This window comes from Paraglaciecola sp. 2405UD69-4 (assembly GCF_047525415.1).
In the GTDB taxonomy this organism is placed as follows: domain Bacteria; phylum Pseudomonadota; class Gammaproteobacteria; order Enterobacterales; family Alteromonadaceae; genus Paraglaciecola.
On sequence record NZ_JBLIXM010000010.1, the window covers coordinates 1 to 57,671 of the forward strand.

A 57,671-nucleotide genomic window follows, 5' to 3' on the forward strand; every position below is an offset into this window, starting at 1 on the left:
TTTTGTCTGGCGGCCATAGCGATGCGGTCCCACCTGATCCCATTCCGAACTCAGAAGTGAAACGCATTAGCGGCGATGGTAGTTTGGGGTTTCCCCATGCGAGAGTAGCACACTGCCAGACTCTTATTTAGAGAAAGGGCTATCCGTAAGGGTAGCCCTTTTTTGTTTTGTGGTGTGTTTAAGGTATTTATACGCTGTTGATGTGTATGGATAGCCCTTACTCTAAGCGCAAATGCGCATTGCTACACAGCAGTCAACCGTCACGAAGTGGATTCCCGGACAGTCGCAGAGCTCCTGTCGTTCAGGCGGTTACGCTGCTTCGCAGCTAAAAGCAAATCGCCTTCACTCCCATGCGAGAGTACACAAAAAAATGTTCTAGACATTTTTCTGCACTTCCACCATCCTTGTTGGTCGCACGGGGTGCCCCGCACACTACTGGATGGCAAGCCTCGCAGACTCCTATTTAAAAACAGTGCCTCACAGTGAAGGTTTTCATAAAGGGTAGCCCTTATTTGCTGTCAATTTTTGATAAGTTAAGGCTGGTTTGGACACTTATTTATAATAATGGCAATTTGATTGGTGAGGTTTAGGTGGCAACTTTATGCTGGTTTATCTATTTTAGTTTTATTATTGAAATAGAAATAAAAAAGGCGCTATATCTAGCGCCTTAACAATTGTTCAATTTATTTTAGTGAGTGTGGCCACAGCCTTCCTCTGTATGGGGATGCCCATGAGCTATTTCTTCTTCAGTGGCTTCTCTTACGTCTAAAACCTCAACGTCAAAAGTTAACGTTAATCCAGATAGGGGGTGATTACCATCAACAATGACATCGTCATCAGTTATGTCTATGATCATCACTGATTGTTCGCCATCATCTGTAGTCGCTCTAAATGTCATGCCTGGTTCTACATCCATTCCTTCAAACATTGATTTAGGCACCGCTTGAACTAACTCGTCGTGACGTTCACCATAAGCTAGTTGTGGCTCTACATCTAATACAAATTTACTGCCTTTTGATTTTCCTTCTAACTCATTTTCTAAACCTTCAATAAGAAAATGACTGCCTTGAAGAAATATCATTGGTTCGTTGTCTCTTGAAGAGTCAATCTGAGTGCCATCTGATGAAGAAACAACGAAGTGCATTGTGACGACAGTATTATTACTTATGAGCATAGTATTCCTGTGAATGTGAGCTTTATTAGCGTGAGCTATTGTATTTCGTACGGTAATATTTGAGTGATAAATTTTATATCAGGTTTAGATTTTAGCCTAAAAATGGATGAAATATCAGTATCTATTGGTAATACAGCCAATATAGCTGTTTGATTCTTTATTGCTGCACTTCTCAATATCTTTCCTCCTGGGCGCCAATTGTCTCCTACTTGGTATTCTAAACTGTCACCAGTAAGGTCTTCTAAATTGGTATCTGACGAAAGGATAAATGTTGCGCGCTTATTACGTCCTAAGTACTTTGTTCTAGCAACAACTTCTTGACCCATATAGCAACCTTTCTCAAAATTAATGGCATTTAGAGCTTGTAGATTAAGCATTTGCGGGACGTATTCGTTACTGGTGTTTTCTCGAACTTCAGCCAATCCAGACATGATATCGTCAAACTCCCAGCTTTGTTTTTCATTTTCTAGCTGTGGTGCTTGCGTGCCTTTTTGTTGTAATACTAAATAGCGTTGAGAGGGAGTCTCAATCGATACAACTATGCCGGCGTCACTGCTTAATATGGATTGGTGTCCTTTGGGAAGCTGCCCAAAGTTTTTGATTATATGGTCTTCAAATTTAGGACCTTTACCGCCAAATACTTGCCAATTTTCGCTAGTATTTTCAATTTCTACTTTGGCAAATACACCGTATTTTTTTAGCTCAGTTAATGAGGTTGTCAACACACTGGAATGAGTAAGTAGTAACAAAGATTCTTTCCATGGTAAAACAGTTGATACGCTCCAAACCTTACCTTTGAAGTCGCAGTGGCATGAAAGGAGGGATGTGCTTTCTGACAAGCTTTCTATGTCAGCTGTTACTTGTCCTTGAAGATATGTTATGCGGTCTTGCCCCTTTAACTCAATAATTCCTTTTTCATTTAATTCACATGTATAACTTGTATTTGTAATTTCAGATGGATTAACAGACATTAGTATTTCTCTACGATGATCTCTTTAACCTTTATATGGGGGAGTAGATTGAATTACCAAGGAAATATCTAAAAAGAAAACTAGTTTACTGCTACTATTAACAGATCTTTTGAGTCAGTATCTATGACTGAGTAAGTTTATAAGGTTTGTGAGGTTTTATATGTTTGATAAACAACGATATGGTCGTCTAAAGTGGGCTTGTAGAAGAGGGATGTTAGAGCTAGATGTACTTTTTATGCCTTTTGCTGAGTCTGGTTTTTTAGAGCTCTCTTCTGAAAAGCAAGAAGTATTCGAGCGTTTATTAACATTCGATGATCCTGATTTATATGCTTGGTTCATGGGCCATCAACCCTGTAAGGATGCCGAGATTAATAGCATGATCGAACATATCTTGAATCGTGTCAAAGTATAGGGTTGACTTAAAACCCTCTAAATATAGGGTGTTTCTGTTACTGGCTCTTTATTTAGGATTTATTGTCTCTATATTTACATGGCAGCCTAATGTCATAAGGGGACAGCTTGTATTACAAAGCTTGTGCGGTTTGGCGATATTTATCCTTGGGGCCAAATCACTATCTCAGATTGAAAAAAATAGTCATGCTGTGGTTTTCTTTTCAGAAAGAGGAGAGTGGTTAGAAACTAAATTGGGTGATCAAGTCAGCTGGCAGCTTACTGCTAAGTCTAGAATTACTGGTTTAGCTCTATTCATACATATGGTTTCTCCGCTTAATTCTTCTGAGTCAAAATGGAGGCTTGTATTTAAAGATCAGGCTGAAACACGAGATTTCAGAAGGCTTTGTCGTGCTATTATTTTTCAGCAGCAAAACTCTCAAAATAACGTCTAATTCTAGATGGAACAAAAGCAAATAGAGGTTTTGAAAACTATTCCAAGTCCTCCGTCTTTATTAGTAAAAGTTGCTTTTAGTTTTCTTTCAAGAAAGAGAATAAGCGAATTAATCGACGGCCTACCCTCGTTTGAATATCAAGTAAGTGATGTGCTTGTAAATAATGAAGATTGTCTAAAATTTAATTCAGTAACCAAATGGGTCGATAGCAAAGAGTATATTCATCCCTGTTTTATTCACACATTAGCTTTCCCGTTACATATTTCACTAATGTCGTTACCTAATTTTCCATTTCCACTATTAGGTTTAGTACATCTAGAAAATAGAATTACTCAATTTAGGCCTGTAAGGGTAAATGAAAAACTAGATTTAAAATGTAAGTTTGGAGATTTAAAGGAACACCCTAAAGGCTGGGTATTCTCGATCAAAGTGCTGGTATACAGTCGTTGTAAATTGGTTTGGGAAAGTACTAGTGTGTATTTGTTCAAAAACAAAAAAACCTCCAACAAAGAAGATGATAAAGGCTTTTCTCAAGCTCATCTTGGCAAGCTTAATTGGGGTTGTATTGAGTTAAATTCAAATTTGGGGAGACTTTACGCTAAGTGTTCTGGTGATTTTAATCCCATACACCTAGCTAAATGGCTGGCAAAAGGATTTGGTTTTCATAAACATATTGCACATGGGATGTGGACAAAGTCTTGGTGCCTATCGATGATAAATTCTGCGGACCCTAAAGCTTTAAGTCAGGCTTTCTCAGTGAAAGTAGAATTTAAAAAGCCTATCTATTTGCCAAATAGAGTTGATCTATTTTTACTTAATACAGATAGTAAGCAAAGCGTAGGAACTTCTTTCAATGTAGAAAGTGTTGGCTCAAAAGTACACCTGATAGGCAAGATACAATCATTGCATACACAGTAAATTTATAGGCGTTTATTCTGTAATATGGTTGGCTGAGGGTTTTCAAGCTGGTTCGGGTAATCTAAGTTAAAGTGTAAACCTCGGCTCTCCTTTCTTTCTTGAGCGCATTTTACGATTAACTCAGCCACAGTTAATAGGTTTCTGAGCTCAAGTAGATTATTACTAACCTTAAAATTTGAATAGTATTCGTTAACTTCTTGCTTTAGTAATTTTATACGGTGTTTGGCTCTTTCTAATCTTTTAGTCGTACGGACTATACCGACGTAATCCCACATAAATAATCTTAACTCATGCCAGTTATGTTGAATCACCACCTCTTCGTCTGAGTTACTGACTTTACTTTCATCCCAAGGACTGATTTTTTCAGTCAATGGATCTTTGTTTAGTGTTGAGCTGATTAATTTAGCGGCAGAATGAGCGAATACAATACACTCTAACAAAGAGTTGCTTGCCATTCGGTTGGCTCCATGTAGGCCTGTATAGGCAACTTCACCAATAGCAAATAGATTGTTAAGGTCAGTTTTAGCATTCTTATCGGTTAATACTCCACCGCAGCTGTAGTGGGCTGCCGGTACCACAGGGATAGGCTCTCTTGTTATATCTATGCCTAAAGATCTACATTTTCTATATATGTTTGGAAAATGTTTAACGATAAAGTCACTTGGCTTATGGCTAATATCAAGATACATACAATCAGCACCTAGACGCTTCATCTCAAAATCGATTGCTCTTGCTACTATATCCCTTGGCGCTAGATCACCTCTATCATCAAATTTATGCATGAAAGGTTCGCCATTTGGATGACATAGCTTCGCCCCTTCACCTCGCAAGGCTTCTGTAATGAGAAAATTTCTCGCTTCTGGGTGATAAAGACAGGTAGGATGAAATTGATTGAATTCCATGTTTGCTACTCTGCAACCAGCTCGCCATGCCATTGCTATTCCATCTCCACTAGCAACATCAGGGTTTGACGTGTACTGATAGACTTTACTCGCTCCACCTGTCGCTAATGTAACAAACTTACTACGAATAACTTCTACACTTTCTGTTTTTCTATTCCAAACATAAGCACCTAGTAAATGCTTTTCTACTTTTTTACTCTTAATTAAATCTATTGCATTGTAACGCTGGAATAGGTGAATATTTGGATGCTGTTTAACAGCTTCAATTAGCGTAGTTTGAACCGCTTCACCAGTTGCATCCGCTGCGTGTAAAATGCGTCTGTGGCTATGGCCGCCTTCTCTTGTTAAATGAAAACGAGTTTCCCCGTTTGTGCTTTTTTCTTGATCAAAGGGCATTCCAAATTTTATTAACCATTCCATGCACAGCTTTGCTTGCGAAGCTGTATATTCGACAGTTTCCTTATCACATAGTCCAGCTCCTGCTAATAATGTGTCATTAACATGGGATTCTATAGAATCGCTTTCGTCGAAAACTGCAGCTATGCCTCCTTGAGCGTATTTAGTAGAGCCTTCTGCAATATCACTTTTACTCAAAACTATGACTTGGCATGTTTCGGCTAGTTTTAAAGCATGGCTAAGGCCGGCCGCACCGCTGCCAATTATAAGTACGTCACATTGATGTTCGATGGTAGAATGCATAAGGTAGCTTGTTTTGTCGATCGTAATTCATATATAAGGCTGGCAATACTAATTTACAGGCTGTAAATTACAACGTTTTTTCGTATTCGTGTTGGCTTTAGTTGACTTGGATTTAGCTCCGAGTGTTTAATTTTTTATCTTTATAATAAAAAAGTGATTGTTTAGAGAACTTTTTAATTTATCTGCAGTCAATATTAGTGCTTGCATGAGCCGTGGTATATTTTCGTGAGGAGTAAGGGCTCGAATGAGCGAGCAAATAATAGATCAACAAATTGTTGAAAGAGTACAAAGAGGCGATAAAAATGCTTATGGCTTGTTGGTTAATAAATACCAACATAAAGTTGCATATTTAGTGTCTAGGTACGTAAAGAATTCTGGTGACGTCGCTGATGTAACACAGGAAGCCTTCATTAAGGCCTATAGAGCCCTACCAAATTTTAGAGGGGACAGTGCATTTTATACTTGGCTATATCGAATAGCAGTTAATAGTGCTAAAAACTATTTGGTCTCTCAAGGAAGAAAGCCTCCTGCAAATGATGTAGATGCAGAAGAAGCTGACTTTTATGATGGGAGCGATGCACTAAAGGAGAATAATTCTCCTGAAAAAAGTTTGATGTCGGATCAAATGTCTAAATTATTATTTGAAGCAATGGACAGGTTACCTGAAGATTTACGCATGGCTATAAGTTTACGTGAATTAGAGGGGCTCAGTTATGAGGATATTGCTAACGTAATGGATTGCCCTGTTGGTACCGTAAGATCAAGAATTTTTAGAGCTAGGGAAGCGTTAGATAAAGTAATTCAGCCATTACTAACTAATGGTTAAATTAGATAAATTATTTTTAAAAAATTAGCAGGAACTGTATTGTATGTCGCAAAAGTTTGAAGATTTATCAGTGTTAGTCGATGGAGAAGTAGAAGCGACTTCTTCATCAGATAATCATTTGATTGACGATGTGAAAAATGACACAGAGTTAATGCAAAAGTGGAATAACTACCACTTAATCCGCGACGGATTGCGAAAAGAACTGCCAGTTGAATTAAATTTTGATATCGCAGCTAACGTTGCGCAAGCTTTAGAATCTGAGCCTGCAATTATTGCTCCGAAAAAAGGCTGGGGTAATGTACCAATTATTGGGCGTGTTATTCCTTTTGCTAAGCAAGGTGGACAAATGGCTGTTGCTGCTTCAGTGGCCGTTGCGATGATCCTTGGGGTGCAGCAATTAAATCAAGCTGACACAGATACACCTTTTAATGCAGCGCCGCCTATTTTAGGTGTGCAGGGTGGTCTATCTCCGGTGAGCTATGATCAGACTCGAGCATTGCCACAGACAAACGAAGTAGAGCAAAGAAGAAAAGTTAATGCATACATTGTTGATCATAATCAGCAAATGCGTTTTAGAACATCTGAGCAGGTATCCAATAATACAGCTTCTAGGTCGCAACAAGATTCAACTGCTGAGGAACAGGTTAAAACTGTTGAAAACATTCCTGAATAATCTAATTAGTGGAGCCTTTAGTGCTCTACTTTTTTCATTAACTGCTTTTAGTGGTAACGCCCAAGAAGCGGTAAATGAAGAAAAAGAAGTTCCCACTCATACAGCTAGTCAGCCCTCGGAAACCGCTGAAAGTTGGCTAGCTAAAATGTCACATGCAATGAAATCTTTAAACTATAGTATTTCGCTTGTGTTGTTAAAGCCTGGACTCGATGCTCAGCCCTACCTATGGCTTCATGGTGTTGAGGAAAGCGGTGTTGAAGTAGAGCAACTTAACTTATTAAATGGTCCGGGCCGAGAGGTTGTACGGATAGGAAATAAAGTAAGTTACTTTGAGCCTAATGTTCCGCCTTATAGTTTGTCATCCACTATAATTAACGGTCCTTTCCCAAATGATTTTTTACGTAATCCTGAAAAACTAAAAGATGCTTATGACTTTTTTATGATTGGGCGCAGCAGAATTGCTGGACGTGCAGCTCAACAAATTAGGGTGTTGAGTAAAGATAGAACTCGCTACGGCTTAAACCTTTGGTTAGACCAAAATACTGGCTTATTACTAAAACTAAATATGTTTAGTTTAGATTCTCAGTTGTTGGAGCAAATTCAAGTTACAGGCTTAAATGTTACCACCTCGCCCGACGAATTTTTCTCTAAGATTGAAGATAGTATGTTGCCTGAAATTGTAACTTACCAATCTAAGAAACTAAGAGATTCAGCTTGGGAAATTAACTATTTACCCGTTGGAATGAAGGTTGTTAAACGAGACTTACATCGTTTATCTGGAACCGGTAAAACAGTCGAATATATAATGTTGAGTGATGGTTTAGTTGACGTTTCTATTTATTTACAAGATTTTGGTAATGGTCAGCCAATTCAAAATTTAGTGGGTACGGTGCAATCAGATACGTTATTAACTATTCAGCATGGCCAACTTAATATAACCGTCATTGGGAAAATTCCTGCTGAAACTGCTAATCGAATTGCTAATTCTATTAAACGTGTAAATTAAATGATTGAAGAAATTGGTACTGTCAATGATATAAAAAGGCACGACAGCAAACAATTTGTTTGGGTAGAAACTCAGGTTAAGTCAACTTGTAGTAGTTGTGGATCTCAAAGTAATTGTGGGACAGGAAGCATTGCTAAGGCTTTCTCAAGAAAAAAAGAACTGCTGCAATTTGAGTTTAATGAGTCTGTCGCTATAGGGCAAAAAGTTAAGTTAGGTATCACTGAGCAGAGCGTACTCAAAGCCTCATTTATTGTCTATGTCATACCAATGTTTGCGATGATATCGTCGGCTGTTTTAGCTCAATATTTACTTCCAATTTTGGGAGAAGATGCAGAGATTTTGACTATTTTATTTACGTTCTTTTGTACGTTTATTAGCTTCGTTTCGGTAAAAAAATACCTAAAACGAAATGATGATGAAAAATTCCACCCTCATATAATTTCTGTCTTGCCACTAGATCAAGAAAGAATTGATGTGAAACAAGTTCAATAACACAAGTTTTCCTTACATTAAATTCACTTTCTACCATAAAAGCTATAAACAATGTTCTTGTTATGTCGCAAAGTGAGGGATAAAACTGTAAAATCGCCCTCTATTTAATCATTTGCTCCTATCAGCCGTTTTGAAAATGAATCTTGACTGTTAGGGATGCTCAGAGACATGGTAAATTCTAAAACTTTATGCAGCACAAGCACATACGTAACTTTTCTATTATCGCCCATATTGACCATGGTAAATCCACACTTTCAGATCGCTTAATTCAGCACTGTGGTGGGCTTACAGAAAGAGAAATGGCAGCCCAAGTACTTGATTCAATGGATATTGAGCGGGAGCGGGGGATCACCATTAAAGCACAGAGTGTAACTTTGAATTACACGGCTAAAGATGGTGAAACCTATCAACTAAACTTTATAGATACACCAGGGCACGTTGATTTTACATATGAAGTATCGCGCTCTCTTGCTGCCTGTGAAGGGGCATTATTAGTTGTTGATGCCGGTCAAGGTGTTGAAGCTCAAACATTGGCTAATTGTTATACTGCTATCGACTTGGATATGGAAGTCGTTCCAATTCTAAATAAAATTGACTTACCTCAAGCAGAGCCTGACCGTGTTGCTGAAGAGATTGAAGATATTGTTGGTATCGACGCTCTTGATGCTGTGCGATGTTCGGCTAAAACAGGTATTGGTATTGAAGACGTATTGGAGGTCATTGTTCGCCAAGTTCCTCCTCCAGAGGGAGAAGTTGATGCCCCTCTTAAAGCGCTTATTGTTGATTCTTGGTTTGATAATTATCAAGGTGTGGTATCTCTTGTTCGCATAATGCAGGGAGAGTTACGTAAGAACGATAAGATAAAAATTATGTCGACCGGTGGAGTACATCAGGCAGACAAAGTTGGTATTTTTACTCCTAAAGCAACTGATACTGGAGTTTTAAAAGCCGGTGAGGTTGGGTTTATTGTTGCAGGTATCAAAGAGATTCATGGTGCACCAGTAGGGGATACCATTACACTTTCACGGGAGCCAGCAGCAGAAGCTTTACCTGGTTTTAAGAAAGTAAAACCCCAAGTATACGCAGGGCTGTTTCCTATTAGCTCAGATGATTATGAAGATTTTCGAGATGCACTTGCTAAATTAAGTTTAAATGATGCGTCTTTATTTTTTGAACCTGAAAGCTCCTCAGCACTAGGGTTTGGTTTTCGAATTGGCTTCTTAGGCATGTTGCATATGGAAATCATACAAGAGCGTTTAGAGCGTGAGTATGATTTAGATTTGATTACCACTGCACCAACCGTGGTTTATGAAGTTGTGACCACAAGTAATGAAACTGTGTATGTAGACAACCCTTCAAAATTACCTCCTGTAAATGATATCGAAGAAATTCGAGAGCCAATTGTTGAAGCACATATTTTAGTCCCTCAAGAGTTTTTAGGTAATGTAATAACTTTGTGTGTTGAGAAGCGTGGTATGCAAACCAATATGACTTACCATGGAAAACAAGTTGCCGTTACCTATGACTTGCCCATGGCTGAAGTGGTAATGGACTTTTTCGATCGGTTGAAATCAACCAGTCGTGGCTTTGCTTCTTTAGATTATAACTTCAAACGTTTCCAACCAGCACAAATGTCTCGTTTAGATATATTGATAAATGCAGAGCGGGTTGATGCGTTAGCTATGATTACACATAAGGATAACGCTGTTACCCGTGGAAGAGAACTAGTTGAAAAACTGAAAGAACTCATCCCTAGACAGATGTTTGATATAGCAATTCAAGCGGCAATTGGTAATCAGATTGTAGCCAGAAGTACAATCAAACAGTTGCGTAAAAACGTAACCGCTAAGTGTTATGGTGGCGATATTAGTCGTAAGAAGAAGCTGTTACAGAAACAAAAAGAAGGTAAAAAACGCATGAAGTCAGTTGGTAATGTTGAGCTACCGCAAGAAGCATTTTTAGCATTGTTAAAGGTAGGAAAGTAAATGGCTAATTATTTTTCAATTTTTCTGGTGGTGTTGACAGTCGCGTCTGGGTTAATTTGGCTTATTGATAGCCTAATGTTTGCTCCTAAACGTCGTGAGCGTCAAGCTATTGCGAGTAATACTAGCTCAGATGTTATGTCTAAAGATCAAGATGTTGAATTACCTTGGTTAGTGGATACTGCTCAACAAATTTTTCCTGTTATCGCTTTTGTGATGATTTTACGTTCATTTTTGTACGAACCATTTCAAATTCCATCAGGCTCTATGATGCCTACTTTATTAGTAGGGGATTTTATTTTGGTAGAAAAGTTTTCTTACGGCTTGAAAGATCCAGTAGCTCGCAAAAAGTTTGTTGATCTTGGTGAGCCTGAGCGAGGAGATGTGGTAGTTTTCAAATTTCCCCCCAATCCTAGTTTAGACTATATAAAGCGTGTAGTTGGGTTACCGGGAGATACAGTAATATACCGTAACAAGCAGTTACAGATTAAGCCAGCCTGCGATAGCGCTGAGAATTGCCCACCAATGGAAACTGTTGAGCTGACATTTGAGACAAGAGGTGATGCATATCAACAACTTACACCTCTTGAAAAATATACAGAGCAACTCGGTGATGTGACTCATCAAATTTATAGAAAACCTGGACGTTCCAATTATACGAGTCGTTACTTTAAGCAGCCAGGAACACAAAATGACGAGTGGATCGTGCCCGAAGGTCATTACTTCGTGTTAGGTGATAACCGTGATAACAGTGAAGATGGCCGTTTTTGGGGCTTTGTACCTGAAGAAAACTTAGTAGGAAAAGCTGTAGCCATTTGGATTAGCTTTGAATTTGATAGAGTGCCTAGCAGCTGGGTTCCGAGCTGGATCCCTACAGGTGTTAGATTTGAACGTGTGGGTAGTATTATATAAATGTCTTCAGTTGATCCTTACTTACCTTTATATAAACGTTTAAATTATACCTTTGCTGAGCCTGCCAATTTAACACTAGCGTTGACGCACAGAAGTGCCAATAAAATTCATAATGAGCGTTTAGAATTTTTAGGTGATGCTATTCTCGGAATGGTTATTGGTAAAGCTCTTTATTTGCGTTTTCCAACTCAACCAGAAGGCAAGTTAACTCGCATGCGTTCTAGTTTAGTTAAAGGGGATACCCTAGCAGAAGTAGCAAGAGAGTTTGAACTTGGCGACCTTTTATTATTAGGTCCAGGTGAGCTTAAAAGTGGTGGTTTTCGTAGAGATTCAATATTAGCTGATGCTGTGGAAGCCATTATTGGTGCTATATATTTAGAAGCTGGAATGGATAAATGTGAAGCACTAGTACTAGAGTGGTTTGCTCATCGCATCAATGCGCTTGACCCTGATGCGGTATCGAAAGATGACAAAACCCGTCTTCAGGAGTATTTACAAGGTAATAAACTACCATTACCCCTTTATGAAGTAACGGATGTGAAGGGGAAGTCTCATGACCAAACCTTTTATGTTGAATGTAAGGTAGAAGGTCTGCAACAGAGTGTTTTAGGAAGAGGCAACAGTCGCAGGCGAGCAGAACAACAAGCGGCTAAAAAGGTCTTAGAGAAACTTACACATGGTTGATGAAATAAACGATTTAAATCCAGTGGAAAAAACACACTGCGGCATGATAGCGATTGTTGGAAGACCTAATGTAGGAAAGTCGACCTTATTAAATAAACTCTTAGGGCAAAAAGTGAGTATTACTTCACGTAAGCCACAAACTACTCGCCATAGAATTATGGGGATAGATACAGAAGAAAATCGTCAAGCTATTTATGTTGATACTCCTGGACTACATATTGAAGAAAAGCGAGCTATCAACCGTTTTATGAATCGTGCAGCTTCAAGCTCTATTGCTGATGTTGGATTGGTACTTTTCTTGGTTGAAGGGACTAAGTGGACTGACGATGATCAAATGGTGTTAACTAAGGTACAACAGGCAAATGTTCCTTGTTGGTTAATCGTAAATAAGTCAGATAATGTAAAAGATAAAGCTTTGATGATGCCTCATTTGCAATGGTTGAATGAGCAACACGAATTTAAACACATTATGCCAATATCAGCTAAAACAGGTAAGAATGTAAATGAGCTAAGGGATTTGGTTTTTGGAACTTTGCCTGAAAGCGAATTCTATTATCCAGACGATTATATTACTGACCGCTCAAGCCGTTTCATGGCTGCTGAAATTGTCAGAGAAAAATTAATGCGATTTACAGGTGATGAGTTACCTTATTCTATCACGGTTGAAATTGAACAATTTATGCTAGCCGATAATGGTGTTTATAGAATAAATGGTTTGATTTTAGTGGAAAGAGACACACAGAAAAGCATGGTTATTGGAAAAGGTGGTCAACGTTTAAAAACCATTGGTGCAGAAGCTCGTAAAGATATGGAAGCTTTGTTTGATACTAAGGTTTACCTAGAGCTATGGGTAAAAGTGAAGTCTGGTTGGGCTGATGATGAAAGAGCACTGCGGAGCTTAGGTTATGGAATGGATAACTAGAAGGGCATTTTATGCGTTCAATAAGTGATATTCGTAGAGATTATACTCAAGCTGGTTTAGATACAGCTGACCTTACCCCTGAGCCGTTTGCACTTTTTGAACGTTGGTTGCAAAACGCAATTGACGCTGACTTGAGAGATCCAACGGCAATGACAGTTGCTACTGTTGATGAGTCAGGCCAGCCCTCGCAACGAATAGTCTTGCTTAAAGACTTCTCTGAAAAAGGATTTGTTTTTTATACCAATACAGAAAGTAAAAAAGCACAGGATCTATCTCGTAACCCCAAAATATCTCTACATTTTCCTTGGCATATACTAGAGCGCCAGGTAAAAGTATGTGGTTATGTTCAGCCCTTAACTAAGACAGAAGTTGCAAAGTACTTTTTATCTAGACCTAAACCAAGTCAGGTTGCTGCTTTTGCCTCAGCTCAAAGTCGTCCCATTAGTAGTAAACAGGTTTTGTTGGCTAAATTTAATGAAGCTAAAGCCAAGTTTGCAAACGGTGAGGTGCCATTACCTTCTTTTTGGGGAGGCTATAGAGTTATTCCTCACGAGATTGAGTTTTGGCAAGGAGGCGAACACAGGTTACATGACCGCTTTTTATACACTAAGAACCAGCAAGGTATCTGGCAGACAGAACGTTTAATGCCTTAATGTTTATAGATAGTCATTGCCATATAGATTTCAGCGAGTTTGATCTTGATAGGGCTGATGTTATTAAGCAGTGTAATAAGCTTGGTATATCTAAGTTAATTGTGCCAGGCACGCGCTTGGCATATTTTGAACGCCAACTTAGTTTGGCTAACGCTTTTCCTTCGATACGAAATGCTTTTGGTTTACATCCTTATTTTCTAGATAGTTATCAGAATAGCCACCTCAAAAAATTAGAAAACTCAATAGAGAAAAACCTAGAAACGCTAGTCGCTTTAGGAGAAATTGGCTTAGATAAGGCTATCTCTATTGATTGGAAATTGCAGCTCAAGGTTTTTCAAGTACAGGTAGAGATAGCGGCACATTTTGAATTACCTATTATTCTTCATCATAGAAAATCACATAACGAAATTATCCAAATACTTAAACAGAGTCAGCTTAAGTATGGCGGTATCGTGCATGCATTTTCAGGTAGTCTGCAGGTAGCAGAGGCTTATGTGGAATTGGGCTTCGCTATTGGGGTTGGTGGCGGAATTACCTATCCTAGGGCAAATAAAACCCGCAATGCTATACAGCAAATCCCTGTGTCTAGTATTGTGTTAGAAACAGATGCCCCAGACATGCCAATTCATGGTTACCAAGGACTTAGAAACTCCCCCCTAAAACTTCCATTGGTTTTTGACGCACTTACTAAGCTAAGAGAAGAGTCTAAAGAAGAGCTGCAAGAGGCTTGTTTTAAAAACGTACATAATCATTTAATAAATGTCTGAACACGGCTTCTAAAGCCAAAAAGCTACTGCTTTTTTTTATTAATTCTTTTGATTTTAAACTTGTAGAAAGCTCTTGCTACTAATACTCCGCCAACTGCAGCCAACAGCATTAACATTTGTAGCTGTTGGTCTAATTGCCTTTGATACTCACTATGAAAGCGCATTACTTCTTTCTTTTTTAGTAGCAATGTTAAGTAGCCAATTACCTGGTCTTCAAAAACTATATTTCTTACGAATACCAATGGGGGATAGTCACCAATTTTGTGAGCTGCTACCAGTGATGATGCACTCTTATTATCAGCTAATAAACGGCCTTTTTTATCATATAGAGTCGCACCTAAAACATGTGGATCATCAGTAATATACGTTAACTGTTTCACTAGGGTTTCTGAGTCTTGCTCAAGTATGGCAGTCGTCAGCATGTTACCAGATAGATTAACTAAACTGATTCCGAGTTGATTCGCTTGTTTGTAGTGCCAATTTGCAGCTTGTTCCGAATTTATTAGCCATAGGTTAATAGATGTGAGTACACCTATTACAACCAATAATAAATTTGCTATCCGTTTAAAAATTGAATAGCGGCTAGGCTTTTGCTGAGGCGTAACTACAAATGCAGTATTTGAATTTTCCATAATTAAAACAATATGATAAAACAGGCAACAAGCCAAGTAAATTAACGTAGTTGCTTGGATAACTACTCTGTAACCAATAAAATTAAGTGTAAATTATTAAAGCTAATTGGGATGATAACTATATGTGTCAACTAGCTTAATTTATTAGAATATTTGTCGTCACTTTCTATTTAAATGGTACCCTAATTGTGTTGAAAACATTACTAAGGCCTCCATATTTGTTAGGCAATAATCTTCAATCATTTTAGGACGGTTATGATTTCTGTAAAAAATTTATGTAAGTCATTTGGTAGCTTCTCTGCAGTAAATGATATCTCATTTGATATTCGCCCAGGAGAGGTTGTTGGTTTCTTAGGGCCAAATGGTGCCGGTAAGTCAACAACAATGAAGATGCTTACCGGTTTTCTGACTCCCTCCGGCGGTAATATAAGTGTTGATGACTTATCCATAGGCCAAGATTCTTTAAAAATAAAACAGAAAATAGGCTATTTACCTGAAGGGGCTCCCGCCTATGACGATATGACGCCCTATCAATTTTTACTGTTTGTAGCCAAAATTAGAGGCCTCAAAGGTAAATATAGAATCGCTAGGGTTAATGATGTTGTTGAGCAAGTTGAGCTCCATGAAGTATTAAATAAACCTATAGATAATCTATCCAAAGGTTTTAAACGCAGAGTTGGACTTGCTCAAGCCATAATTCATGATCCACAAATATTAATCTTAGATGAGCCTACTGACGGTTTAGACCCCAACCAAAAACACCAAGTTCGTAAACTTATTCAGAATTTATCAAAAGATAAGATTGTTATTATTTCTACACATATTCTTGAAGAAGTGACAGCGGTTTGCAATCGAGTCATGATCATATCAAAGGGTAAATTACTGTTTGACGGTACACCCAACGCATTAAATCAGAAGTCTAAGTATTACGGCGCAGTAACATTACAGTTTAGTTACCCGGCCGATGCTTCTGAGTTAGCAGAGTTGGAAGGGGTAGCGTCTATGGAAGAAGACTTAGCAAATAGACGAGTAACTGTTTTCCCTTTACCTGGTGCTGAAATTTTACACTCGGTAACAGAGCATGCTAAACATTGCAGGTTACCAGTAGATAGCTTGTTTGTAGAGCAGGGGCGCCTTGACCAAGTCTTTAGAGATATTACACAAGAGGTAAGTGTTTGATGAATAAAGTCGGCATTTTATTTAAGAGAGAGTTTTCTAGCTTTTTTGCATCTCCCGTAGCTTATGTCTTTATAGGTATTTTTTTAATTCTTTCAGCTGTATTTACATTTTTTGTAGGGGGATTTTATGAAAGGGGGCAGGCTGATTTGTTACCTTTTTTCAACTTTCATCCATGGCTGTTTTTATTTTTGGTACCGGCTATTGCTATGCGTACCTGGTCAGAAGAGCGTAAAACCGGCACGATAGAACTGTTGATGACTCTGCCAGTTAGCGTGTTTCAAACAATGCTTGCAAAATATTTAGCTGCTTGGTCGGTGTTAGGCTTGTCTTTGTTGTTGACGTTTCCTCTGTGGTTAACAGTCAATTATTTAGGCAAACCAGATAACGGTATAATTTTAGCTGCATATATTGGTAGCTGGTTTATGGCGGGTGGATTTTTAGCCATTGGTTTGTGTATGTCAGCGCTGACTAAAAATCAAGTTATAGCGTTTATTTTAGCTGTGGTTGTTTGTTTCGCTTTTGTAGTGAGCGGCACCAATATTGTGCTGGATGCCTTTAAATCTTGGGCGCCTGCTACTGTGATTGATGTGGTGGCTTCGTTTAGCTTTTTAACTCATTTTGAAGCCATGGCGAAAGGTGTAATAGCACTCGCTGATATTGTTTATTTTCTTTTAGTTACGCTTGTTTGGTTATATGCGGGCATGCTAATCATTGAACAAAAGAAGGCAGATTAATCATGCAAACTAAATTGTCCTCATATATCAGCTTATTTTTGGTTGCTATCTTATTCATTGCATTGGTTTTCATCAATAATAAGCTTCTAACACCTTACCGGTTAGACCTGACTGAAAATAAAGTTTATTCACTATCTGAAGGAACGAAAAGCGTTATCAACGGCATTGATGAGCCTATAAATTTGTATTTTTTCTTTTCTAACAAAGCGTCAAAAAATATGGTGAGCTTGCGTAATTATGCAAATCGAGTGGAAAGCTTACTCAATGAGTACCAAACATTAGCAAAAGGAAAATTAAAGTTACATGTTTTAGATCCGGAAGCCTTCTCTGAGCAAGAAGATAAAGCTGACCAATTCGGTTTAACCGCAGCAACAATAGGTGCGGCCGGTGAGTCCATATATCTTGGGCTTGCAGCTACCAATGCGCTAGACGAGCAGCAAGTTATAGCTTTTTTTGATCCTCAAAAAGAGAAGTTTCTAGAGTATGAAATTAGTAAATTGATATACCAATTGACTGATCCTGAGCCAGTTAATGTTACGTTAATCACTGATCTTCCTATAGCTGGTGGACAAAACCCTATGACAGGGCAGATAGAGCCTGCTTGGACTTTTTACACTCAGCTTCAGCAACTATTTGATGTTGAAACTTTTGACAGTGGTACGACTAATGTCCCTGATAATACTGACGTTTTAGTGTTGATTGATCCAAAGAAGTACAGTGATTCTTTATTATTTTCTATTGATCAATATGCAATGCACGGTGGCAAGGTATTAGCTTTTGTTGACCCGTTAAATGAAAGCGATCCACTTTCTATTATGGGAGGCGCAGAGCCGAGTAAAAATGGCTCTGTTTTATCATCGTTATTGGAAGCCTGGGGAATTCAATTCGATAGCCAAAATGTGTTATTGGATGCAATGGCGGGCTTAGACATTAGAACACAAGATGGTGGGGTTGCTCGTCATTTTGGATTTATAGGTTTGGCAGATGAGCAGTTAGATAAAGAAGATGTAGTCACTTCAAATCTGGATGTAATAAATGGTGCATCTTTTGGAGTTATTGGATTAGCTGAAGCTAGTAAGTTACGTTTAATGCCACTTATTCATTCTAGTAAAAATTCTGACTTAATGGCTACTGAAGAATACAAATTCACTAGGGAGCCAGATGATTTATCAAAGGCTTATCAAAGCGAAAATACTTCTAAAGTGCTAGCTGCGAGATTTAGTGGAAGTGCCAATAGTATGTTTAGTGCTTTCCCCGACTCTATTGAGCTGGATACTTCAGAAAAAGAGCTAGTGACATCAACCAATAAGTTAAATGTCATTCTGGTTGGGGACTCAGATCTATTGAGTGACAGGTTCTGGGTGCAGCAGTCTAATTTCTTTGGGCAAACTATTTTTACACCCTTTGCAAATAATGGTGATTTTATTATTAATGCTGTTGAAAACCTCGGAGGGAGTGATGCACTAATAAGCATACGTAGCCGAGGCGTTTTCGCTCGCCCGTTTAATAAGGTGGATGAACTTACTGTTATAGCTGAGCAAAAATTTAGAGTGCAGGAAGAATTGTTAGAAGCACAATTAGCTGAGACTGAGCAACAACTGCTTCAATTGCAGAGTCAGCAAAGTGATGGCGGAGGTTTAGTTATTACCGCCGAGCAACAACAAGCAATTGATCAGTTTGTTGAGAAAAAAATAACCATTAGAAAGTCTTTGCGTAATGTCAGACATCAACTTGACAAAGACATCGAGGAGTTAGGGAACTGGTTGAAGTTAATCAATATTGTTTTAGCTCCCATCTTGTTTATTGTGCTGCTTGTCATTTTAAGAGTCTTATTGAAAACGAGAGCACGGATTAAAGTTCAAAATGTAAAGGAAGCAACTGCAGCATGAACAAGTCGTTTTTTATACTGTGTACATTGGTTACGCTGGCGTTAGGTGTTGGCTTTTGGTTACATCAAGAACCGGTTGATGAGCCTACAAACTCGGAGTTGGTTTTTGAAAACTTTAGGGACACCTTAGATACATTAAAAAGTATTGAGATCACAAACTCTCAAGGCGGGTTATTAAATGCTGAAAGCGTAGATGGCGTATGGTTGGCTTCAATTCAAGCTGGTTTGCCAAAGTATCCTGTATCAAAGAAACACTTGTCTGAGTTACTGCAAGCCATTACTCAAGTTAGGTATTTAGAGGCAAAAACTAGAAAACCGCAGAAATTTTCTGAGTTGGGTCTTCAAGCGTTGTACGCTGAAGATAGCATTGCGACTCTTATCACTTTCTCAACAGGGAAAGCTTCACAAAGTATTTTGGTTGGTAAAACGGCTCAATCTGGGCAAGGTAGTTTTATTAGAAAACCATCAGAGACGCAATCTTGGCTAGTTGATAGGAATATTTCAGTACCAGTTGATAAATACTCTTGGCTACAGCAGCCTATACTACCTTTTCAACCGGAAAAAATAGTATCTGTCAGTAGACTTGACCAAGCACCTTGGACAATTACTAGGGATGTACAAAGCTCTAGCTTAACACTTGATAACATGCCATTAGGCTCTAAGTTGAAGTATGAGGCTGTTTTAAGCTCAGTTACAACTGCCCTTACCGACCTTAAATTTGAACGTTTATTAATGAAGGATTATGAGTTAACGAGATCTTTAGAAATACTAACTGTACTTGAACTGCACCTAACAGATGGAATGTTTTTCACTCTTAACTTAGGTAAAAAAGGTGACGATAATATTGTCTATTTTTCTAATTTTGATGGTGTGCCTTATTGGGGAGCTTGGGCATATCAAGTGTCTAATTTCACAGCTCAGCAATTAATTAAATCCCTTTCTGATTTTTTGGAAGACAAGTCGTCTAACCAATCAGAGGTTGACACTAGTGTTGAGCAATACTCAATTGACGAAGGTGAATCCCCACAATAACTCATAAAAACATTATAAACATAACGCTATTTATTAATAATTATTGAGGCGTTGTTTAAAATAATCCGCGCCTAACTGCCTTGCTTTAGCAATATTATTTTCTGGAATGTTTTCTGGGTTTGGATAGGTTTTTAATACTTGTTCTAAGCTTGCTTCCCTTAGTAGATGTAAAATTGGGTAAGGGGATCTATTTGTAAAGTTGGCGGCATCATTTATGTCTTCACCCTCAAAGTAATACTCAGGGTGAAAGGTGGCAATTTGATACAAACCTCTATAGCCACCGCCCTCAATAATATGATTCGCTCCCTCTACTAAATTGAGATAATCGTCAAAATCATCAAAACCATTAGAGAAAATAATCAGCGTGGTTTGAGTTTCGGTGTTGGTATCTAAATGAGACAATTCATCGATAACGGTATCAAGTGCTTTATCGATAGAGAGCTGCTCTGAAACTACATATCTAACTGTATCTCGTATCACTTCTTTTTTAGCGAATGGACAGAAGTTCAAGCCAATAATCACATCTTCTATCCATTTTGATATTGATGTGATTATTTGTTGTTGGTCCTTGATTATAGTCATTGCCTAGTTAAGAGTGATATTTTACATATGACTCTAGAGTGTTCTCGATTAAGCTCGCTACTGTCATTGGTCCTACTCCCCCAGGAACAGGGGTAAGCCATCCAGCACGCTCCATTGCAGATGTGTGGTCTACATCGCCTCCCAAGCTACCGTCACTATTACGGTTAATACCTACATCTATCACTATCGCACCAGATTTAATCCATTCGCCGGGAATAAAGGACGCTTTTCCTACTGCGACGACTAAAAGATCGGCTCTTTCCACATGAGCTTGCAAGTCTTGAGTGAATTTATGGCAACTTGTGACTGTGCAACCAGCTAATAGCAACTCCATAAACATTGGTCGGCCAACTATATTTGAGGCACCAACAATTACGGCATCAAGGCCCTTAATGGGACGCTTAGTTGATTCAATTAAACTCATAATTCCTTTGGGCGTGCATGGGCGTAATGCAGGTATACGCTGTGCTAAACGCCCAATATTATATGGATGGAATCCATCCACATCTTTATTGGGGTTAATTCGTTCTAATATCTCTTCTTTATCTAGACCTGCAGGTAAAGGTAGCTGTACTAAGATCCCGTCTATTTCGTCATCTGCATTTAACTGGTCAATAATTTCTAACAACTTTTGTTGAGAAGTATTCGCTGGTAAATCAAATGATTTAGATACAAAACCAACTTCTTCACAGGCCTTGCGCTTGTTATTCACATAAACGTGGGAAGCAGCATCACTGCCAACTAAAACCACTGCTAAGCCGGGAGCTCGTTTACCTGCTGAAGTAATCGCCTCAACTTGAGCTGCTACATCCTGTCTAATGCGTTTTGCTATTAAGTTTCCATCAATTTTTTGTGCTGGCATAAATCTCTAAACCAAAAATGTTAGTTGTTACTATTGTCACATATCGCAAGTGATAGTCGCAATTGGGAAGATATAAAAATACCCAATATGGCAATAATTCTTAAGCCAATCTATTAACTTAATGTTATAACGTGGTACACAATTATAAGGATTTGGTAAAGCAATGAAAAAAATACCTAACGAATCACAGTTGTTAAAAAAGGCGTTAGTAGTAGGGGAGGCATATGCAAAAAATCGAGGGTTTAAAACATTCTCAGCTACTGACTCCTCAAAACAAAAAATAGAATGTATATATAGGTTACTCGTAAATGATAAATTAATAACGCCTTTACCAGCTGATGGCGAAGATTTATTAAGTATGAAACATAAATTAGCAGTATGGCTTAGAAATAAACTTCCAAAAGATCACCCCCTATATAAATAAAAAGTGTCGATTTATAAAGCAAAGCTTCTAAAAAATGACCATATTGAATTAAAATTAAGCACTTAAAAATAAAGAGTAAAAAAAAGTTTGACGAGGTGGGGGGGCAGCTGTAATATGCGCCTCCTCGAAACGAGATAGAGAAAACGTTTCGAGTTAAGTCGGTGAGTAGCGCAGCTTGGTAGCGCACTTGGTTTGGGTCCAAGGGGTCGCAGGTTCGAATCCTGTCTCACCGACCACTTTTCTCTATGTTAGTTTGATTCGTCGAGCGCCCGTAGCTCAGCTGGATAGAGCAACGGCCTTCTAAGCCGTGGGTCACAGGTTCGAATCCTGTCGGGCGCGCCATGCGATTCCGAATGGATTTGAATGGTTAGTCGAATTAAAGTTAGCTGCAGTGTTTTCTGTGGTGAGCGTAGCTCAGTTGGTAGAGCCCCGGATTGTGATTCCGGTTGTCGTGGGTTCGAGCCCCATCGTTCACCCCACTCGCGGGAGTGGTGGAATTGGTAGACACGCTGGATTTAGGTTCCAGTGCTTCACGGCGTGAGAGTTCGAGTCTCTCCTTCCGCACCATTTTATTATTACTAATAAAATAAATTTTATAGCTTCACTTTATATCCTTATCTAATTATTAACTTAACATTCTAGTTGTTAGGTAAACTTTCTTGTTTTATCGATTAATTATTATGCTCAAGCTAGGGTATTTTCTATTTTAGTTCTTTTAGGCTCGACTTGGGTACAGCCTATCGCTATACTACCGCGTCTTTTTATCGGGTGTCTGTTTGTTAGTAGGGTGTAGCTTTTACTAATTAAGGTCATTCAAGCGTAATATTCGCTCTCGCATCTATTTAATTGTTGCACCGATAAAATCCCATTAATAATTTTGTAAGCGCTTAAAAGCGCCTAATTGAGGTATCAGAATGCAAGTTTCCGTTGAGACGACTCAAGGTTTAGAACGCCGTCTTACTATTACCGTTCCTGCAGATTCAGTTGACTCTGCTGTTAAGTCTCGTTTACAGCAATTAGCTAAAACTCAGAGAATCAATGGTTTCCGCCCTGGTAAAGTTCCTATTACTGTTATCAAAAAGCGTTACGGCCAGGCTGTACGTCAAGAAGTTGCTGGCGAAGTAATGCAGCGTAATTTTTACGAAGCCATTACGAAAGAGAAAATAACACCAGCTGGAATGCCTACTTTCGAAATGAAAACAGACGAAGATGGCAAAGATTTACAATATGTAGCTGCTTTTGAAGTTTATCCAGAAGTAGAAGTAAAAGACGTAGATAAGATAGAGGTTGAAAAACCTGCTGTTGAAATCAACGATAAAGACTTAAGTAACATGATGGATACGTTACGTAAGCAGCACGCTACGTATAAAGAAGTTAAACGTAAAATCAAAAAAGACGATAAGGTAACAATTGATTTCGTTGGTACTATTGACGGTGAAGAGTTTGAAGGCGGAAAAGCCGAAGACTTCGCTCTAGAAATGGGTAAAGATCGAATGATCCCTGGTTTTGAAAAGCCTATCGTAGGAGCTAAAACTGGTGAAGAAGTTATTTCGGATGTGACTTTCCCAGAAGATTACCATGCAGAAGCTCTAAAAGGTAAAGAAGCTCAGTTCACTATCACAATCAAGAAAACTGAAGCTTTAAATTTACCTAAAGTTGATGAAGAGTTTGCTAAATTATTTGGTATTGAAGATGGTGATATCGAAGCATTAAACGCAGAAGTGCGTAAAAATATGCAGCGTGAACTTGACCAAACTCTTAAAGCATCAGTAAAAGAGCAAGTTATTGCTGGTTTATTAGAGAAAAATCAAATTGATTTGCCAAAGGCTTTAGTTGACCAAGAAGTAAATGCACTTCGCGAGCAAGCTAAGCAACGTTTCAGCCAACAGCAAGGTGGTAATGTAGATAACATGCCTGAGCTTCCAGCTGATTTGTTTGAAGAGAATGCTCGTAAGCGTGTAAGTGTTGGTTTGTTACTAGGTGAAGTAATTAAAACTAATGAGATTAAAGTTGATACTGCTAAAGTTGATGCATTAATCGAAACCGCTGCTTCTGCTTACGAAGATCCTCAAGAAGTTATTGACTACTACAAAACTAATGATGAGTTAATGCAACAAATGAACAATGTTGCAATGGAAGAACAAGCCGTAGAATTATTGCTTGAGCAAGCCAAAGTAAAAGAAGTTAAGAAATCTTTTGACGATATCATGAACAAACAGGCTTAAAATACCTTTTGTTAATTGACTTAACTAGTCTGCAACTGCTTAAATGCTCGGTATCTACCGAGCATTTTTATTTGTGAAGAAAACTAATTTATGATGAATACACCTTTTGATCCAACAAACGCATTAGTTCCTATGGTGGTAGAGCAAACTGCCAAGGGCGAACGTTCTTATGATATTTACTCTCGTTTATTAAAAGAGAATGTGATCTTTTTAGTCGGTCAAGTTGAAGACCATATGGCTAATTTAATTGTCGCGCAGATGTTATTTTTAGAAGCTGAAAACCCTGAAAAAGATATCTTTTTATATATTAATTCTCCGGGCGGTTCTGTAACTGCGGGTATGGCTATTTACGATACAATGAATTTTATTAAGCCAAATGTCAGCACAGTTTGTATAGGTCAAGCAGCAAGCATGGGCGCTTTTTTATTGTCTGCTGGTGAAAAAGGGAAGCGATACTGTTTGCCTAATTCTCGTGTAATGATCCATCAACCGTTGGGCGGTTTCCAAGGGCAGGCATCTGATTTTGAAATACATGCTAAAGAAATTCTGTCTATTAAAGAGAAAATGAATCGTTTAATGGCTAAGCATACAGGCAAAGACTACGAAACTGTGGCTCGAGATACGGACAGAGATAACTTCTTAAGTGCCGATGAAGCAATGGAATATGGGTTAGTTGATCAGGTATTAGCTAATCGTCCAGATGCTCAAAACGAAGCGAAAAGTGATATTTAATAAAGTGACTCTTTGAAATTTTAGATTGTAGCCACTATATCTGAAATACAGTGGCTTTCAATTTGGGAGTCAGCTTGATACAGGAAAAGATTGTAAATGAGTGATAGCAAAAACAATGATGGTGACAATAAACTTTTATATTGTTCATTTTGTGGCAAAAGCCAACATGAAGTTCGCAAATTAATTGCAGGGCCGTCTGTTTTTATTTGTGATGAATGTGTTGATTTGTGTAATGACATTATTAGAGAAGAAATTAAAGAAATTTCACCTAAGAAAAAGCAAGATGAGTTACCTACACCTAAAGAAATACATAGTCATCTAGACGACTATGTAATTGGTCAAGAGCATGCCAAAAAAGTTTTATCTGTTGCTGTTTACAATCATTATAAGCGTTTGAGAAATGGTGATGTCCATGAAGGTGTTGAGTTAGGTAAAAGTAATATCTTGTTGATTGGTCCTACAGGTAGCGGTAAAACCTTATTAGCAGAAACCTTAGCAAGGCTTTTAGATGTGCCATTTACTATGGCTGATGCAACAACACTGACCGAAGCCGGTTACGTTGGTGAAGATGTAGAAAACATTATCCAAAAATTACTTCAAAAATGTGATTACGATGTTGAAAAAGCCCAACGTGGGATCGTATATATAGACGAGATTGATAAGATCTCTCGTAAGTCTGATAACCCCTCAATTACTCGTGATGTATCAGGAGAAGGCGTTCAGCAAGCATTGTTGAAACTAATTGAAGGTACTGTCGCTTCTGTTCCCCCTCAAGGTGGAAGAAAGCATCCTCAGCAAGAGTTTTTACAAGTTGATACTTCGAAAATATTATTTATTTGTGGTGGAGCATTTGCTGGATTAGATAAAGTTATCGAGCAGCGTGCACACACAGGAACAGGCATTGGCTTTGGCTCTGAAATAAAAGATACCAGTAAAAAGTCTACCGAAGGCGAGCTGTTTAAAAAGGTTGAGCCAGAAGACTTGGTTAAATACGGTCTTATCCCAGAGTTTATTGGTCGTTTACCGGTTCTCACCAGTTTAGAAGAGTTGAGTGAGGAAGCTCTTATTCAAATTCTAAAAGAGCCTAAAAATGCAATAACTAAGCAATATGCAGCCTTATTCGGAATGGAAAACACCGAATTAGAGTTTAGAGATGACGCATTGCAAGCGATCGCTAAAAAAGCAATGCAACGCAAAACTGGGGCTAGGGGATTACGTTCAATTGTAGAAGCTGTTTTATTAGATACTATGTATGAGCTGCCTTCTGCTGATGATGTCAGCAAAGTGGTAATAGATGAAACAGTTATCAGGGGAGAAACCCAACCCATTTTAATATATGACAGCAGCGCTGATAAAAAAGCGGCGTCAGAATAAATTTTTAAAAGGCTCGAAAGAGCCTTTTTTATTTGTTCTAAATAAGGCGTAATGTCATTAGTTCGATTATGTATTCTTGTTTTTTCTTTGTGTTTTGTAATAAAGGGCTCTTTGTACCTTAATGTTGAAACCCAATTTACATAAATGATTGGTTTTTGTTTTGAGTATTAATTAACCTAGCCATTAGAGAGATGGCACTGTAAAGGTAAATTAATTCTGTTTGTTTGATTTTTTTATTTGAACTTTCCTGTCCTAGCCCCATATATATTCGATAGCATAGGGATATACCTCCCATTTATTCAATGATTTAGAGACTCAGTATGACAAAAGAGCGAGAAAATAACATCGAAATGCCAGTATTGGCGTTGCGAGATGTAGTAGTTTATCCACATATGGTTATACCTTTGTTTGTAGGTAGAGAGAAATCAATCCGCTGCTTAGAAGCTGCTATGGATAAAGACAAGCAAATATTTTTAGTCGCTCAAAAAGATGCCGGGGTAGATGAGCCTGCAGAGGAAGATATTTTTACAGTGGGTACGATTGCAACTATCTTACAGTTGCTTAAGTTACCCGACGGCACAGTTAAAGTTTTGGTTGAAGGTAATCAAAGAGGAAAGATCGAAACCTTTATTAGCTCTGAAGACTTTTTTGTAGCGGATATTTCCAGCTCTGTGGACGAGGAGTTGGTTGAAACAGAGCAAGAAGTATTGATCCGCTCTGCCATATCTCAGTTTGAGGGCTACGTTAAATTAAATAAAAAAATTCCACCTGAGGTATTAACCTCGTTAAGCGGTATAGAAGATGCTGCGCGCCTTGCTGATACTATGGCAGCTCATATGCCTCTGAAACTAACTGAGAAGCAAAAAGTACTAGAGATGTTAAGTATCACTGAACGTCTTGAGTATCTAATGGCTTTGATGGAAAGTGAGATCGATTTATTACAAGTAGAGCGGAAAATACGCACTCGTGTTAAAAAGCAAATGGAGAAGAGCCAGCGCGAATATTATTTGAATGAGCAAATGAAAGCGATTCAAAAAGAGCTGGGTGAGTTGGACGATGCGCCAGATGAATTTGAAACCTTAAGTAAAAAAATTGAAGAAGCCAAGATGCCTGAAGAGGCTAAAAAGAAGGCTACTGCAGAGCTGAATAAATTAAAAATGATGTCTCCTATGTCAGCGGAGGCCTCTGTAGTAAGAAGTTATATAGATTGGCTTACTAATGTGCCATGGGTAAAGCGCAGTGCAGTGAAGAAAAACTTAGCGCTTGCGGATGAAGTACTTAACGCAGACCATTATGGTTTAGATAAAGTTAAAGAGCGTATTATTGAATATTTAGCGGTTCAGCAAAGAGTTCGTAAGCTAAAAGGGCCTATTTTGTGTTTAGTAGGTCCCCCCGGTGTAGGTAAAACCTCTTTAGGTCAATCTATCGCTAAGGCGACGGGGCGAAAGTATATTCGTATGGCCCTTGGTGGAGTTCGAGACGAAGCTGAAATCCGTGGGCACCGCAGAACCTACATTGGCTCTATGCCTGGAAAAATGATTCAGAAAATGGCCAAAGTAGGTGTGAAAAATCCACTTTTCCTATTGGATGAAATTGACAAAATGTCTTCGGACATGCGTGGAGATCCCTCTTCTGCTTTATTAGAGGTGTTAGATCCAGAGCAAAATGCAAGCTTTAGCGACCACTATCTTGAGGTTGACTACGATTTGTCTGACGTAATGTTTGTTGCTACGTCGAATAGTATGGATATCCCTGGGCCTTTATTAGATAGAATGGAAGTTATTCGTTTGTCAGGTTATACAGAAGACGAAAAACTTAATATATCAACGCAACATTTAATTGATAAACAAATCTCTCGCAATGGCTTGAAAAAGGGTGAGTTGGTTATTGAAGAGAGTGCAATTGTAGGCATAATTCGCTACTACACTAGAGAGGCTGGAGTCCGTAGTTTAGAACGGGAGATCTCTAAAATTTGCCGCAAAGCCGTTAAAAATATTCTCCTAGATAAAACCATCACTCAAGTGGTTGTGAATCAGGATAATTTGAAAGAATTCTTAGGTGTACAGCGCTTTGATTATGGAAAAGCCGATAAGACTAACCAAATAGGTCAAGTGACAGGCTTGGCCTGGACACAAGTTGGGGGGGACTTATTAACCATTGAAACAACATCTGTTGTCGGTAAAGGTAAAACTACATTCACTGGATCTCTAGGTGATGTAATGCAAGAGTCTATTCAAACCGCTTTAACTGTAGTCCGTAGTCGAGCTGAAAAATTACGTATAAATGAAGACTTTCATGAAAAGCGTGATATTCATGTGCATGTGCCAGAAGGCGCAACACCAAAAGATGGACCAAGTGCAGGTATTGCTATGTGCACGGCCCTTATTTCAACATTAACCGGTAATCCAGTTAAATGTGAAGTTGCTATGACAGGGGAAATAACCTTACGTGGTGAAGTGTTACCAATTGGTGGATTGAAAGAAAAGTTATTGGCAGCACATCGCGGAGGAATTAAGACAGTTATCATTCCTAAAGACAATGAGAGAGACTTAGAAGATATCCCACAGAATGTAAAACAAGATTTAAGTATTCATGCTGTGCAGTGGATTGATGAGGTTTTAACCATAGCTTTGGAAGAAGAGCCTGAGAGGTTTGTTCCTATTAAAACCGAAAAGGTTAAAAAATGAGCATAAAGGCTGTTTTTTTAATTATTTTTAAGTTTAAGGGCTTCACTATGTAAAAAGTTGTGGTAGCCTTTACCGCAGTTTCGCTTAAGGCCTTGTCACAAAAGGGATTGAAGTGATTCAACAAAAGTTAATAATTTGTAAAGAATAAGCTTGAAGTAAATATTCAAGCTTGATATAACATTCCGGTATTGCGTTGTGCAAGCCAAAAGTATAATAACAATCGAAGGGGTTCTATTGTGAATAAGTCAGATCTTATTGATAACATCGCTGCAAGTGCAGACATTTCTAAAGCAGCAGCTGGCCGTGCGCTAGATGCATTAACTGGTGCTGTTACTACAGCTCTTAAAGAAGGTGACCAAGTTGCTTTAGTTGGTTTCGGTACTTTTTCTGTACGTGAACGTGCAGCTCGTAGCGGTCGTAATCCTCAGACTGGTGAAACTATTCAAATTTCTGCTGCTAAAGTGCCTTCATTTAAAGCTGGTAAAGCATTGAAAGACGCTTGTAACTAAGCGATAGTAGACTTTTTACAAAAGGCGATGATTTATCATCGCCTTTTGTTTATGTGCAGTTTTATTTTATCCCGCCTTACTTTTCCAGATATTGTTCATTTCAACGATAACAATCTTAATAATTGTAAATGTTTGGTATATAATTCCGCTCGCTTGCGATTGGGGAAGGCCTGAGTGTTAGGGACCTCAAAGCTTATTAATAAATAGCTCATTTGGAGTTTGGATTTTAGTATGTTGGAAAGAATTAGAGAAGGATCACAAGGCCCTTGGGCTATTGGGATTTTAGCGTTGGTTATTTTAAGTTTTATCTTTGCTGGGGTTGGTAGTTATATCAATTCGTCATCGTCAGTGGCTGCCGCATCAGTTAATGGTGAGGAAATCGGCAGTGCTGAATTAGAAAGAGCTTATGAAAACGAACGAAGCCGAATGGAATCTCAGTTTGGAGATGCCTTCGCAACTTTGGCAAGTGATTCTGCTTATTTGCAAAACTTTAGACAAGGTGTGTTAGACCGTCTAATCAGTGAAAAGCTGTTAGACCAAGCAGCTGTTGATCTTGGCCTTAGAGTAAGTGATGAGCAAATTAAAAAAGCAATTGTCGGCATGCAAGAGTTTCAAGTGGACGGCAAGTTTGATAACGAACGTTATTTAATTATTTTACGCCAAGCTGGTTTTCAACCAAACAACTTTAGAGACTACATGCGTGTAGACATGATACGTCGTCAATTATCTAGCTCCTTGATGGGATCGGAGTTTGCCCTACAACAGGAGGCGAGTAATGCATACGCTATCCAAGAACAAACCCGTGATATTAAATACATTACAGTTCCAGCAGCTAGTTTTGATGCTCAAGTTGAAGTGACTCAAGAGCAAATTGAAAACTATTACCAAGACAATATCCTGCAATTTGATACTGATCAGAAAGTAAGTCTTGAGTATGTTGAGCTGAAATTAGAAGACTTACTAGCAGGTATTGAAGTAACAGACCAAGAGCTTGATGATTATTATCAGCAAAATATTAATACTTATCGCCGAGAAGAACAGAGACAGGTTTCGCACATTTTATTTGAAAGTGCTGAAGCAAATGATTCGGTTGCAGCTAAAGCAGACTCTATTTTAGAAGAAATTAATAATGGGGCCGATTTTGCAGAGTTGGCTAAACAAAACTCTAGTGATATTTTTAGTGCAGAAAACGGTGGTGATTTAGGTTGGTTTGGAACGGGAATAATGGATCCCGCTTTTGAGGAAGCCGCCTATGCCTTAGAAAGTATTAATGACGTAAGTGCAGTAGTAAAGAGCGCATTTGGCTATCATATTATAAAGCTAACGGGTGTTAAGCCTGAAGAAGTAACGCCATTTGATGATGTTAAAGACGATATAGTTGCTGCCGTAAAAAATACTAAAGCCGAAGATGAATTTTACGAAGTTCAACAAAGGCTAGCTGAAGTTGCCTTTGAAGTGCCAGACAATCTAGATGAAGTCGCTGAGTTAGCTGGAAAGCCAATTGAAACAAGTGAGTTATTTAGTCGTAGTGAAGCGCCTCAGTTCTTATCTAATCCTAGCATCTTAAATGCAGCTTTTAGTGCTGAGTTGATAGAAGATGCTGTTAATAGTGAAGTGATTGAGATTGCTGACAATCATATTATGTTGTTAAGAGTTGCTGAATATGAACCAGAGCGCACCCAAGAGCTTAGTGAAGTAACAGACCGTATTCAAGAAACCTTATTTGAGCAAGCGGCACAAGAAGCAGCTAAAGAATGGGCCACTGAAATCAAAACCTTACTTGCGAATAACGAAGATGTGGAGTCTAAATTATCAGAGTTATCGTTAACCTGGGAAGTGCAACAAGGTGTAACTAGAACTGATACTTCATTGTCACAAACTATTGTTCAAGCACTATTTGCAGTAGCAGAGAGTGAGACTACAGTTGTTGACCTTATTAATGGTGACATTAGTCTAGTACAAGTTACTAAAGTAAATGAAGCACCTGCAGCAGATGATACGCAGCTTGCTTCATTAAAAAGCAGACTTGCATCAAACAGAGCGCAATTATTATTTGGTGCAGTAGTTGAATCACTTAAAGCAGAAGCCGATATTGAAATATATCTGTAGAGTTGACGCTTTTTATGAATAGATAAAAAAGAGCGGTAACGCTCTTTTTTTGTATCTGCGTAATGGGAATTAGTGTGTTAGCCAAAGCAGTGCAGTGTAAAAAGCAGCCACCACACTAGAGGTAATTAAAATATAGATGAAACCTTGCTTACCTTGTTTAACTGTAAAGCCTTGAGATTTCAAATATAGAAACCAAATTAAGCAAGGAACAATGGGAAGTAAAAATAGGAACTTTATCATTAAAGTTTTGTATTCCAGTTATCTTAGTCTCCTTTGATTTTAAGGGGGAATAATTATCAACTCAAGGCTTACTCATTAACTAACTCATGGGTAAAGCTAGTTTTACTCATTGCAACCTCTAGTTATTTGGTTTTTAATTGCATATAATCCGCGCGAATTTTCATGTGACTGTTTACACAGTCGAACCTTATTTAAAATTGGAGTTTAAAAGATGGCTTTAGAGCGCACTTTTTCTATTATCAAACCTGATGCTGTTGCTAAAAATGTTATTGGGGCTATTTACAATCGTTTTGAGTCTGCAGGCTTAAGACTTGTTGCTTCTAAAATGATTCATCTTAGTAAAGAGCAAGCAGAAGGTTTCTATGCTGAGCATAGTGAGCGTCCTTTCTTCGCTGGCTTAGTAGCTTTTATGACTTCAGGACCAGTTATGGTTCAAGTGTTAGAAGGCGAAAATGCAGTTGTAAAAAATCGCGAAATTATGGGTGCTACTAACCCTGCTGAAGCTTTAGCCGGTACTTTACGTGCTGATTATGCTAACTCTATTGATGAAAATGCATGTCATGGTTCTGATGCTCCTGAATCTGCTGCTAGAGAAATCGCATACTTCTTTAGTGATGAAGAGATTTGCCCTCGAACTCGCTAATATTAGGCGTTCGAGAAAAGGGAGCCTAGGCTCCCTTTTTTATTTTGTATCCCTATTGATTACTAATTGATATTTATAGCTCTGCAAAAAACTGACAAATCAGTTAAAATACTGCCGAGCAACTAACGCACTGAGGTTTACTTTGAGCACAGTACAGGCATCTGGCCAACCAAATAAAACTAATTTACTTGATTTTAATCGTGAAGGCTTACGAGAATTCTTTACTAGTATGGGAGAGAAACCTTTTAGAGCTGAGCAGGTTATGAAGTGGATTTATCAGCAAGGTGTGTCTGACTTTGAGCAAATGACTAATTTAAATAAGGCGTTGCGAGAGAAACTTCAGAATAAGTGCGAGATAAAAGCACCAGAAATTGCCTATCAACAAAATGCTTCAGACGGCACCATCAAATTTGCATTGAAGTTAGAAGGTGGTCAAGAAGTAGAGACTGTTTGGATCCCTGATGGGGATAGAGCCACCTTATGTGTTTCATCACAAGTTGGATGTGCCTTAGAATGTACATTCTGTTCCACTGCTCAGCAGGGTTTCAACCGAAACTTAAAAGTGTCAGAAATAATCGGTCAAGTGTGGCGTGTCGCTGTCACTATTGGGCTAAATAATGATACTGCTAAACGTCCTATTACCAATGTCGTAATGATGGGGATGGGAGAGCCTCTGTTAAATGTTAAGCACGTCGTTCCTGCAATGGAATTAATGATGGATGATTTAGCATTTGGTCTATCTAAACGTCGCGTAACTTTGAGTACCTCAGGCGTTGTTCCAGCGTTAGATAAGCTGGCTGAGCAAATCGACGTAGCTTTAGCTATTTCTTTACATGCCCCAGACAATACCTTACGTGATGAAATCGTACCTATTAACAAGAAATATCCAATAGATGTGTTTTTATCAAGTGTGAGAAGATATTTAGCTAAGTCAAACGCCAATCAAGGTAAAGTAACCGTTGAGTATGTGATGCTAAACGGTATCAACGATAGTACTGATCAAGCCCATGCTTTAGCCAAAGTATTGCAAGGTACGCCTTGTAAGATTAATTTAATACCCTTTAATCCTTATCCTGGTTCTCCTTATACATGTTCTAGTAACTCTCGTATCGATAGATTTGCAAAAGTTTTGATGGAGTATGGAATAGTTGTGGTTGTCAGAAGAACTCGGGGGGATGATATTGATGCTGCATGTGGCCAACTTGTTGGAGATGTTGTTGACCGTACAAAGAGAATGTTGAAAAAGAAATTAAAGGGCGAGAATATATCCATCAAAGTGGCACAATAATACTCATTAGTTATCCAGAATATAGGCTCTCATAAAAACATGATTAAAATTTTTAGCATTGGTTTTGTAATACTCATTCTGCTTACTGTTACCGGATGTGTCACTCAAACAGGTCCAGGTACAGTTAAAAAAGATTTTGATCGGGATAAAGCTGCTGAAAACCGTGTTTCTTTGGGATTAACTTACCTTAAAAATGGGAATTTCAGTAGCGCAAAGTTTAATTTAGATAAAGCACTAGAGTTTGCTCCAAGATCAGCCGATGCAAATTACGCAATGGCTTATTATTACCAAAATGTGGGAGAGTTAGAACTAGCTGAGAGTGCATATCAGTACGCAATGGATTTAGCCCCAAATAATGCAGATATCGCAAATACCTATGGTGCATTCTTATGTCAGAATGGAAATTATGAAAAGGCTAAAACATATTTTTTAAAGGCGGTTAATACCAGTAACTATATATCTAGTGCTCAAACTTACGAGAACTTAGCTCTATGTAGTCAAAGCCAAGGTTTGTTAGAAGAAGCTGTTCAATATTTCAGGAATGCAGTTAATCACCAACCTTCTCGCGCAAATAGCTTATACCTGCTTACTCAATCCTTAATTGATACTGAAAAGTGGTACGAAGCCCGTGATATATTTAAGCGTTATGAGAGGGTTTCACAGGTAAGTCCACAAAGCTTATTAATGGCCATTGCTATTGAAGATGGTTTAGGAAATCATAATGTCGCTAAAGGGTATTCGGATATGCTAATCCAGTTGTACCCAAGTAATCCTCTAACTCTGCAGTATTTAAAAAATAAAAAGAACCCTACCGGCAAAAATGAATTATCTGCTCTGCCCACTGACTTGAGTAAGGTTGGGGTTACTAATGTGCAAAGTGATGTGAGCGAGTTAAAGGTCGAAGAGCCTAAGGCTTCAGAGCAAAGTAGCAAATCTTTAATTAAAGAAGAGCTTGATGAAACTAAAGGCACTGTGGCTAAGTCTCAAGTAGAGGCTGAAAGTATTGTAGAAAAAAGCGCTAAACCCACTTACCACATAGTCGCAAAAGGTGAAAACCTTTACAGAATATCTTTGCAATACAACATCAAGATGCAAACACTGGTAGAATGGAACAATTTGACCGATGCATCGGAAATCTATAATGGTATGAAACTTTCTTTAGTCGTACCTGCCCCTGTTGAGTAGTAAATAAAAATGAGTGAACAACAAGAAGAACAGGTCATAATCGGCCCTGGACAGTTATTAAAAGACGCACGTTTACGAGCGAATTTATCGATTCAAGACATTGCAGATAAGCTCCATTTGAAAAAGATCTTAATTGAAGAAATAGAACGGGATAACTACGAACTCGATATTTCTCTGACCTTTTTAAAGGGCTATATCAAACTTTATGCTAAGCAAGTTCAAGTCGCTGAAAATGACGTAATGGTAGCGTTTGAAAACTTGAACACTAGAAATAAAGATCAAGTGAAAGTAAAAAGTTTTTCACGGCGAGTGGCCAACCAAGCTAATGATGACAAATTGATGTTGGTAACTTACCTAGTTATTTTAGTGGTTATTGCATTGGTAGTTGTCTGGTGGTTTCAACAAGATAAAAATGCCGTTGAGCCCATAGAGCCATCAACTAGCTTGTCTTTGCCAACATCATCTGATTCAGTTGATACTGATACTGATACTGATACTGATACTGATACTGATACTGATACTGATTTAGTTGCTAAACCTAATATCACCTCAGAACCCATCGAAGAAAATGCAGAATTAACTGATAATCAACTGCCAGATGCAGAGCTTATAGTATCTGAGCTAGAACAGTTTATAAGTGCTACAGAAGATTCAAGCTCGACTACAAATGATGTAGTAGAACCAGTCCAGTTAATATTTGAATTTTCTGGAGATTGCTGGATGAACCTTGCTGATGCTACAGGTGAAAATATCGCCTATGGTGTAAAAGTTGAAGGAAGAATCATGCCCGTAACAGGTATCCCTCCTTTTACTGTTACCTTGGGAGCGTCAGAAGTTGTTAAAATTAGCTATGCTGGTGAGCCGGTTGACTTGTCATTCTTACCTCCAGGCAAGATCGCCAAATTTAATTTACCATTATCAGAATAACAGAGCTTAACTAATATTATGTTTGCAGAATCCCCTATAAAACGTCGTCAATCGAAACGCATAAATGTGGGCCATGTACCTATTGGTGATGGTGCTCCTATTGCTGTGCAGTCTATGACAAATACTTTAACAACTGATGTTGATAAAACCGTAGCTCAGATAAAGAGAATTCAAGCAGTAGGTGGTGAAATTGTCCGTGTATCTGTGCCAACAATGGATGCCGCAGAAGCGTTTAAGTTGATTAAGCAGCAGGTCTCAGTTCCATTAATTGCTGACATTCATTTTGATTACCGTATTGCTTTAAAAGTGGCTGAATACGGAGTTGACTGCCTCAGAATTAACCCCGGAAATATAGGCAGTATGGATCGGGTTAGGTCGGTAGTCGACTGTGCAAAAGATAAAAACATTCCTATTCGAATCGGAGTGAATGGCGGCTCTTTAGAAAAAGATTTACAAGAAAAGTACGGAGAACCTACACCAGAAGCCCTTGTTGAATCTGCTATGCGTCACGTAGATATATTAGATAAGTTGAACTTTGATCAATTCAAGGTGAGCGTTAAAGCTTCTGATGTATTTTTAGCAGTTGGTGCATACCGAGAGCTTGCTAAACAGATTGAGCAGCCACTGCATTTAGGTATCACTGAAGCAGGTGGAATTAGAGCTGGTGCAGTTAAAAGCTCTGTCGGTTTAGGCATGCTATTGGCCGAGGGCATAGGAGATACCATTCGCATTTCTTTGGCTGCAGATCCTGTTGAAGAAATAAAAGTTGGTTTCGATATTTTAAAATCCTTAAGGATCCGCTCCCGTGGTATTAATTTTATTGCTTGCCCAAGTTGTTCAAGGCAAGAATTTGATGTGATTAGTACAGTGAATGCCTTAGAAGAGCGCCTCGAAGATATTTTAACCCCTATGGATGTATCAATTATTGGGTGTGTGGTGAATGGCCCAGGAGAAGCCGAAGTCTCAGACTTAGGTTTAACAGGGGCCAGAAACATGAGTGGTTTTTATTTAGATGGTAAGCGCCAGAAAGAACGACTGAGTAATAATGATTTAGTTGATCAGTTAGAAAGGCGTATCCGAGCAAAAGCTAGTCGTATTGAGGAAAAGAGCCAAATCGAAGTCAAACAGGTTAGATAAATCATAAATAGATAAAAGACCCAGATTTTAACGTGTTTTTCTGCCTCAAAATTTTACGTTTTAGATTAAAGCCCCTATAATGCGGGGCTTTTTTTAATTATTGCATAAGAGAATATTTTCCCGTGTCAAAACAAATACAGGCTATTCGAGGAATGAACGATTGCTTGCCCACTGATTCTGGGCTGTGGCAATACGTTGAGTCTATTATTCGTCAAGTTGTTGCAAGTTATGGTTACAACGAAATTCGTACCCCCATAGTCGAAAGTACTGACTTGTTCAAACGCTCAATCGGTGAAGTGACCGACATTGTAGAGAAAGAAATGTACACTTTCTCTGACCGTAATTCAGATAGCCTAACCTTACGTCCAGAGGGCACCGCGAGTGTTGTTCGTGCGGGTAACGAACATGGTTTATTGTATAACCAGCAACAGCGTCTTTGGTACTTAGGGCAAATGTTTCGTCATGAACGTCCTCAGAAAGGAAGATATCGTCAATTCCATCAATTTGGAGTTGAAGTGTTTGGCTTAGCAGGGCCAGATATAGATGCTGAAGTTATTCTTTTGAGTGCCAGACTTTGGAAAAAGTTTGGTATTAGCCAACATGTTACATTAGAAATCAATTCACTTGGAAGCTCGGAGGCTAGGGCGGCTTATAAGGAACAACTCGTTGCCTATTTAAATGAACGTAAAGAGTTGTTAGATGAAGATAGTCTGCGCCGCTTAGAAACAAACCCTCTAAGAGTACTAGATAGCAAAAATCCGCAAGTTCAAGAAGCCGTCAAAGATGCGCCTAAGTTAATTGATTGTCTTGATGAAGACTCAGAAAAACATTTTAAAGGTTTGTGTGAACGATTAGACAGCTTTGGAATCCAATATCGAGTTAATCCCGCTCTAGTTCGCGGCTTAGATTATTATAATCGAACTGTATTTGAATGGGTTACCGACAGCTTAGGCTCGCAAGGTACAGTATGTGCTGGTGGCCGTTATGATGGATTGGTAGAACAGTTAGGTGGTAAATCAACCCAAGGCGTCGGGTTCGCTATGGGATTAGAGCGTCTGATTTTAATGTTGCAAACCCTAGAGTTGGATAAAGATGTCGCTCCTTCTGTAGATGTTTATATTACCGCCATGGGGGATTCTGTTGAGCTATATGCCAGACAAATTAGTGAGTCACTACGAGATGCTATACCTCAGCTTAAAGTTATGAACCACAATGGTGGCGGTAACTTCAAGAAGCAAATGAAACGAGCTGATAACAGTGGTGCAAAAATAGCGCTAGTTATTGGAGAAAATGAGAAAGACAATGGGCAAGTAGCGGTTAAGTACTTAAGAGAGCAACAGCCTCAACAATTAGTCGCAAATGATGAGTTAACTGATTTTATGAAGCAGGTTTTTGGCTATTAAGTTTAAACTTGGTTCAGAAAAAATAAATTAATATGAGCGTTATCTTATAAAGGTAACCAAGCAGTAAGAGGAATGGGTCATGGAACAATACGAAACAGAAGAGCAACAAGTTGAAGCCATTAAACGCTTTTGGAAAGAGAATGGTAGTGCGTTGATTATCGGCGCTGTACTTGGGTTAGCAGGCCTTTATGGCTGGCGCTATTATAATGATTCACAAATTGCAGCTAAAGAACAAGCGTCTAATGCATATGAAACAACAAGCATTAAATTAGCCCAAGATGAGAAAGGCTTCACGGAAGCTAAAGCATACCTTGATGAACATGGTGATACAGGTTACGCAACTCTTATGGCTCTAGAACTTGCTCAGAAAGCGGCTGATCGTGAAGACTTTTCTGAAGCGGCTAAGCAGTTAGAATATGTTGTAAATAATACTTCGTTAGCAACGGTTAAGTATGTTGCACAGCTTCGCTTAGCGCGAATTCAACTTGCTCAAGGTGAATTTGATTTGGCGATTAGTAATGCAGATAAAGTAACCGCTGATGCATTCAAAAGTCAGTCTCTTGAAATCAAAGGTGACGCTTATCTAGCTCAGCAATTATTCGACAAGGCGAGAGCCGCTTATAGTTCAGCTCTAGAAAGCGGTGAACGTAACCAAATATTGAAAATGAAACTAGATAATCTAGCTGTTGCAGCAAATGGTTAAGGTGATAAGAGTGAAGCATTTTATTCTAGGCACTTTACTGGCTAATGTACTCTTGTTAAGTGGTTGTACAACTATTGCTAATTGGTTTTACGATGACGATGAATTAGAGATTAGAAGGTTAAAGCCTATCGAACAGCAATTTACTCCTTCTATTATCTGGTCTAAAGATTTAGGTAATGGAGTTGCTGGATACTATTCAAAGCTGCACCCCGCGGTTGCCTACGACAAAGTTTATGCAGCTAACCGTCAAGGATTAGTAGCAGCATTTGAGCAAGAAACCGGAAAACAAGTGTGGTCTACAAACTTTGCGGTATTTGAAGATAAGGGTTGGACAAGCTTTATTACAAGTTTTTGGGATGATGGTACGCCTGCTAAAATCGCTGGTGGTTTAAGTGTCGCTTATGAAACCGTCTTTTTCGGTACTGAAAATGGTGAAGTCATTGCTCTTGATGCAAACACTGGTGAGCAAAAGTGGAAAACTACTTTAAAAGGAGAAGTTTTAGCTACTCCTGCTGTTGAAGCCGGTGTTGTTGTTGTAAATACAGGGTCTGGTTTCGTATTTGCTCTAAATGCAAGTACAGGTGAAGAAGTTTGGGCATATGAATCCGACGTGCCTCCATTATCTCTAAGAGGTGTATCTTCACCAACAGCCGTAAATGGTGGAGCCATAATTGGAACTGCTACAGGTAAACTAGTGGTGAATATTCTCGAATCAGGCCAAACTGCATGGGAACAAGTTGTGTCTGCTGCAACTGGTGTTACCGAGCTAGAGCGTATTGTTGATATTGATAGTCAGCCACTGGTTTCTGGTGGGATTATCTATGTAATTTCATATGATGGATCCCTAGCAGCAGTAGAGTTACGCTCAGGTAGGGTTGTCTGGAAACGTGAGTACAACTCTTATCGACGTCTAACGATTGATGGAGCTACATTGTATGTGGTGGACTCAAACAGTACCGTATATGCCTTAGATAGTCGCAATGGGGTAGAAAAGTGGAGTCAAAGCGCTCTGAAACAACGTCTATTAACGGGGGCCACACCAGTTGGTGATTATATTGTTTCTGGTGATAAATATGGTTACTTACACTGGTTTAGCCAAGAAGATGGTAAGCTAGTGGCTCGTCTTGAAGTTGGTGAAGATGACGATGATGAAAGTATATACTATGCCCCTGTCGCTGATGATGGAGTATTATACACACAGACTCGTGATGGTAAATTAGTGGCGGTGCAAACCCCTTCAGAGTGAAATTTTTCGGAGTGATTCCGATTAAAAAAACTTAGTAAGTTTTAATACGGCTTGGAAACTCAATTGTTTTCTAGGCCGTTTTTGTCTATAGGAAATTATTTTATGTTACCCGTTGTTGCTCTAGTTGGCCGGCCTAATGTTGGAAAGTCTACCTTGTTTAACCGTCTAACTCGTACCCGAGATGCTTTGGTTGCAGACTTTCCGGGTTTAACTAGGGACAGAAAGTATGGCCAAGTTAAATATGAAGGATTGCAATTCATAGTCGTTGATACTGGCGGGATAAGTGGTGATGAGCAAGGCATAGACATGGCAATGGCTGAACAATCACTATTGGCTATCATAGAAGCAGATATTGTATTGTTTTTGGTTGATGCTCGAACCGGTATGACTGGAGCGGATCAGGGGATTGCAGAACATTTAAGAAAGCAAGACAAGCCTGTTTATGTAGTAGCCAACAAAGTCGATGGCATTGATGGTGATAGTGAGAGTGCTGACTTTTTTGCTCTGGGTCTTGGCTCTGTTAACCAGATTGCTGCTGCCCACGGCAGAGGAGTAACTCAACTTTTACAACATACATTAGTGCCTATTTCCGATCGTTTTCCAGATATGCATATTCCTGAGGAAGTGGAAGAAGAATTAACTGAAGAAGATGCCGCAATGCAGTTAGAAAAGCTGCAGGCGCAACCCATTAAGTTAGCCATAGTGGGTAAACCCAATGTAGGTAAATCTACTCTTACTAACCGTATTTTGGGTGAAGAAAGAGTTGTTGTATACGATGAGCCAGGTACCACACGGGATAGCGTTTTCATTCCTATGGAGCGAGATGAAAGAGAATATATTCTGATAGATACCGCTGGGGTGAGGAAAAGACGAAACATTTCTGAAGCTGTTGAGAAGTTTTCAATTGTTAAAACGTTGCAAGCTATCGAAGAAGCTAACGTGGTGTTATTTGTAGTTGATGCCCAAGAAGGGATTACCGATCAGGATTTAAGTTTACTGGGATTTATTCTCAATGCTGGCCGCTCTTTAGTGGTAGCAGTTAATAAGTGGGATGGCTTAGATAAAGATGTAAAAGATGAGATAAAGCGGGAGTTAGATAGGCGTTTAGGCTTTATTGATTTTGCACGTATACACTTTATTTCTGCTTTGCATGGTACGGGTGTAGGACACATATTTGAGTCTGTTAAAGAAGCTTATGCTTCGGCAACTAAGCGAATCAACACAGCCATGCTAACCCGTATAATGGATATGGCTCAAGATGACCACCAACCACCTATGGTTAGAGGTCGTCGAGTGAAATTGAAGTACGCCCATGCTGGTGGTTATAACCCGCCAATTGTTGTTATTCACGGAAATCAGCTTAAAGACTTGCCAGACTCTTATAAACGTTATTTGATGAATTATTTTAGAAAGTCTTTAAAAGTCATGGGAACACCAATAAAGATTGAGTTTAGGGACTCTGTCAATCCTTATGAGTCTGATCATAGCCAATTAAATGATTCTCAAAGACGTAAACGTAGACAATTAATGCGTATGCATAAAAAATCTAAATAACTTTTATTCGCTTAATCTAGATCAGGCAGCTTGGCCTGATCTAGATACTAATCATTAATTTTTGTCACGACACTCACCACTTCACCATCTACAAAACGGCTAGTAAGCTCATCTCCTGGTGTTAGTTGGGTGACGCTTTTTACTATCTGCTCTCCTTTAAAACCAATATTATAACCACGAGAAAGCGTTGCTAGAGGACTCACAGTTTCCAGTAAGTGGCTGTTATTAGCTAAAATTTGTTGTTTTTGCTTCAACAGGTTTTGACAATTTTTAGTTAACTTTTGGTTTAGTTCTGAAATCGCTAACGTGTGAGTGGCAATCGTTTTAGATGGCGACAGACGCTGCAATCGTTCGCTAATATAGTGTTGACGTTGTTTAGCCTGAATAAAACTTTGATCAAAGGCCTGTTTTAATCTGGCCTGTATTTGATCAACGAATTGATGTTGTTGCTCAAGTTGTTTTTGAGGATGATTTTGCAGTAACGCCTTTGAAGCTAATTGGTGCTTGTGCTCTTGGACCTGCAGTTGTTGCTTAATGCCTTTGATAAGTTGGTTACGAATCGTTGTTAATTTGTCTAATAAGCTAGATTGGTCGTCACTGACTAACTCAGCTGCTGCAGAAGGAGTAGGGGCTCTAAGATCAGCCACAAAATCTGCAATACTAACATCCACTTCATGGCCTACTGCACTGACAATTGGTAACCTAGATGCAAAAATAACATTCGCTAATTCTTCACTGTTGAAGCACCATAAGTCCTCTAGTGAGCCTCCGCCTCTGCCCACTATTAAAACATCCACTTCATTTCTGTGATTGGCTGTTTCGATTGCCTCACATAAGGCACTTACAGCAGTGCTTCCTTGTACAAGAGTGGGATATATGAAGACTTCTATAGATGGGTTGCGTCTCTGTAATACTGTCAGTATATCGTGTAAAGCCGCACCAGTAGCAGACGTAACTATGCCTACCTTATTTATCGTTTTGGGTAATGGCTTTTTATTTTCAAAATCAAATAGCCCTTCTTTAGATAACTTTGCTTTTAATTGGTCAAATTGTTGTTTTAATTGGCCTTCTCCTTCGGGCTCAATATGCTCAACTATAAGTTGATAGTCTCCTCTAGGTTCGTAAAGCCCAATATTGGCCCTAACTAAAACTTTGTCGCCTTCTTTGGGCTTCAGTTGTACTCGCCTATTTGCTCCTTTAAACATGGCGGCTTTCACTTGGCTTCTATTGTCTTTTAATGTGAAATACCAGTGGCCAGAGCTTGCAGCTATAAAATTGGATATTTCTGCTGATAGCCAAACTTGACCTATCTCATTTTCTAAAACTGTTCGTGCTAAACGGTTTAAATGACTGACAGTAAGTATTGTTTTTGAAGGTGTTTGAGATTGAAACATGAATTACAAGGTATACAACTTAAATATGAATACAGTGTACCTGATATGTCTATTGGTACATATTTCTAATTCAACTTTAGTGTATTTGCTGTTATCTAAAATATCTAAGTGTTTCAATGATAATTTTCTAGACGAAACTAAGTAAAGCCGCTAGAATTGCGCCGCAATTAAAACCCTATTTAAAGGTGATGTTGCATGTTACGGATCGCTAAAGAGGCACTGACGTTTGACGACGTTTTACTTGTGCCTGGACACTCTACTGTTTTACCTCATACCGCAGATCTTAAAACCCGATTAACTCGCGGTGTAAGTTTGAATATTCCTTTAATTTCAGCTGCAATGGACACTGTATCGGAAGCTCGTTTAGCCATAGCCCTTGCACAAGAAGGCGGCATTGGATTTATTCATAAGAACATGCCTCCTGAACAACAAGCAGAGCATGTACGCATTGTTAAAAAATACGAAAGTGGCGTGGTTTCTGATCCTGTCACTGTTTTACCCACAGCTACAATCTCTGAAATCAATACTTTGAGTAAGCAACATGGCTTTTCTGGATTCCCAGTAGTTGATGAAGACAACAACCTTGTTGGTATAGTTACAGGTCGTGACCTTCGCTTTGAAAATAGCTTAGAGCAACCAATATCCAACGTGATGACCAAAAAAGATGATCTGGTCACAGTTAAAGCCGGCGCGCCTTCTGAGCAAGTATTAGATTTAATGCATGAACATAGAATCGAAAAAATACTTGTTGTTGATGATACCTTTAAATTGACAGGTATGATTACAGTAAAAGACTTTCAAAAAGCAGAAAGCAAACCAAATGCATGTAAAGATGAATTAGGTCGTTTACGAGTTGGGGCAGCAGTGAGTGTTGGTCCTGGAACTGATGAGCGAATCAAGTTGTTAATCGAAGCAGGTGTAGACGTATTGTTAATCGATACATCACACGGTCACTCCCAAGGGGTTATTGAACGAGTCAAAAAAGTTCGCCAAGATTATCCTGATGTACAAATTATTGCAGGTAATGTGGCAACAGGAGAAGGTGCAAAAGCCTTGGCTGATGCAGGTGTGGATGCTGTTAAAGTAGGCATAGGCCCAGGCTCTATATGCACAACACGTATTGTTACTGGTTGTGGTGTGCCGCAAATTACAGCAGTTTCTGATGCTGTTGAAGCACTAAAGGATACTGATGTTCCTGTTATCGCTGATGGCGGTATTCGTTTTTCTGGCGATATTGCTAAAGCCTTAGTTGCTGGAGCGAGCAGTGTCATGGTCGGCAGTATGTTAGCGGGCACTGAAGAAGCACCAGGAGAAGTTGAGCTTTATCAAGGTCGATACTATAAGTCATACCGTGGTATGGGCTCCTTGGGGGCTATGGATCAAAATAATGGTTCATCTGACCGCTATTTCCAAGACTCAAAAAGTGCTGAAAAACTCGTACCAGAAGGTATCGAAGGACGCGTGGCATACAAGGGACCAATTGCAAATATTATCCATCAACAGATGGGGGGCTTACGCTCTGCAATGGGCTTAACTGGTTCAGCAACGATTGAAGAACTGCGTACTAAACCACAGTTTGTTAAAGTGACTGCAGCTGGTATGGGTGAATCTCATGTTCATGATGTTAGTATCACTAAAGAAGCGCCTAATTACCGTCTAGGTTAGATCATAGTAAATCCATTAAGCGCTTTACCTATAAAGTAAAGCGCCGACATTTCATTATTTTTAATTAAAGAGTAAACAAATGAGTTTAGATATCCATGACCAACGTATTTTGATCCTTGATTTTGGCTCTCAATATACGCAACTTATTGCACGTCGAGTGAGAGAAATAGGCGTGTATTGTGAACTTTGGGCATGGGATGTTACACAAGAGCAGATTGAAGCCTTTAACCCCAATGGAATTATTTTATCTGGTGGGCCAGAGTCTGTGCATGCAGATGACTCTCCAAGAGCACCACAGTACGTATTTGAAGCAGGCGTTCCTGTTTTAGGTATTTGCTATGGAATGCAAACTATGGCTGAGCAGTTAGGCGGCAAAGTTCAAAGTTCTAACCTAAAGGAGTTTGGATATGCGCAAGTAGAAGTGCTTGCTGAAATGGCTTTATTTAAAAATATTGAAGATCACATATCTGACAATGGTAATTCTTTACTCGATGTTTGGATGAGTCATGGCGACAAAGTCAGTGAAGCGCCGAGTGGCTTTGTTACTACTGCTAAAACCGATAGCTGTCCTTTTGCGGCTTTTGCGAACGAAGATAAAAAATTCTATGGTATTCAATTCCATCCTGAAGTAACGCATACACGCCAAGGGCAAAGAATGTTATCGCAGTTTGTTTTAGACATCTGTGGTTGTGAAAAGCTATGGACCCCTGCGGCAATTATTGAAGATGCTGTGGCAAAAATGAAAGAGCAAATCGGAGATGACCAAGTTATCTTAGGTTTGTCTGGTGGCGTAGACTCTTCTGTTGTCGCAATGCTATTACATCGTGCGATTGGTAAGAACCTTACTTGTGTGTTTGTTGATAATGGCTTGTTGCGTTTAAACGAAGGTCAACAAGTTATGGATATGTTTGGTGATCATTTTGGTCTTAATATTCGCAAAATTGAAGCCGAAACTAGGTTTTTAGATGCGCTCGCCGGCGAAGCAGATCCAGAAGCAAAACGAAAAATTATTGGCCGAGTTTTTGTTGAAGTATTTGATGAAGAGTCGAAAAAGTTGGTCGATGCTAAGTGGTTAGCCCAAGGAACTATTTATCCTGACGTGATTGAGTCAGCAGCATCTGCTACAGGTAAAGCCCATGTTATTAAATCACATCATAATGTAGGTGGTTTGCCAGATGATATGAAAATGGGGCTAGTTGAGCCATTGCGAGAGTTGTTTAAAGACGAAGTCAGAAAGATTGGTTTAGAGTTAGGCTTACCATATGACATGCTTTATCGCCACCCATTCCCGGGTCCGGGTTTAGGGGTGCGTGTATTAGGTGAAGTTAAAAAAGAATATTGTGACTTATTAAGAAGAGCGGATGCTATCTTTATTGAGGAGCTTCATGAAGCAGATTTGTATCATAAAGTGAGTCAAGCCTTTACTGTGTTTTTGCCCGTCAAGTCTGTTGGAGTGATGGGAGATGCCAGAAAGTATGACTGGGTGGTATCTTTACGCGCGGTAGAAACTATAGACTTTATGACCGCTCATTGGGCCCATTTGCCTTATGACTTTTTAGGAAAAGTATCTAACAGAATAATCAATGAAATAGATGGCATTTCTCGTGTTGTTTATGACATCTCAGGAAAGCCTCCAGCAACTATCGAGTGGGAGTAAACAGTTATTTCGAGTTTAGGGAGATAGAGTTGGATGGGTGACATAAAAATAAGACCTGCTGTTATATCTGAGTTACCGATATTACGTGAATTTGAGCAAGGCATTATTGCCACTGAAAGGCCTTTTAATGAATGTCTTAAGCCTGAAGGCATTCATTATTACGATCTTGGAGCTCTTATTGAAAGTGATAAGTCTATTGTCATGGTGGCTGAAGATGCTGGACAAATCATAGCATCTGGATATGCCCGTATTCGTGAGTCAAAGCCCCATTTAATTCATGACTTTCATATTTACTTAGGTTTTATGTATGTCGTTGAGTCCCATCGAGGTCAAGGTATTAACCAACTGATTATGGAAGCACTTGTGCTGTGGGGCAAAAAATTAGGGTTTGAAGATTTTTATCTAGAAGCCTATGCCGATAATCGTCCAGCACTAACTGCATATGAAAAAATGGGATTTAAGCCCTCCTTAATCGAAATGAAACTTTCCTAACCTATTCTGAGTAAAGAAGTATGGCGATAAAGCCAACTATATATAAATTTAATATCTCTGTGTCTGACTTTAACCATGATTACTACGATTCGGTTAATTTAACTATTGCATTACATCCTTCTGAAAAAATAGAACGGATGATGGCAAGAGTATCGGCCTATTGCTTAAACCTACACCAAAACGCAAATGATTTAATGGTTTTTACTAAAGGGTTAAGTGCCACGGAAGAGCCAGACATTTGGATTAAAGAACTTGATGATCAAATTACACTTTGGATTGATGTTGGAGAGCCTAGCTTTGAAAGGGTTAAGAAAAGTTGTCGGCTGGCCAAGAAAAGTTATGTCTATAGTTTTAACTCTAAATCGACTGTTTGGTGGAAACAAGTGCAACCTCAGTTTCAAGGTTTGCCTGTTACGGTTGTCTCTTTTGATTGGGAGTCGGTTCAGAAATTAAGTCAGTCTATTTCTAGAACTATGGAGTTTTCAGTTTCCATAAATGACGACTCACTATTTTTCTCTACACTAAATGAGCAACATGAAGTCAGTTGGAAGCTTCTTCAGGGTAGCCTAAACAACTAATGATACGTAATACCAATCTAGCTACTTTATTTTTGTAAGGATTAATTACACCTAATGCCAGAAAGATTTGATTCAATACGTCCTTTTGATGACGCAGATTTAGCAACGGTTTTACCTAAGCTTTTTAATAATGCAGAGTTTATTGCGAGTATTGTTGCATTTAGGTTTGCGTCGTGGCCTGATTTTCTTAAGCCGCTACTCGCTTTATTTACGCGATTGTATATTAATATGCAGGCTAAGCGCATCAATACTTTAAGTGAATTTCAAAGCTTGATTGCCCCTTTCATGGATAAAATGATAGCTACAACTACCGAATCTGTCACCATAACTGGATTGGAGACCTTAGATGTTTCTGAGCCTTGTTTGTTTATCAGTAATCATAGAGACATTGCTTTAGATCCCGCTTTTATAAATTGGACATTACATGAGAACGGGCAAGATACAGTGAGGATAGCTGTTGGTGATAACTTACTTAAAAAGCCTTGGGTTGCGGATTTAATTAGGTTAAATAAGTGCTTTATTGTAAAACGTAAAGCCACTGACAGACGAGAGAAGTTGCAGGCTGCAAAACTTTTAAGTGAGTATATTGAATATACTCTGCACAGTGAAGGTCAACATGTGTGGATTGCTCAGCGAGAAGGCAGGGCTAAAGATGGTAACGATTTAACCAATCCAGCTATAATCTCCATGCTTTCAATGAATAAGCCAAAAACTAAGACTTTTTCAGAATATATAAATGAGTTGAGAATTGTACCTGTATCCATATCCTACGAATTTGATCCCTGTGATGTAAACAAAGCCAAAGAATTACACCAATTAGAAAAAGAGGGGAGCTACGACAAACCTGATAACGAGGATGTAAGAAGTATAGTTAATGGCATTACGGGTCAAAAAGGCAGAGTACATTTACATTTTTCAAAGCAGTTAGTAGGTGAGTTTGAGAATGCTAAAGAAGTAGCAGCAAGTTTAGATAGGGAAATATTACAAAGCTATCAACCTTTTGCCACAGGTGCCATGGCAGCTTCTATGTTGGACGGGGTAGATATAGCGGTAACAGATGAGCACAGCGTCAAGGCCGAAAAGTACTTAAAGAGTAGGTTAGAAGGACTGAATGAAGACGAAAAACTCAAGCTCTTGAGTATGTATGCTGCAGCTTACAAAAAGCAATTATTGCATTAACTAAGATAGTACATATAGAGGCTATTTCTATGAGGCCGTATATTTGGCCTCATTAAAAATAGTCTATCCTACGCCACTTTGTCTTTCTTTAACTCATCAAATTGGCGATTCAAGTCGTACTTTTCATCAGTTACAATTTTTTCTAAGGTTTCAATGCGTTCACGCATAGTCTTAATTTCACTTTGTAATTCTTTATTAAGGGCTGCTTGTTCATTACTGGTTTTATCTTTTTTCTTACCCTTTGGCCCATTTACAAGCTCAACTATGGCCCAGCAAACAATTGCTACTATAACGATAGCTGTTAAATTCATTTTCAACTCCCCTTTGTCTTGTCTCTATTTATAAAAAGTTTATGCTTATAGGTAAAACATAGCAAATATTTGACCAATATTAAAACTACTTGTTTTTCAAGTGGTTAGGCGTTTGTTAGCTATCAAAATATCTTGATTTTGGCTTAAATAGTTAAAGCATTGATGTAATTAACTAAAAAATGATGAAAAAGACAAATTAACCGATGAGTATTGCAGAAGATATAAAATGGATGCGCCATGCTTTAATGCTAGCTGATAATGCACAAGCACAAGGAGAAGTCCCTGTTGGTGCAGTGTTAATTCAAAATGGCAAGATTGTTGGCGAAGGGTGGAACCAATCCATTACTTTACATGACCCTTCTGCTCATGCAGAAATGATGGCTATTCGAAATGCTGGGAAAACTATAAAAAACTATAGGCTTATTAATACAACCTTATATGTAACCTTAGAGCCTTGTTCTATGTGTGCTGGTTTACTAGTGCATAGTCGAGTCGAGCGTGTAGTGTTTGGGGCAAGCGACTTAAAAACAGGGGCAGGGGGAAGTATTATGAATCTGCTAGATGATGAGCGATTGAATCATCAAATTGAGGTAACAAGTGGTGTCTTAGCAGAGGAGTGTGGGGCAGTCTTATCTGACTTTTTTCGTATGAGGCGGGCCGAAAAGAAAAGAATTAAGCGTCAAGAAAAGCTGACAAGGGAACATTAAGAATATTGTTGTAGCTCATCAACCGTTTCTAAAATTTGAAAGTGTTGTCTACGAAGTACTACCTTTTGTTGCACACGCTTTAACAGTTGGCGCCTTCTACTATTACTTGCTAGCTTATGTCTGTTTTGCATGGTGTTACGTTTTTTCATTGAAACTTTCTCTTAAATTATGGGTTATTTAAAGTAATTAGTAGTGAAACTATTTGTTTAGTTCAACTTCAATTGCTTCTAAGTTATAGATAAGCTATCGGAAGATTGTTACGAAAATGTGACATAAATAATGTCCTTTGTAATATAATCTGTGCAATTTCTGTCTGATGTAAGTAGTCAGTGCGTATAAATTGTATTTTAGGTGGTGTTATGTCCAATTTGTTTTTACGTTATAAATACATAGGTTTATGTTGTGTATTAGGTCTTTCTGCTTGTGGTGGTTCAGGATCCAACGGCTCAAATAATGAACCTGTAGTCGTCACTCCACCTGTGCAAGAAGAGCCAACAGTCACGCCAGAAGTATGCACCAATCAAGCTTACAGCATTTTATCTGCATCAGATGATGGCACTTCTGATCCATCTTACTTACCTGAAAATACAATTGATAGGCTAACAACTCCTGAGTCTAGGTGGTCTTCACAAGGTACTGGTAAGGAGTTGGTTCTAGACCTTGGCAGTATAAATACGCTAGGGGCTCTGAAGATAAAGTGGCATGACGGTGCTGAGCGCCAAGCTAATTTTGAAGTAGAAACCTCTTCTGATAATGCAATTTGGAATTCTGTGCTTGAAGATGGTTTTTCAAGTGGTAAACACAGTGGTTTCGAGCTAGTTAATCTTGTCGAAAGTGAAGCTCGTTATATAAAGATTATTGGCTTAGGAAACTCAGAGAACGACTGGAATAGTATTGTTGAAGTAGAAGCCCATAGCTGTGAAGATGCCGATGGTTTAATTGTTGATGCTTTTCCTAACGAATTAGGGATCGAGCTTATAGATTGGTATTTGAGTGTACCCACAGATGAAGATAATAGTGGTACTTCAGATTCAATATTTGAGACTGAGTTAGCCGCTGGATATACAAACTCTGAATTTTTCTATGCTTCTGCAGATGGCGGAATTGTAATGCGCTCGCCAAGTTACGGATTTAAAACCTCTACTAACACTAGTTATGTGCGAGTTGAGTTGCGCGAAATGCTCCGTAGAGGGAATACTTCTCACAGGACGCAAGGTGTAAATCAAAATAACTGGGTGTTTGGTAGTGCATCTAATGCTTCTCAAGCTGCGGCAGGTGGCGTGAATGGCGAGTTAAACGTTACCTTAGCGGTGAATAATGTAACGACTACCGGTGAAGATTATCAAATTGGTCGATTAGTTATTGGCCAAATCCATGCTAATGATGATGAACCAATTCGTTTATATTATCGAAAATTACCAGGCAACGATAAAGGAGCTATCTATTTTGCCCATGAGCCAAGAGTTGAAGGCTCTGATGAAATTTACGTTGAAATGATGGGCTCAAGGAGTAACAGTGCGTCTAATCCTACAGATGGTATAGCGTTAGACGAAGTCTTTAGCTACAGAATAAATGTGTTAGACAACCTTCTCACTGTCACTATTATTAGAGAAGGCAAGGATGATATCGTTGCTAGTTTGGATATGAGCGATAGCTTATTCGATGAGGATGGCCAGTATCAGTATTTTAAAGTTGGGGTTTATCATTTAAATAACTCAAGTGATCCAGACGAATATGCCCAAGCCACTTTCTATGAAATTCGTAATAGTCATGAGGGATATGGGGATAGCGAATAAAGTATTTGTACTATTCTTTATTCGTTGCGGCAACTTCTGTTGGCTCCATTTCAGTAGAAATGGTGTCAATAGGTTTTAATTCTATTTGAGGCTCTTCCAGCATTTGAGGTTGTTGCTCATCTAACCAAACAAGTGTGTCGTAATAGCGTCTAATATTATCCACATAAGCAACGGCTTCATTTCCTCGAGCATAACCGTACCTAGTGGTTTTGTAGTATTTTTTCTGTCTAAGCTGTAAAAGACGTATCTTCACATCAACCCACATATCTGGGTTGGCGCCCTGTCTCTGGGTTAAAACTCTTGCATCTTCAAGGTGACCAAATCCAATATTATATGCAGCTAGGGCAAACCATAAACGGTCTGGAAACGTTATACGGTCAGGGATCCGCCTTAGAATTTTGGCTAGGTATTCAGCTCCTCCTTTAATACTTTGCTCGGGATCAAGCCTTGAGGTAATACCCAGCTCTTTTGCCGTGGCTAGGGTTAGCATCATCATTCCGCGGACACCCGTAACCGATTTCGCTTTAGGACGCCAGTGGCTTTCTTGATAACTCATTGCCGCGAGTAAACGCCAATCTATATCCTTGGAGTATTGTTTAAACCAAGCTTGATAGGTAGGTAAAATGGTTTTAGATTTTTTTATAAACTCTCGCGTATCGACATAGTTGAACTGGCGAACATGGCCAAAGTATTTATCTTCTAAGGCTGCAAACTTGCCATTACTTTGGATAATACCAAAGTATTCGATCATGGCTGCTAATACGGAGTCGTCTTTTTGTTTGTTTACTGCCCACGCAATATCGTGCTCAGGGCTGACTGAAAATCCTATAGCCAATTCTGGAAACCGCCTGCGCATTAATGCCAATATATTGGAATCTGCAATGGTATAGTCCAACTTATCTTCAAGGACCATTTCCATTAACTCTTCCATATCTTTTTCGTCGGTTTCTTGCCAGGTTAAGTCAGAATGAGATTGTTGTAATAAAGAAAGAGACTCGGTATGGCTGCTACCCGATACTACGACCAATTCACCGGTAATATCTTCAATGCCTCTTGGCCACTCATCGCCCTGCTTAAACACTAGTTTTTCAGTTACTCGTTGATAACCGGGTCCAAATTTAAATGTATTGAAGCGGTCTGGACTAACTATTACACCTGCTGCAATGACATCAATGTGGGAGTTTTCTAGTTGGGGAAATAATTCATTTAAGTTGTAGTATGGAAATACTTCTAGTTTTACACCTAAATAATCGGCAAAGCCCGCAGCAAGTTCATACTCAAACCCTATTGGACCGGTGGGGCCATTGTAATAGGTAGTTAATCCATAGGTAGTACCAACTTTCAAAACGCCGGAGTCGAGTATATTTGTTAAGCCAGATGACTGCTCAACATCATTACAACTACTTATGAAAACCATTAAAGATAGGGCTAAGTAACGACGCAATTGAATAATAGTATCCTCTAAACTTTAGTCTCTCTATTGTGAACAAATTTTGATGAATCATCCAGTGCTTTGTTTTTTAGAAAATAGGGCAGGTTGCCCTTATCAATTAGATAAAATTACCCTATAATTCGCGCCTTAAAATTCCTCTTTCATCGATTTGTCATAGTTATGATGTGACAAATTCCGCTATAAGGTATGACTCTATGTTAGTGCTTCGCGGTACACCTGCGTTATCCGATTTTCGTGTTGAGAAATATTTAACTCAATTTGTAGACAACTCCCTGCCTGTAATAAGCATTTATGCCGAGTATACTCACTTTGCAAGTATTCGTGGTGATTTATCAGAGCAGCATAGTGAAGTGCTAGATAAGCTATTAACCTACGGCCCTAAGATTCAAGAGCACGCACCTGAAGGTCGCTTATTTTTAGTTACTCCTCGGCCTGGAACCATTTCCCCTTGGTCTTCAAAATCAACAGATATTGCTCATAATTGCGGATTGAAACAAGTCAATCGTCTTGAAAGGGGGATTGCATATTATGTTGAGTCTGAAGAGTTAAGTGAAGAGCAAGTTGTATTGCTTAAATCTATTCTTCATGACCGTATGACAGAGGTTGTTTTAGACGAATTTTCTGAAGCTAGCGCACTCTTTGTAGAGAGTGAACACGCTCCTTTGATTTCGATACAAATGTTGGAAAAAGGCAAATCAGCACTTCAACAAGCTAATGTTGATTTAGGATTAGCACTGGCTGACGATGAGGTTGATTATCTTTTTGATAATTTTACACGGTTGGGGCGTAACCCTAATGATGTAGAGTTGTACATGTTTGCCCAAGCAAACTCAGAACATTGTCGTCATAAAATTTTCAACGCAGATTGGACCATAGACGGTGAAGTGCAGCCCAAATCATTATTCAAAATGATTAAGAATACCTTTGAGAAGTGTGGTGAAAATGTTCACTCTGCTTATAAAGATAACGCTGCTGTTATGGAAGGAAGTTTTGCTGGGCGCTTTTTCCCCGACACAGAAACTAAAGAATACACCTATCATCATGAAGATATAGATATTCTGATGAAAGTTGAAACCCATAATCACCCCACAGCAATCGCACCATTTTCTGGAGCGGCTACAGGCTCTGGCGGTGAGATTCGAGACGAGGGAGCCACTGGAAGAGGGTCTAAACCTAAAGCTGGATTAGTTGGCTTTTCGGTATCTAATTTAAATATTCCTGATTTTAGTCAGCCTTGGGAAATGGATTTTGGAAAGCCAAGCCGAATCGTGAGTGCGTATGACATCATGATGGACGGTCCTTTAGGTGGAGCTGCGTTTAATAATGAATTTGGTCGTCCAAGTATACTGGGTTATTTTCGAACCTATGAGCAAAAAGTAAATAGCTTTAATGGTGAAGAGGTTAGGGGATATCACAAGCCGATAATGTTAGCTGGTGGCCTTGGCAATATTCGCAAACAACATATTCAAAAAGGTGATATTACAGTAGGGGCCAAACTTATAGCCCTTGGTGGCCCAGCTATGAATATAGGCTTAGGAGGAGGCGCTGCTTCTTCCATGGCTTCAGGACAGTCAAGTGAAAATTTAGATTTTGCTTCTGTGCAGCGTGGAAACCCTGAAATGGAGCGCCGCTGTCAGGAAGTTATTGATAAATGTTGGCAAATGGGTGAAAACAACCCTATTCAGTTTATTCATGACGTTGGTGCTGGTGGCCTGTCTAACGCATTTCCAGAACTTGTAAGTGATGCTGGACGTGGTGGTAAATTTGAACTTCGTAATGTACCAAATGATGAGCCTGGCATGTCTCCACTGGAAGTCTGGTGTAATGAGTCTCAAGAGCGCTACGTATTGTCTGTTGCACCTGAAAACCTTGAAGTATTCGAAGCTATTTGTCAAAGAGAGCGGGCACCATTTGCTGTTGTAGGTGAAGCAACTCAAGAAGAGCATTTAACACTAAGCGATAGTCATTTTGAAAATAACCCTATCGACATGCCTTTAGATGTGTTGTTAGGAAAAACTCCTAAAATGCATAGGGATGTTAGCTCTAAAAAGTTAGACACAGAAGCCGTTGATATGTCTGTTATGGACTTATCAGAAGCAGCTGAACGTATTCTTAGTTTACCTACAGTGGCTGAAAAAACCTTTTTAATCACCATAGGTGACCGTTCGGTAACAGGTTTGGTTGCAAGAGATCAAATGGTTGGGCCTTGGCAGGTTCCAGTGGCTGATGTTGCTGTTACAGCTTCAAGTTTTGATACGTATCAAGGTGAAGCTATGTCTATGGGGGAGCGTACTCCTGTCGCTTTAATCAACTATGCTGCCTCTGCACGAATGGCTGTAGGGGAAGCAATAACCAATATAGCTGCGGCCGATATTGGTGATTTTAATCGTATTAACTTATCTGCAAACTGGATGGCTGCAGCTGGGCATCCTGGTGAGGATGCTGGGCTCTACGAAGCTGTTAAAGCCGTAGGTGAAGAGTTGTGTCCGGCCCTAGGGATCACTATTCCTGTTGGTAAAGATTCGATGTCTATGAAAACAACATGGCAAGATGGAAGCTCTGATAAGTCAGTAACTTCTCCTTTGTCTTTAGTTATAACCGCTTTCGGTGCGGTACAAGACATTCGTAAAACCCTCACTCCCCAGTTAAAGACTCATGTTGAAAACACAGAGTTACTTTTGATTGACTTAGGTAAGGGGAAAAATAGGTTAGGGGCTTCATGCTTGGCACAAGTATACGGCCAGTTAGGCAATACCTCTCCAGATCTTGATTCTCCAGAGCTCTTAAAAGGCTTTTTCTTAGGGATTCAACAGTTAGTTAATGAAAAGTGTTTGTTAGCTTATCACGATAGATCTGACGGTGGCCTATTTACCACCATTGCTGAGATGTCATTTGCAGGTAAAGTTGGGGTTGATATTAGCTTAGATAGTTTAAATGGCTCACCTATAGATATGCTATTTAATGAAGAATTGGGTGCAGTCATACAGATTTCATCAAAAACTAAATCTCGTGTTTTGGATGTATTTGCAGAATATGGTTTAGCAGATGCGATTTTTAGTATTGGTGGGATTAATGACAGCGATAAAATCAGTATTCAGTTAAATGGTGAGGTGATTTTAGAGAACTCTCGAGTCCATTATAGACAAGCTTGGGCACAGACTACGCGTCATATGCAAAAGCGCCGAGATAACCCCGAGTGTGCGGAGCAAGAATTTGCAGCAAAAGCTGACGCGGCAGATCCAGGTTTACATGCAGCGTTAAGTTTTGACACCAAAGAAGACATTGCAGCCCCTTATATTGCAAAAGGTGTGGCACCTAAAATGGCTATCCTGAGAGAGCAAGGGGTAAATTCTCATGTAGAAATGGCAGCTGCTTTTGACCGAGCAGGCTTTGCTGCAATAGATGTACACATGAGTGATATTTTGTCTGGAAAATATTCTTTAGATGAGTTTAAGGGCTTGGTGGCCTGTGGCGGATTTTCTTACGGAGATGTGCTTGGTGCTGGTGAAGGTTGGGCGAAGTCTATTTTGTTTAATGCTAAAGCTAGGGATCAGTTTGCGGAATTTTTTGCACGGCCAGATTCATTCTCGTTAGGGGTTTGCAATGGTTGTCAAATGCTATCTAACCTTAAGTCTCTTATTCCAGGAGCGGAGTTATGGCCACACTTTGTTACGAACCAATCTGAAAGGTTTGAAGCTAGAGTAGCCATGTTAGAAGTCAAAGAGTCTGCATCGATTTTCTTCAATGGTATGCATGGCTCTAGAATGCCAATAGCGGTTTCTCACGGTGAAGGTAGAGCCGAGTTTGCTGGTGATAGCGGTGCTTTAAAAGCACTAGAGAACCAAGCAGTATCCCTTCAATACGTTGATAACTACGGTAAAGTTACCCAAAATTATCCAGCTAATCCAAATGGTTCTCCTTTAGGTATTGCTGGTTTAACCAGCGCAGATGGGCGAGCAACTATCATGATGCCCCACCCAGAGCGAGTATTTAGAAGCGTAGCTAATTCTTGGTATCCTAGTGATTGGCAAGAAGACGGTGCTTGGATGCGTATGTTTAGAAATGCTAGGGTTTACTTAGGCTAAATTTATTTCGAGAGACAAGATACTTAGCGGCAATGTTTATTCTATTGCTGCTAAATTTTTTTACCTTGGATAATTTAGGTATGGCTGTTTGTCTCTTCGTTTAATTAAAACCCTTGTATATCAGTGAAATAGTGATTAATATTTACGCAGTTTTTGACGGCTTGACTTTATTTTTTTATGAACTAAACGTCATTCGCCTTGTCTACATAAATTACATACAATAATAAGAGACGCTCATGAATCGTTCAAATAAAGGTTTTGGTTTAACCGGTGTATTGGTCACGGTTATTTTTCTAATTGTTGCGGCTATTTTTAGTGCGTCTGCTAAGTCTGCGATCCTTTCTCATCATTCTGATTGGACAGCGGCTAATCAAGAATCGCAAACTAATAAACTTATTTCTTAAGCCAGCCTTAACTAACATTGAGCAAGGCTAAATATTGAGTGTTATTTGCTGTAATATAACTCTCGATTATTGGCTTTTTGTTGTTGGTTTTTTTTAAGAAGTACGTAAACCGAGCTGTTCCCACCATGCTTTGGTAGCGAAGTGTGAAATGCAATCACCTCTGGCATTTGACGTAACCATTTATTGATACAACTTTTCAAAAATCCTGAGAAAGGTTTGCTATGCAGGC

At 39.0% G+C, this 57,671-nt stretch carries 53 protein-coding genes, 4 tRNA genes and 1 rRNA gene (1 of these 58 running past the window's edge); 47 read left to right on the forward strand and 11 right to left on the reverse strand.

The window, feature by feature from the left end; translation table 11 throughout:
* Positions 1-5 precede the first annotated feature (5 nt).
* A 5S ribosomal RNA gene (rrf, locus tag ACMUMK_RS18450) occupies positions 6-121 on the forward strand.
* Positions 122-688: 567 nt separating this feature from the next.
* Here rrf and ACMUMK_RS18455 read toward each other — a convergent pair.
* Positions 689-1,174 carry an FKBP-type peptidyl-prolyl cis-trans isomerase gene (locus ACMUMK_RS18455; protein ID WP_414702629.1) on the reverse strand — a complete coding sequence of 162 codons (486 nt, stop codon included), beginning with the start codon at positions 1,172-1,174 and terminating at the stop codon, positions 689-691.
* 35 nt (positions 1,175-1,209) lie between these two features.
* Positions 1,210-2,145: a tRNA-modifying protein YgfZ gene (gene ygfZ, locus ACMUMK_RS18460; RefSeq protein ID WP_414702630.1), complete on the reverse strand. Its 936-nt coding sequence runs from the start codon at positions 2,143-2,145 to the stop codon at positions 1,210-1,212.
* Between the two features lie 160 nt (positions 2,146-2,305).
* Here ygfZ and ACMUMK_RS18465 point away from each other — a divergent pair, with 160 nt between their 5' ends.
* From ACMUMK_RS18465 to ACMUMK_RS18475, 3 genes are read left to right on the forward strand one after another with little or no spacing between them, the layout of a single operon-like run.
* Positions 2,306-2,557 carry a succinate dehydrogenase assembly factor 2 gene (locus ACMUMK_RS18465; protein ID WP_414702631.1) on the forward strand — a complete coding sequence of 84 codons (252 nt, stop codon included), beginning with the start codon at positions 2,306-2,308 and terminating at the stop codon, positions 2,555-2,557.
* Positions 2,558-2,585: 28 nt separating this feature from the next.
* The gene (locus ACMUMK_RS18470; protein WP_414702682.1) at positions 2,586-2,990 is read left to right on the forward strand and encodes a protein YgfX; all 405 of its coding nucleotides are present in this window, start codon (positions 2,586-2,588) and stop codon (positions 2,988-2,990) included.
* Between the two features lie 6 nt (positions 2,991-2,996).
* The gene (locus ACMUMK_RS18475) at positions 2,997-3,908 is read left to right on the forward strand and encodes a MaoC family dehydratase (protein ID WP_414702632.1); all 912 of its coding nucleotides are present in this window, start codon (positions 2,997-2,999) and stop codon (positions 3,906-3,908) included.
* Positions 3,909-3,910: 2 nt separating this feature from the next.
* Here ACMUMK_RS18475 and nadB read toward each other — a convergent pair whose 3' ends face one another.
* The gene (gene nadB, locus ACMUMK_RS18480; protein WP_414702633.1) at positions 3,911-5,509 is read right to left on the reverse strand and encodes an L-aspartate oxidase; all 1,599 of its coding nucleotides are present in this window, start codon (positions 5,507-5,509) and stop codon (positions 3,911-3,913) included.
* Between the two features lie 244 nt (positions 5,510-5,753).
* Between nadB and rpoE the strand changes: the two genes are divergently transcribed.
* The 10 genes from rpoE (at position 5,754) to ACMUMK_RS18530 (ending at position 14,426) form a co-directional block, all read left to right on the forward strand.
* A complete protein-coding gene (rpoE, locus tag ACMUMK_RS18485) occupies positions 5,754-6,335 on the forward strand; it encodes an RNA polymerase sigma factor RpoE (protein ID WP_414702634.1) in 582 nt (193 codons plus the stop codon).
* Between the two features lie 43 nt (positions 6,336-6,378).
* Entirely contained in the window at positions 6,379-7,008 is a 630-nt protein-coding gene (locus ACMUMK_RS18490; protein WP_414702635.1) for a sigma-E factor negative regulatory protein, read from the forward strand.
* On the forward strand, positions 6,989-8,014 hold the full coding sequence (locus tag ACMUMK_RS18495; protein WP_414702636.1) for a MucB/RseB C-terminal domain-containing protein: 1,026 nt from the start codon (positions 6,989-6,991) through the stop codon (positions 8,012-8,014). The genes ACMUMK_RS18490 and ACMUMK_RS18495 overlap by 20 nt, the downstream gene beginning before the upstream one ends.
* Complete coding sequence (locus ACMUMK_RS18500; RefSeq protein WP_414702637.1) at positions 8,015-8,506, forward strand: SoxR reducing system RseC family protein; 492 nt, start codon at positions 8,015-8,017, stop codon at positions 8,504-8,506.
* Positions 8,507-8,694: 188 nt separating this feature from the next.
* Positions 8,695-10,491, forward strand: a complete 1,797-nt coding sequence (gene lepA, locus ACMUMK_RS18505; RefSeq protein WP_414702638.1) for a translation elongation factor 4 — start codon at positions 8,695-8,697, stop codon at positions 10,489-10,491.
* Positions 10,492-11,400: a signal peptidase I gene (gene lepB, locus ACMUMK_RS18510; RefSeq protein WP_414702639.1), complete on the forward strand. Its 909-nt coding sequence runs from the start codon at positions 10,492-10,494 to the stop codon at positions 11,398-11,400.
* Complete coding sequence (gene rnc, locus ACMUMK_RS18515) at positions 11,401-12,084, forward strand: ribonuclease III (RefSeq protein WP_414702640.1); 684 nt, start codon at positions 11,401-11,403, stop codon at positions 12,082-12,084.
* Entirely contained in the window at positions 12,077-13,006 is a 930-nt protein-coding gene (gene era / locus ACMUMK_RS18520; RefSeq protein WP_414702641.1) for a GTPase Era, read from the forward strand. The genes rnc and era overlap by 8 nt, the downstream gene beginning before the upstream one ends.
* Before the next feature lie 11 nt (positions 13,007-13,017).
* A complete protein-coding gene (pdxH, locus tag ACMUMK_RS18525; protein ID WP_414702642.1) occupies positions 13,018-13,659 on the forward strand; it encodes a pyridoxamine 5'-phosphate oxidase in 642 nt (213 codons plus the stop codon).
* Positions 13,659-14,426, forward strand: a complete 768-nt coding sequence (locus ACMUMK_RS18530) for a TatD family hydrolase (RefSeq protein ID WP_414702643.1) — start codon at positions 13,659-13,661, stop codon at positions 14,424-14,426. Before pdxH ends, ACMUMK_RS18530 begins: the two co-directional genes overlap by 1 nt.
* A gap of 23 nt (positions 14,427-14,449) precedes the next feature.
* Here the strand turns inward: ACMUMK_RS18530 and ACMUMK_RS18535 are convergent, their stop codons facing one another.
* A complete protein-coding gene (locus tag ACMUMK_RS18535) occupies positions 14,450-15,058 on the reverse strand; it encodes an AhpA/YtjB family protein (RefSeq protein ID WP_414702644.1) in 609 nt (202 codons plus the stop codon).
* Positions 15,059-15,313: 255 nt separating this feature from the next.
* Between ACMUMK_RS18535 and ACMUMK_RS18540 the strand changes: the two genes are divergently transcribed.
* From ACMUMK_RS18540 to ACMUMK_RS18555, 4 genes are read left to right on the forward strand one after another with little or no spacing between them, the layout of a single operon-like run.
* Positions 15,314-16,237, forward strand: a complete 924-nt coding sequence (locus ACMUMK_RS18540) for an ABC transporter ATP-binding protein (RefSeq protein ID WP_414702645.1) — start codon at positions 15,314-15,316, stop codon at positions 16,235-16,237.
* On the forward strand, positions 16,237-16,971 hold the full coding sequence (locus ACMUMK_RS18545; protein ID WP_414702646.1) for an ABC transporter permease: 735 nt from the start codon (positions 16,237-16,239) through the stop codon (positions 16,969-16,971). The genes ACMUMK_RS18540 and ACMUMK_RS18545 overlap by 1 nt, the downstream gene beginning before the upstream one ends.
* A 2-nt stretch (positions 16,972-16,973) precedes the next feature.
* A complete protein-coding gene (locus ACMUMK_RS18550; protein WP_414702647.1) occupies positions 16,974-18,860 on the forward strand; it encodes a GldG family protein in 1,887 nt (628 codons plus the stop codon).
* On the forward strand, positions 18,857-19,891 hold the full coding sequence (locus ACMUMK_RS18555) for a DUF4340 domain-containing protein (protein WP_414702648.1): 1,035 nt from the start codon (positions 18,857-18,859) through the stop codon (positions 19,889-19,891). The genes ACMUMK_RS18550 and ACMUMK_RS18555 overlap by 4 nt, the downstream gene beginning before the upstream one ends.
* 33 nt (positions 19,892-19,924) lie before the next feature.
* On the opposite strand, the gene ACMUMK_RS18560 is transcribed toward ACMUMK_RS18555, so the two are convergent.
* Positions 19,925-20,473, reverse strand: coding sequence for a DUF1415 domain-containing protein (locus ACMUMK_RS18560; RefSeq protein ID WP_414702649.1), 549 nt, complete (start codon positions 20,471-20,473; stop codon positions 19,925-19,927).
* A gap of 7 nt (positions 20,474-20,480) precedes the next feature.
* Positions 20,481-21,335 (reverse strand): bifunctional methylenetetrahydrofolate dehydrogenase/methenyltetrahydrofolate cyclohydrolase FolD, encoded by an 855-nt coding sequence (gene folD, locus ACMUMK_RS18565; protein ID WP_414702650.1) that lies wholly within the window; start codon positions 21,333-21,335, stop codon positions 20,481-20,483.
* A gap of 163 nt (positions 21,336-21,498) precedes the next feature.
* On the opposite strand from folD, the gene ACMUMK_RS18570 reads away from it, so the two are divergent.
* From ACMUMK_RS18570 to der, 20 genes are all read left to right on the forward strand, one after another.
* Positions 21,499-21,759 (forward strand): DUF5062 family protein, encoded by a 261-nt coding sequence (locus ACMUMK_RS18570; RefSeq protein WP_414702651.1) that lies wholly within the window; start codon positions 21,499-21,501, stop codon positions 21,757-21,759.
* Positions 21,760-21,918: 159 nt separating this feature from the next.
* Positions 21,919-21,995 (forward strand) — tRNA-Pro (locus tag ACMUMK_RS18575).
* A 29-nt stretch (positions 21,996-22,024) separates the two neighbouring features.
* Positions 22,025-22,101 (forward strand) — tRNA-Arg (locus ACMUMK_RS18580).
* Between the two features lie 61 nt (positions 22,102-22,162).
* Positions 22,163-22,238, forward strand: a tRNA-His gene (locus ACMUMK_RS18585).
* Positions 22,239-22,241: 3 nt separating this feature from the next.
* Positions 22,242-22,326, forward strand: a tRNA-Leu gene (locus ACMUMK_RS18590).
* 347 nt (positions 22,327-22,673) lie between these two features.
* Positions 22,674-23,984 carry a trigger factor gene (gene tig / locus ACMUMK_RS18595; protein WP_414702652.1) on the forward strand — a complete coding sequence of 437 codons (1,311 nt, stop codon included), beginning with the start codon at positions 22,674-22,676 and terminating at the stop codon, positions 23,982-23,984.
* 90 nt (positions 23,985-24,074) lie between these two features.
* Positions 24,075-24,716 carry an ATP-dependent Clp endopeptidase proteolytic subunit ClpP gene (gene clpP, locus ACMUMK_RS18600; protein WP_414702653.1) on the forward strand — a complete coding sequence of 214 codons (642 nt, stop codon included), beginning with the start codon at positions 24,075-24,077 and terminating at the stop codon, positions 24,714-24,716.
* 96 nt (positions 24,717-24,812) lie between these two features.
* Positions 24,813-26,090 carry an ATP-dependent protease ATP-binding subunit ClpX gene (gene clpX, locus ACMUMK_RS18605; protein ID WP_414702654.1) on the forward strand — a complete coding sequence of 426 codons (1,278 nt, stop codon included), beginning with the start codon at positions 24,813-24,815 and terminating at the stop codon, positions 26,088-26,090.
* A 320-nt stretch (positions 26,091-26,410) separates the two neighbouring features.
* A complete protein-coding gene (gene lon, locus ACMUMK_RS18610; RefSeq protein ID WP_414702655.1) occupies positions 26,411-28,777 on the forward strand; it encodes an endopeptidase La in 2,367 nt (788 codons plus the stop codon).
* Between the two features lie 188 nt (positions 28,778-28,965).
* A complete protein-coding gene (locus ACMUMK_RS18615) occupies positions 28,966-29,286 on the forward strand; it encodes an HU family DNA-binding protein (protein WP_414702656.1) in 321 nt (106 codons plus the stop codon).
* Between the two features lie 231 nt (positions 29,287-29,517).
* Entirely contained in the window at positions 29,518-31,395 is a 1,878-nt protein-coding gene (locus ACMUMK_RS18620) for a SurA N-terminal domain-containing protein (RefSeq protein WP_414702657.1), read from the forward strand.
* A 451-nt stretch (positions 31,396-31,846) separates the two neighbouring features.
* Positions 31,847-32,278, forward strand: coding sequence for a nucleoside-diphosphate kinase (gene ndk / locus ACMUMK_RS18625; RefSeq protein WP_414702658.1), 432 nt, complete (start codon positions 31,847-31,849; stop codon positions 32,276-32,278).
* Positions 32,279-32,420: 142 nt separating this feature from the next.
* Positions 32,421-33,566 (forward strand): bifunctional tRNA (adenosine(37)-C2)-methyltransferase TrmG/ribosomal RNA large subunit methyltransferase RlmN, encoded by a 1,146-nt coding sequence (locus ACMUMK_RS18630; RefSeq protein WP_414702659.1) that lies wholly within the window; start codon positions 32,421-32,423, stop codon positions 33,564-33,566.
* Between the two features lie 39 nt (positions 33,567-33,605).
* Positions 33,606-34,751, forward strand: coding sequence for a type IV pilus biogenesis/stability protein PilW (pilW, locus tag ACMUMK_RS18635; RefSeq protein WP_414702660.1), 1,146 nt, complete (start codon positions 33,606-33,608; stop codon positions 34,749-34,751).
* Positions 34,752-34,760: 9 nt separating this feature from the next.
* Positions 34,761-35,678 (forward strand): RodZ domain-containing protein, encoded by a 918-nt coding sequence (locus ACMUMK_RS18640; protein ID WP_414702661.1) that lies wholly within the window; start codon positions 34,761-34,763, stop codon positions 35,676-35,678.
* Positions 35,679-35,696: 18 nt separating this feature from the next.
* Complete coding sequence (gene ispG / locus ACMUMK_RS18645) at positions 35,697-36,815, forward strand: flavodoxin-dependent (E)-4-hydroxy-3-methylbut-2-enyl-diphosphate synthase (RefSeq protein ID WP_414702662.1); 1,119 nt, start codon at positions 35,697-35,699, stop codon at positions 36,813-36,815.
* 122 nt (positions 36,816-36,937) lie between these two features.
* Complete coding sequence (gene hisS, locus ACMUMK_RS18650; RefSeq protein ID WP_414702663.1) at positions 36,938-38,218, forward strand: histidine--tRNA ligase; 1,281 nt, start codon at positions 36,938-36,940, stop codon at positions 38,216-38,218.
* A 79-nt stretch (positions 38,219-38,297) separates the two neighbouring features.
* Entirely contained in the window at positions 38,298-38,921 is a 624-nt protein-coding gene (locus ACMUMK_RS18655) for a YfgM family protein (protein WP_414702664.1), read from the forward strand.
* A gap of 10 nt (positions 38,922-38,931) precedes the next feature.
* A complete protein-coding gene (gene bamB / locus ACMUMK_RS18660) occupies positions 38,932-40,167 on the forward strand; it encodes an outer membrane protein assembly factor BamB (RefSeq protein ID WP_414702665.1) in 1,236 nt (411 codons plus the stop codon).
* Between the two features lie 102 nt (positions 40,168-40,269).
* The gene (gene der / locus ACMUMK_RS18665) at positions 40,270-41,721 is read left to right on the forward strand and encodes a ribosome biogenesis GTPase Der (protein ID WP_414702666.1); all 1,452 of its coding nucleotides are present in this window, start codon (positions 40,270-40,272) and stop codon (positions 41,719-41,721) included.
* Between the two features lie 47 nt (positions 41,722-41,768).
* On the opposite strand, the gene xseA is transcribed toward der, so the two are convergent.
* Positions 41,769-43,115, reverse strand: coding sequence for an exodeoxyribonuclease VII large subunit (gene xseA, locus ACMUMK_RS18670; protein WP_414702667.1), 1,347 nt, complete (start codon positions 43,113-43,115; stop codon positions 41,769-41,771).
* A 195-nt stretch (positions 43,116-43,310) separates the two neighbouring features.
* Here xseA and guaB point away from each other — a divergent pair, with 195 nt between their 5' ends.
* The 5 genes from guaB to ACMUMK_RS18695 all read left to right on the forward strand — a co-directional run bounded on the left by guaB (position 43,311) and on the right by ACMUMK_RS18695 (position 48,686).
* The gene (gene guaB, locus ACMUMK_RS18675; protein WP_414702668.1) at positions 43,311-44,780 is read left to right on the forward strand and encodes an IMP dehydrogenase; all 1,470 of its coding nucleotides are present in this window, start codon (positions 43,311-43,313) and stop codon (positions 44,778-44,780) included.
* Between the two features lie 79 nt (positions 44,781-44,859).
* Positions 44,860-46,437 (forward strand): glutamine-hydrolyzing GMP synthase, encoded by a 1,578-nt coding sequence (guaA, locus tag ACMUMK_RS18680; RefSeq protein ID WP_414702669.1) that lies wholly within the window; start codon positions 44,860-44,862, stop codon positions 46,435-46,437.
* A 33-nt stretch (positions 46,438-46,470) separates the two neighbouring features.
* The gene (locus ACMUMK_RS18685) at positions 46,471-46,929 is read left to right on the forward strand and encodes an N-acetyltransferase family protein (RefSeq protein WP_414702670.1); all 459 of its coding nucleotides are present in this window, start codon (positions 46,471-46,473) and stop codon (positions 46,927-46,929) included.
* Between the two features lie 20 nt (positions 46,930-46,949).
* Positions 46,950-47,507: a YaeQ family protein gene (locus ACMUMK_RS18690; protein WP_414702671.1), complete on the forward strand. Its 558-nt coding sequence runs from the start codon at positions 46,950-46,952 to the stop codon at positions 47,505-47,507.
* A gap of 54 nt (positions 47,508-47,561) precedes the next feature.
* The gene (locus ACMUMK_RS18695) at positions 47,562-48,686 is read left to right on the forward strand and encodes a 1-acyl-sn-glycerol-3-phosphate acyltransferase (RefSeq protein ID WP_414702672.1); all 1,125 of its coding nucleotides are present in this window, start codon (positions 47,562-47,564) and stop codon (positions 48,684-48,686) included.
* A gap of 68 nt (positions 48,687-48,754) precedes the next feature.
* Here ACMUMK_RS18695 and ACMUMK_RS18700 read toward each other — a convergent pair whose 3' ends face one another.
* Positions 48,755-48,997 carry a hypothetical protein gene (locus tag ACMUMK_RS18700; protein WP_414702673.1) on the reverse strand — a complete coding sequence of 81 codons (243 nt, stop codon included), beginning with the start codon at positions 48,995-48,997 and terminating at the stop codon, positions 48,755-48,757.
* Between the two features lie 203 nt (positions 48,998-49,200).
* On the opposite strand from ACMUMK_RS18700, the gene tadA reads away from it, so the two are divergent.
* The gene (gene tadA, locus ACMUMK_RS18705) at positions 49,201-49,704 is read left to right on the forward strand and encodes a tRNA adenosine(34) deaminase TadA (RefSeq protein WP_414702674.1); all 504 of its coding nucleotides are present in this window, start codon (positions 49,201-49,203) and stop codon (positions 49,702-49,704) included.
* Here the strand turns inward: tadA and ACMUMK_RS18710 are convergent.
* Entirely contained in the window at positions 49,701-49,853 is a 153-nt protein-coding gene (locus tag ACMUMK_RS18710; protein WP_414702675.1) for a hypothetical protein, read from the reverse strand. The two genes, tadA and ACMUMK_RS18710, sit on opposite strands and share 4 nt — an antisense overlap.
* A 210-nt stretch (positions 49,854-50,063) precedes the next feature.
* Here ACMUMK_RS18710 and ACMUMK_RS18715 point away from each other — a divergent pair, with 210 nt between their 5' ends.
* Positions 50,064-51,500: a polysaccharide lyase family 7 protein gene (locus ACMUMK_RS18715; RefSeq protein ID WP_414702676.1), complete on the forward strand. Its 1,437-nt coding sequence runs from the start codon at positions 50,064-50,066 to the stop codon at positions 51,498-51,500.
* A gap of 10 nt (positions 51,501-51,510) precedes the next feature.
* Here ACMUMK_RS18715 and mltF read toward each other — a convergent pair whose 3' ends face one another.
* Positions 51,511-52,944, reverse strand: a complete 1,434-nt coding sequence (gene mltF / locus ACMUMK_RS18720; RefSeq protein ID WP_414702677.1) for a membrane-bound lytic murein transglycosylase MltF — start codon at positions 52,942-52,944, stop codon at positions 51,511-51,513.
* Between the two features lie 203 nt (positions 52,945-53,147).
* Between mltF and purL the strand changes: the two genes are divergently transcribed.
* Together purL and ACMUMK_RS18730 are read left to right on the forward strand one after the other, a co-directional pair.
* Positions 53,148-57,038 carry a phosphoribosylformylglycinamidine synthase gene (gene purL / locus ACMUMK_RS18725; RefSeq protein WP_414702678.1) on the forward strand — a complete coding sequence of 1,297 codons (3,891 nt, stop codon included), beginning with the start codon at positions 53,148-53,150 and terminating at the stop codon, positions 57,036-57,038.
* 236 nt (positions 57,039-57,274) lie between these two features.
* Positions 57,275-57,442, forward strand: coding sequence for a hypothetical protein (locus ACMUMK_RS18730; protein ID WP_414702679.1), 168 nt, complete (start codon positions 57,275-57,277; stop codon positions 57,440-57,442).
* A gap of 41 nt (positions 57,443-57,483) precedes the next feature.
* On the opposite strand, the gene smrA is transcribed toward ACMUMK_RS18730, so the two are convergent.
* Positions 57,484-57,671 carry the end of a DNA endonuclease SmrA gene (gene smrA, locus ACMUMK_RS18735; protein ID WP_414702680.1) on the reverse strand. It continues 403 nt past the right edge of the window, so 188 of the gene's 591 nt are visible here — the last part of the coding sequence; the start codon falls outside the window, past its right edge; the stop codon is at positions 57,484-57,486.

Bases quoted from the DNA above. Each gene is read 5' to 3' on its own strand.
- der (WP_414702666.1), top strand. From the start codon at position 40,270: ATGTTACCCGTTGTTGCTCTAGTTGGCCGGCCTAATGTTGGAAAGTCT.
- lepB (WP_414702639.1), top strand. From the start codon at position 10,492: ATGGCTAATTATTTTTCAATTTTTCTGGTGGTGTTGACAGTCGCGTCT.
- lepA (WP_414702638.1), top strand. From the start codon at position 8,695: ATGCAGCACAAGCACATACGTAACTTTTCTATTATCGCCCATATTGAC.
- xseA (WP_414702667.1), bottom strand. From the start codon at position 43,115: ATGTTTCAATCTCAAACACCTTCAAAAACAATACTTACTGTCAGTCAT.
- era (WP_414702641.1), top strand. From the start codon at position 12,077: ATGGTTGATGAAATAAACGATTTAAATCCAGTGGAAAAAACACACTGC.
- ACMUMK_RS18620 (WP_414702657.1), top strand. From the start codon at position 29,518: ATGTTGGAAAGAATTAGAGAAGGATCACAAGGCCCTTGGGCTATTGGG.
- ACMUMK_RS18560 (WP_414702649.1), bottom strand. From the start codon at position 20,473: ATGACTATAATCAAGGACCAACAACAAATAATCACATCAATATCAAAA.
- purL (WP_414702678.1), top strand. From the start codon at position 53,148: ATGTTAGTGCTTCGCGGTACACCTGCGTTATCCGATTTTCGTGTTGAG.
- ACMUMK_RS18455 (WP_414702629.1), bottom strand. From the start codon at position 1,174: ATGCTCATAAGTAATAATACTGTCGTCACAATGCACTTCGTTGTTTCT.
- rnc (WP_414702640.1), top strand. From the start codon at position 11,401: ATGTCTTCAGTTGATCCTTACTTACCTTTATATAAACGTTTAAATTAT.
- ACMUMK_RS18685 (WP_414702670.1), top strand. From the start codon at position 46,471: ATGGGTGACATAAAAATAAGACCTGCTGTTATATCTGAGTTACCGATA.
- guaA (WP_414702669.1), top strand. From the start codon at position 44,860: ATGAGTTTAGATATCCATGACCAACGTATTTTGATCCTTGATTTTGGC.
- rpoE (WP_414702634.1), top strand. From the start codon at position 5,754: ATGAGCGAGCAAATAATAGATCAACAAATTGTTGAAAGAGTACAAAGA.
- ACMUMK_RS18640 (WP_414702661.1), top strand. From the start codon at position 34,761: ATGAGTGAACAACAAGAAGAACAGGTCATAATCGGCCCTGGACAGTTA.
- ACMUMK_RS18550 (WP_414702647.1), top strand. From the start codon at position 16,974: ATGCAAACTAAATTGTCCTCATATATCAGCTTATTTTTGGTTGCTATC.
- ACMUMK_RS18475 (WP_414702632.1), top strand. From the start codon at position 2,997: ATGGAACAAAAGCAAATAGAGGTTTTGAAAACTATTCCAAGTCCTCCG.
- pdxH (WP_414702642.1), top strand. From the start codon at position 13,018: ATGCGTTCAATAAGTGATATTCGTAGAGATTATACTCAAGCTGGTTTA.
- tadA (WP_414702674.1), top strand. From the start codon at position 49,201: ATGAGTATTGCAGAAGATATAAAATGGATGCGCCATGCTTTAATGCTA.
- ACMUMK_RS18555 (WP_414702648.1), top strand. From the start codon at position 18,857: ATGAACAAGTCGTTTTTTATACTGTGTACATTGGTTACGCTGGCGTTA.
- ndk (WP_414702658.1), top strand. From the start codon at position 31,847: ATGGCTTTAGAGCGCACTTTTTCTATTATCAAACCTGATGCTGTTGCT.
- ACMUMK_RS18465 (WP_414702631.1), top strand. From the start codon at position 2,306: ATGTTTGATAAACAACGATATGGTCGTCTAAAGTGGGCTTGTAGAAGA.
- ispG (WP_414702662.1), top strand. From the start codon at position 35,697: ATGTTTGCAGAATCCCCTATAAAACGTCGTCAATCGAAACGCATAAAT.
- folD (WP_414702650.1), bottom strand. From the start codon at position 21,335: ATGCCAGCACAAAAAATTGATGGAAACTTAATAGCAAAACGCATTAGA.
- clpX (WP_414702654.1), top strand. From the start codon at position 24,813: ATGAGTGATAGCAAAAACAATGATGGTGACAATAAACTTTTATATTGT.
- ACMUMK_RS18530 (WP_414702643.1), top strand. From the start codon at position 13,659: ATGTTTATAGATAGTCATTGCCATATAGATTTCAGCGAGTTTGATCTT.
- ACMUMK_RS18710 (WP_414702675.1), bottom strand. From the start codon at position 49,853: ATGAAAAAACGTAACACCATGCAAAACAGACATAAGCTAGCAAGTAAT.
- ACMUMK_RS18570 (WP_414702651.1), top strand. From the start codon at position 21,499: ATGAAAAAAATACCTAACGAATCACAGTTGTTAAAAAAGGCGTTAGTA.
- ACMUMK_RS18715 (WP_414702676.1), top strand. From the start codon at position 50,064: ATGTCCAATTTGTTTTTACGTTATAAATACATAGGTTTATGTTGTGTA.
- ACMUMK_RS18690 (WP_414702671.1), top strand. From the start codon at position 46,950: ATGGCGATAAAGCCAACTATATATAAATTTAATATCTCTGTGTCTGAC.
- ACMUMK_RS18500 (WP_414702637.1), top strand. From the start codon at position 8,015: ATGATTGAAGAAATTGGTACTGTCAATGATATAAAAAGGCACGACAGC.
- clpP (WP_414702653.1), top strand. From the start codon at position 24,075: ATGATGAATACACCTTTTGATCCAACAAACGCATTAGTTCCTATGGTG.
- ACMUMK_RS18655 (WP_414702664.1), top strand. From the start codon at position 38,298: ATGGAACAATACGAAACAGAAGAGCAACAAGTTGAAGCCATTAAACGC.
- ACMUMK_RS18540 (WP_414702645.1), top strand. From the start codon at position 15,314: ATGATTTCTGTAAAAAATTTATGTAAGTCATTTGGTAGCTTCTCTGCA.
- lon (WP_414702655.1), top strand. From the start codon at position 26,411: ATGACAAAAGAGCGAGAAAATAACATCGAAATGCCAGTATTGGCGTTG.
- ygfZ (WP_414702630.1), bottom strand. From the start codon at position 2,145: ATGTCTGTTAATCCATCTGAAATTACAAATACAAGTTATACATGTGAA.
- pilW (WP_414702660.1), top strand. From the start codon at position 33,606: ATGATTAAAATTTTTAGCATTGGTTTTGTAATACTCATTCTGCTTACT.
- guaB (WP_414702668.1), top strand. From the start codon at position 43,311: ATGTTACGGATCGCTAAAGAGGCACTGACGTTTGACGACGTTTTACTT.
- ACMUMK_RS18730 (WP_414702679.1), top strand. From the start codon at position 57,275: ATGAATCGTTCAAATAAAGGTTTTGGTTTAACCGGTGTATTGGTCACG.
- ACMUMK_RS18695 (WP_414702672.1), top strand. From the start codon at position 47,562: ATGCCAGAAAGATTTGATTCAATACGTCCTTTTGATGACGCAGATTTA.
- ACMUMK_RS18700 (WP_414702673.1), bottom strand. From the start codon at position 48,997: ATGAATTTAACAGCTATCGTTATAGTAGCAATTGTTTGCTGGGCCATA.
- ACMUMK_RS18545 (WP_414702646.1), top strand. From the start codon at position 16,237: ATGAATAAAGTCGGCATTTTATTTAAGAGAGAGTTTTCTAGCTTTTTT.
- tig (WP_414702652.1), top strand. From the start codon at position 22,674: ATGCAAGTTTCCGTTGAGACGACTCAAGGTTTAGAACGCCGTCTTACT.
- nadB (WP_414702633.1), bottom strand. From the start codon at position 5,509: ATGCATTCTACCATCGAACATCAATGTGACGTACTTATAATTGGCAGC.
- ACMUMK_RS18490 (WP_414702635.1), top strand. From the start codon at position 6,379: ATGTCGCAAAAGTTTGAAGATTTATCAGTGTTAGTCGATGGAGAAGTA.
- ACMUMK_RS18535 (WP_414702644.1), bottom strand. From the start codon at position 15,058: ATGGAAAATTCAAATACTGCATTTGTAGTTACGCCTCAGCAAAAGCCT.